Genomic DNA, 57,671 nt, shown 5'->3' with positions numbered 1-57,671 from the left:
CGGGCTCACCCATGAGCCGGCGGCGCAGCTCGTCGAGCGGCTGGTGGCGATCACCCCGGAGCCGCTGCAGCACGTCTTCCTCTGCGATTCGGGCTCGGTCTCGGTGGAGGTAGCGATCAAGATGGCGCTGCAGTTCTGGCAGGCCGCCGGTCGCCCCGAGCGCCATCGTCTGATGACCATCCGTCGCGGTTATCACGGCGATACCTTCAACGCCATGTCGGTGTGCGATCCGGTCACCGGGATGCACCACCTGTTTAGCGCCACCCTGCCGCAGCAGGTCTTCGCCCCGGCCCCCGAGTGCCGTTATGGCGAGCCCTGCGCGCCGGCGGCGATCGCCGAGTTCGCCGCGTTGCTCGAGCGCCACCAGCACGAACTGGCGGCGGTGATCCTTGAGCCCATCGTCCAGGGCGCCGGTGGCATGCGTTTTTACAGCGCCGACTACCTGGCCCAGGTGCGGGCACTGTGTGATCGCTTCGACGTGCTGCTGATCGCCGACGAGATCGCCACCGGCTTCGGTCGCACCGGGCGGTTGTTTGCCTGCGAGCACGCCGGCATCGCCCCCGACATCATGACCGTCGGCAAGGCGCTGACCGGGGGCTACATGACGCTCGCCGCCACCCTCGCCAGCACGCGCGTGGCCGATACCATCTCGGGGGCCGCGCCCGGCGCCTTCATGCACGGACCGACCTTCATGGGCAATCCGCTCGCCTGTGCGGTGGCCAATGCCAGCCTGGATGTGCTGTTCGCTAGCGACTGGCAGGGGCGGGTGAATGCCATCGCCGCTGGGCTCGAACGTGGCCTGGCCCCGGCGCGTGACCTGCCCGGAGTCGCCGAGGTACGGGTGCTCGGCGCGATCGGCGTAGTCGAGATGGTCGAGCCGGTGGCGATGCGCGAGATCCAGCGGCGCTTCGTCGAGCGTGGTGTCTGGGTGCGTCCGTTCGGTCGGTTGATCTATCTGATGCCGCCCTTCGTGATCACGCCCGAGGAACTCGAGACGCTCTGTGCCGCAGTGCTCGCCGTGGTCGCCGACTCGGTCGCGGACTGACACGTCCCGTCCCGCCGTTGTTTCCGCCCACCGCTGCCCTGATGTGGTGGCGGTGGCGCCAATCGTGGAAACAAATGACATCTACCACATTTGCCGTAGCAGGGCGGCCTGCGCCTCGGCACAATGCCCCTCCCGGGGGATACCGTCCGCCGGCCTGGTCATCGCCGCCCCGGGCGGCGATGACGGCGCCTCCAACCCCAGCTCAATCGACCAAGGGACACTGTGAATCGTCTGTTCAAGCTGTTGCTGCCCGTTCTGATCCTCGCCGTCGGTTTCGGTGTCTTTCAATACCTCAAGCAAACCCGCCCCGATCGCCCTGTCTCCGAGGCGCGTGAGCGGGTGTGGCGGGTGGCGATCGAGCCGGTCGAGCCGCGCGCGCTGGCACCGATGCTCGAACTCTACGGCCAGGTCGAGAATCCGGACCTGCTGCGCGCGGCGGCCTCGACCTCGGCACGGGTGGCGCGGGTGTTGGTGCGTGAGGGCGCGCGGGTCGAGGCCGGGCAGTTGCTGCTCGAACTCGATCCCCGCGACCTGGTGCCGGCGCTCGCGCGTACCGGTGCCCAGGTCGCCGAACTCGAGGCCCAGCTCGAGAGCGAGCGCAACGGTCAGGAGAGCGATCAGGCCGCCCTGGCACAGGAGCAGCGACTGCTCGATCTCTCCGCCGATGCGGTGGCGCGCGCCAAGAGCCTGACCCGGCGTCAGGTCGGCTCGCAGAACGACCTCGACCTCGCCGAGCAGGACCTCGCCCGTCAGCGTCTGGCGGTGAGCACGCGTAGCATGCGCATCGCCGACTACCCGGCGCGTCGGCGCGCCCTCGAGGCGCGGTTACAACAGGCCCGTGCCGAGTACGAGGAGGCGCGGTTGGCCTTCGAGCGCTCGCGGGTGATCGCCCCCTACGCAGGGGTGGTCAGCGCCGTGGAGGTGGCCGCCGGTGACCAGGTCAAGGACGACGAGGTCTTGCTCTCGCTCTATCCGCTCGCCGGGCTCGAGGTGCGCTCGCGCATCCCCGCGCCCTATCAGGCGGAGCTGGCCGCGGCGCTGCGCGCCTCGGGCTCGCTGCCGGCGACCGCGCAGGTCGACGGTGGGCGGGTCGGGTTGGTGCTCGAACGTCTTGCCGGCGAGGCCGATCCGAGCGGTATCGACGGGCTGTTCGTGCTCACCGAAGGGGCCGAGTGGCTGCGCATCGGCCAGATGCTGACGCTGCGACTGCAGCGCCCGGTGCGTGAGTCGGTGGTGGCCGTCCCCTTCGCCGCCGTCTATGGCGGCAACCGCGTTTATGAATTCATCGACGGTCGGATGCGCGCGGTGATGGTGCGCACCCTGGGGAGCTGGTTCGCGCCCGACGGCGAGGAGCGGTTGCTGGTCGCCGCACCCGAACTCGCCGCCGGCGACCAGTTGGTGGTCACCCATATGCCCAACGCCGTCGACGGGCTGCGGGTGGAGGCGGGGCAGTGAGTCTGGCGCAGCGCGGGGGCGGTCACCGCAGCGACCTGATCGGGCTGTTCGCTCATCACAAGGTTGCGGCCAATCTGCTGATGGTGATGATGATCCTCAGCGGCATCTTCGCCCTCGACCGGCTCAACATCCAGTTCTTCCCCAACTTCGATCTCGACATCGTCAGCGTCCGGGTGGTGTGGACCGGGGCCAGCGCCGAGGACGTCGAGGACGGTATCACCAACCCGCTCGAACAACGCCTGCGCAGCGTCGACGGGCTCAGCGACCTGACCTCGACCTCCTCGCAAGGGATCTCGGCGATTACCCTGGAGTTCGATGAGGGGACCGATCCACTGCTGGCGCTCGATCAGGTCAGGCGACTGGTCGACAACTTCCGCAATCTGCCGCAGGACGCCGAGAAGCCGGAGGTGGCGCTCGCCACCCGTTACGAGACCGTCGCCCGGTTGCTGGTCAGCGGTCCCGAGCGGCCCGAGGAGCTACGCCACCTGGTGCGGGCCTTCGAGTCGGAGTTGCTCGATCGGGGCATCGACAAGATCGACATCCGCGGCCTGCCCGAGGAAGAGATCAGTATCGCCATCGATCACCAGCGTCTCGAACAGCTCGGGCTGAGCCTAGGGCAGGTCGGCGATCGGGTGGCCGCCTTCAGCCGCGACTTGCCGGCCGGGCAGGTCGGTCGCGACGAGGCCGCGCGCGAGCTGCGCAGCCTCGACAAGCGGCGCGACCCCTTGGAGTTCGCCAGCCTGCCGGTGGTCACCGAGGAGGTGGTGCAGATCGATCTCGGCGATGTCTCCGAGATCGAGCGGGTGCCGCGTGACGGTCAGCTGCTGCTCACCGTCGCTGATCGTCCGGCAGTGGAGATGGTGTTGCAGCGTGCCGAACTCGGTAACTCGCTGGCAGCGGCGCGGGTGCTCGACCAGTGGCTCGCCGAGACCCGACCGCTGCTCCCGCCCGGGGTCGAGGTGGTGGTCTATGATGCCGCCTGGCAGCTGATTCGCGACCGGATCATGCTGTTGGTGAGCAATGGTGCCGGGGGCTTGATCCTGGTGGTGGCCATCCTCTTCCTGTTCCTCAGCGGGCGGGTGGCCTTCTGGGTCGCCTGGGGCATCCCGGTCTCCTTCATGGCGACCCTGTTCATCCTCTACCTCGCCGGCGGCAGCATCAACATGATGAGCCTGTTCGCGCTGATCATGGCCCTCGGCATCATCGTCGATGATGCCATCGTCGTCGGCGAGGATGCCCAGGCCCATCACCAGATGGGTGAGGACCCCTTGCTCGCGGCCGAGGGCGGGGTGCGGCGGATGCTTGCCCCGGTGCTCGCCTCGTCGCTGACCACCATCGCTGCCTTCCTGCCGCTGATCCTCGTCGGTGGGATCGTCGGCAACATCCTCGGTGCCATCCCGCTGGTGGTGGTGGCGGTGATCCTCTCCTCGCTGCTCGAGAGTATGTTGGTACTGCCCGGACACCTGCGTGGGGCCTTCGTCCATGCCCACCGCGCCGGCCCGGACTCGCTGCGCGCGCGGCTCGACCGCGGTTTCGAGCGGCTGCGCGACGAGTTCTTCCGACCACTGGTGACTCGTGCCGTAGCGCATCGTTTTGTCACCATCAGCACAGCGGTGGCCTTGCTGTTGGTCGCCGTCGGCCTGCTCGCCGGTGGCCGTTTGACCTTCGTCTTCTTTCCCACCCCCGAGAGTCAGGTCATCAATGCCAACGTGACCTTCGTCGCCGGGACCCCCCGGGCGCGGGTCGACGCCTTCCTCGAGCAGCTCGAGACCACCCTGTACGAGACCGAGGCGCAGTTCGACCAGGGGCGCTTGATCAACCTGGCCGTGGCGCTGCACGGCAGCAAGCCCGAGAGCGCTGGCTCGACCGCCGATCAGCTCGGCGGGCTGCGCGTCGAACTCACGCCGACCGATGCACGCACGGTGCGCAATACCACATTCATCCGCGCCTGGCGCCAGCGTATCGAGTTGCCGCCGGGGCTGGAGTCCTTCACCATCACCTCGCGTCGGGCCGGGCCGCCGGGGCGTGATCTCACGGTGCGACTCAATGGCGCCGAGGCCGAGACCCTCAAGGAGGCCGCGCTCGCCCTGGCCGAGGCACTCAAGGGCCTGCCGGGGGTGCTCGAGGTCGAGGACGACATGGCCTACGGGCGCGAGCAGATCATCTACCGGCTCTCGCCGGCGGGCGAGGCGCTGGGGCTGACCGTCGCCGAGCTGGGGCGTCAGCTGCGCAATGCCTTCGACGGCCAGTTGGTGCAGATTTTCCAGGACGGTGCCGATGAGGTCGAGGTGCGGGTGCGGCTGCCGCGCGCCGAACGCGACCAGCTCGGGACGCTCTATCGTTTCAACGTCCGTCTGGCCGATGGCTCGACGGTACCGCTGAGTGCGGTGGCCGAGTGGGATTCGCGCCGTGGTTTCGAGATCCTGCGCCATGCCGAGGGGCGGCTCGCCGTCGAGGTCTCGGCCGACGTCGATCCCGAGGTCAGCGATGTCGCTACCGTGCTCGAGGCCTTGGCCGCCGGCCCCTTGCCCGAGTTGCAGCGCGATCATGGCATCAGTTATTCCTTCGAGGGGCGCTCGGCCGATCAGCGCGAGACCCTGGGCGATATGCGCAAGGGATTGGTGCTCGGGCTGATCCTGATCTACATCATCCTCGCTTGGGTGTTCGCCTCCTATGGTTGGCCGCTGGTAGTCATGGCCACCATCCCCTTCGGCTTGACCGGGGCCCTGTTCGGGCACTGGCTGATCGATATCAATGTCACCATCCTGTCGCTGTTCGGCATGTTCGGTCTCTCGGGGATCGTGATCAACGACTCGATCATCCTGGTCAAGTTCTATCAGGAGCTGACCGAGCGTGGCCTGGCGCGCCAGCAAGCGCTGGTCGAGGCCGCCTGTCAACGGTTGCGCGCGGTGTTGTTGACCACCCTGACCACGGTCGCCGGGTTGATACCGCTGTTGTTCGAGACCTCGGTGCAGGCCCAGTTCCTGATCCCGATGGCGACCTCGATCGCCTTTGGGCTGGCCTTCGCCACGCTGCTGATCCTGCTGGTGATCCCGGCGCTGCTGTCGGTGCACGAGAGTATCGATAGTCGTCTGTCGATGGTGCGGGCACGACTCTTCTGAGCACGTTTCGTTTGCAAATGATCCCTGCTGGGCAGTAGGCTTCGCCCATCGTCCCCATTGTCCTGCCCGCGTCGATGACCCGACGGGGCGGACTCGGGGAGTCTCGGTCAGGTGACGTGAAGGGATCGGGTCATGCAGCAGTGTTGCGGTTGGATGCCGGCCGATCGGCGGCCATTTGGTGAGATTCGGCAAGGGGTCGAGCGACTGATCGATGCCGCGGGGCCGGGTCTGCGGCTCGTCGGCGGTGACGATGGCGGGCTTGCGGCGGCCGTTGGGGTGGATCTTGCCGAGTCGGCGGAGCTGATGCTCGTGGTGGCGGGGCGTCCACGTTTTGCACGTGACGGGCCGCCGGCCAGTCCGCGTTCTGCCGCCACCCTGCTGACCCGCTGGCAGGCCCAGGGCAGGGCCTTGCTAGAGCAGCTCTATGGGCCCTTCGCGCTCGCCGTGATCGATCGTCGCACCGGCACCCTGACCCTGGCGATCGATCGGCTCGGTATCCATTCACTGGCCTTTGCTGCCACGACGCGTGGTGCGGTCTTCGCTACCCGTGCCGATCGGGTTGCCGCCCACCCCGAGGTGGCCGCCGCGCTCTCCCCACAGGGGCTGTTCCACTATCTCTACTTCTATCAGGTGCCGGCGCCGGGGACGGTGTTCGAGGGCGTCGAGAAGCTGCTGCCGGCCGAGTGGGTCGAGATCGACGCCGGTGGCGGGGTGAGACGCGGTTTCTACTGGAGGCTCGATTACCGTGATGCGCCACGCCACGACTTCGAGGTCCAGCGCGAACACTTTCATGCGTTGCTGCGGGCGTCGCTGGGGCGGGCTCGTGGTGACGATCGGGTCGCCGCCTTCCTCTCCGGCGGCACCGACAGCTCCACCGTCGCCGGGGTGCTCACCGAGCTGCAGGGCGCGCCGGCGCGGACCTACTCCATCGGCTTCGCCGCCGAGGGCTTTGACGAGATGGAGTACGCGCGGCTTGCCGCCGGCCACTTCGGGCTCGACGCGCGCGAGTACTACCTGACCCCCGACGACGTCCTCGCCACCATCCCGCTGATCGCCACCACCTACGACGAACCCTTCGCCAACGAATCGGCGGTCTCGGCCTATCACTGCGCGCGCCTGGCCGCGGCGGACGGCTACCGGGTGATGCTCGGCGGCGATGGCGGCGACGAGATCTTTGGCGGCAACGAGCGCTACGCCAAGCAGGGCGTCTTCGAGCTCTACGGCGCGCTGCCGGCGCCGCTGCGCCGCGGGCTGGTCGATCCGCTCGCAGCGCTGCCGGGGATGGGGGCCTGGTGGGGCGGGCGCAAGCTGCAGAGCTATGTGCGCCAGGCGCGTATCCCGTTGCCCGAGCGCATGGAGTCCTACAACTTCGTCCACCGCCAGCCGCTCGCCGAGATGTTCACCGCCGACTTCCTCGCCGCCATCGACCCCGCAGCGCCGGCGGCGCTGCTACGCGATCCCTACAATCGCGCGGCCAGTGACAGCTATATCAATCGCATGCTCCATCTCGACCTCAAGTTCACCCTCGCCGACAACGACCTGCGCAAGGTCTCGGCGATGGCCGCCGCGGCCGGGGTCGAGGTGCGCTATCCGCTGATCGACGACGCCATGGTCGAGTTCTCCGGCGAGGTGCCGCCGGACTGGAAGGTGCGCCGGGGCTATCTGCGCTGGTTCTTCAAGCACGCGCTCAAGGGCTATCTGCCCGATGCCATCATCGACAAGCGCAAACACGGCTTCGGCCTGCCCTTCGGGGTCTGGGTGCGCGAGCACGGACCGCTGCGCGAGCGTGTCTCCGATCGTCTCGCCGACAGCCAGCGTCGCGGGTGGCTGCAACCGGGCTATGTCGAGCGGTTGCGCCACGCCCACGAGGCCGAGCACGCGACCTACTTCGGCAAGATGCTGTGGGTGCTGGTGACCCTCGAGGAGTGGCTCGATGCCCAGCCCGACCGGGTCGCACGCGGCCATGGTTGAAGCGTCCGGGACACGCTCGCCCGGGCGTATCGTCCTGGTCGGGCCGCTGCCGCCGCCAGCCGGCGGCATGGCCAACCAGACCCGCCAGCTCGCCGAGCTGCTGCGCGCCGAGGGGCTGGCGGTCGAGCTGGTCCAGGTCAACGCCCCCTACCGCCCGGCCTGGGCAGGACGCCTGCCGGTGGTGCGCGCGCTGTTTCGTCTGGTGCCCTATCTGTGGCAGCTGTGGCGCGCCATGGGGCGGGGCGGGGTGGTCCACCTGATGGCCAACTCCGGCTGGTCCTGGCACCTCTTCGCCGCCCCGGCGCTGCTGATCGCCCATGCCCGCGGGCTGGCGGCGGTGATCAACTATCGCGGCGGTGAGGCGCAGTCCTTTCTGCGCGCCCAGGGGCGCTGGGTGGTGCCGCTGATGCGTCGCGCTGCGGCCATCGCCGTGCCCTCGGGGTATCTGCGCGCGGTGTTCGCGCCCTACGGCCTGGAGGCCGAGGTGGTGCCCAACATCGTCGATCTCGAACGCTTCGCCGTGCGCGCCGACGCCGCGCGTCGCGCCGCGACCCCGCACCTGGTGGTCACCCGCAACCTCGAGGCGATCTACGACAACACCACCGCGCTGCGCGCCTTCGCGCGCCTCCGCGCGCGCTGGCCGGCGGCGCGTCTGACCATCGCCGGCACCGGCCCCGAGGCCGCGGCGTTGGCCGCCGAGGCGCGCGCGCTGGGGGTCGCCGAGTCGGTGACCTTCAGCGGCCGGCTCGAGCGCGAGGCGATGGCCGCGCTCTATGCCGAGGCCGATCTGATGCTCAACCCCAGCCGGGTCGACAACACCCCCAACTCGGTGCTCGAGGCCTGGGCGAGTGGGGTGGCGGTGGTCAGCACCCGGGTCGGCGGGCTGTCCTATCTGGTCGAGGACGGGGTCGATGCCGTGCTGGTCGCCCCGGGGGATCCCGAGGCGATGGCCGAGGCGGCCTGCGCCCTGCTCGGCGACCCTGCGCGCCGCGCCGCGCTGGTCGCCGCCGGGCGCCGCGCGGCCGCGCGCTTCGCCTGGCCGGCGGTGCGACCGCTGTGGCTCGCGCTCTATCGCCGGGTCGCCGGCGGGGAGGGGTGCGGCGCGTGAGAGACGTCGCCATCACCCTGATCATCTTCGGCCTGCTGCCGGTGATCCTCTCGCGCCCCTATGTCGGCATCCTGGTGTGGTCCTGGCTCGGCTACATGAACCCGCACCGGCTGGCCTGGGGCTTCTCGACCACCATGCCCTTCGCGATGATGGTGGCGTTGGCGACCTTCGCCGCGATGATCGCCTCCAAGGAACGCCATCCGCTGCCCTGGTCGCGCGAAACCGTGGTGTTGCTGGTGCTGGTGCTGTGGATGTTCATGACCACGGTGTTCTCGCTCTACCCCTGGCTGGCCTGGCCACAGTGGGACAAGGTCTGGCGGATCATGCTGATGACCTATGTCACGCTGATGTTGATCAACGATCCGCAGCGGCTGCGGCTACTGGTCTATGTGATCGCGCTCTCGCTCGGTTTCTATGGTTTCAAGGGTGGGGCCTTCGTGCTCACCGGCGGCAGCGCCAACTCGGTGCTGGGGCCGACGGGCAGCTTCATCGAGGATCGCAACTCGCTCGGGTTGGCGATGATCATGACGGTGCCGCTGCTCTACTTCATGCGCTCACAGATGGTGCATGCCTGGGTGCGTGCGGCGCTGTTGCTCGGGATCGTGCTCACCCTGATCGCTATCGTCGGCACCCATTCGCGCGGCGCGCTGCTCGGGCTGGCGGCGATGATGCTGTTCTTCCTGCTCAAGTCGCGCCAGAAGTTCGCCGCGATCCTGGCGATGATCCCGCTGGCGCTGGTGCTGCTCTACGTGATGCCCGAGGAGTGGTTCCAGCGCATGGAGACCATCGAGCACTGGGAGGAGGACGAGTCGGCCTCGGAGCGGGTGCGCGCCTGGCACAACGCCATCGACCTGGCCCAGCAGCGCTTCATCGGTGGCGGCATGCGCGCGCTGGTGCTCTGGGGGGGGCGTGATTCGCACAGCATCTATTTCGGCATGCTCGGCGAGCATGGCTGGGTCGGGCTGGGCCTATTCCTGCTGTTGTTGGGACTCACCTGGCGCTCGGCGAGCTGGATCATCCGCCACGCCAAGCGCGAGCCGGAACTCCGGTGGGCGCGTGATCTCGCGGCGATGATCCAGGTCAGCCTGATCGGCTACATGGTCGCCGGGGCCTTCCTCGGGTTGCAGTACTTCGACATGTATTACCACCTGGTGGTGATCGTGGTGATGACCAAGATCCTGGTGCGTCGCGCGCTCGAACCCGAGCCCGAGGCTCCGGCGCGACCACCGGCGTTGGGTCGGCGTACGTCGGTGGCGGCGCGAGGAGGCGACGGATGAGCCTGGTGTCGACGCTGGTCGTGCTGCTGTTTTGCGGTTGGGGCGCCATTCTCCTCGTCTATCGTCGGCGTCTGCTACGGCTGTGGCGCGAGCCGGTGCTCGCCGCCCCGGTGCTGATCATCGAGAGTGACGACTGGGGGCCGGGGCCGGCGTCCCACGTCGCCGCGCTCGATCGCCTCATCGAGTTGCTCGCGCGTCATCGCGACGCCAGCGGGCAGGCGGCGGTGATGACCATCGGTGCGGTGCTCGCGATCGCCGACACCGCCGCGATCCGCGCCGGCGAGATCAGCTGCTACCGCCGTCAGCGGCTGTGCGACAGCGACGGCGCGGCGATGCGCGAGGCGCTGCTCGCCGGGCACGCGCGCGGGGTGCTCGCGCTCCAGCTCCACGGTATGGAGCACTACTGGCCGCAGAGCCTGCTGACGGTCGCGCGCCGCGACGTCGAGGTCCGCGACTGGCTGGAGACGGCCGCCGGCAGCGATACCGAGCGCCTGCCCTCGGCGCTGCAGAGCCGCTGGACGGATGTCACCACGCTGCCCTCGCGGCCGTTGCCCGAGGCCGAGATCCGCGCGGCAGTGGCCGAGGAGGTCGCCTGTTTCGAGGCCAGCTTCGGCGCGCGTCCGCTGGTCGCGGTGCCGCCGACCTTCGTCTGGACCGAGCAGGTCGAGCGCGCCTGGGCCGAGGCCGGGGTGCGGGTGATCATCACCCCGGGGCGGCGTCTCACCGGGCGCGACCACGCCGGGCAGCCGGGCGGCTGCGATCGCGACATCCTCAATGGCGAGTGCGGTGCCAGCGGGGTGCGCTATCTGGTGCGTGATCTCTATTTCGAGCCCGCCTTGGGGCACCGCCCCGAGCGACTGTGCGACGAACTCGCACGCCACTTCGCGCTGGGGCGCCCGGCGCTGATCGAGACCCACAGGTTCAACTTCACCGGCGAACAGGCCGAGACCGCCTATGCCGCGCTCGAGACGCTGCTCGAACAGGCGCGTGCGCGCTGGCCCGGGCTGCGCTTCATGTCCGCCGAGGCGCTCGCCGCGGGCCAGGCAACGGGTGCGGAGTGGCTGGTGCGCGATCGCGCGCGCCGGCTCGAGGTCTGGCTGCGTCGCGCCGCGCGCATCGACCGGCTGCGCAAGCTCGCCTGGTCGAGCGGGCTGGCGCTGCTGGCCTGGGCGCTGCTGGCGGTCTTGGGCGCGTGGCGCCGAGGAGGGGAGCAGGGATGACGGATGCACGCTATCTGGTACTGAGCGAGCTGTTCATGCCCACCAAGGGGGGGACGGCGGTGTGGTTCGCCGAGGTCTATCGCCGCCTCGGCGGTGCCGGGACCCATATCGTCACCGCGCGGGTGCCGGGGGACGCGGACTACGACCGCACCCAGCCCAACAGCGTCCATCGGGTGACGATGCGCGAGTCGCGCTGGCTGCGCCCGGCCTCGCTGCCGCGCTATCTGGGGCTGTTGCGTGGCGCTCTGGCGGCGATCGCACAGGCGCGCTTCAGCGCCGTGCACGCCGGTCGGGTGTTGCCCGAGGGGCTGGTCGCCTGGCTGCTGGCGCGGCTGATCCGCCGCCCGCTGGTGGTCTACGCCCACGGTGAGGAGATCACCACCTGGTCGCGCCATCCACGACGGCTGTGGGCGATGCGCTGGGTCTATCGCCGCGCCGAGCGGGTGGTGGCCAACAGTGACTTCACCCGTGAGCGCCTGCTCGAGCTGGGGGTGCGCCCGGCGCGCATCCGGCTGATCCACCCCGGGGTCGACCTGGCGCGCTTCCACACCGCGATCGACGCCAGCCCGGAACGCGCCGAGCTGGGGCTCGGCGAGGGCGCACGGCTGGTGCTCTCGGTCGGGCGGCTGAGCCGGCGCAAGGGCTTCGATCGGGTGATCGAGGCGCTGCCCGGGCTGTGCGCGCAGGGGCTCGACGTCCATTACGCGGTGATCGGTATCGGCGAGGACCAGCACTATCTGGAGACGCTCGCCGCGCGTCACGGCTGTGCCGAGCGCGTCCATCTGCTCGGTCACGTCGCCCCCGAGGCGCTGCCGTGCTGGTACGCCGCGGCTGACCTGTTCGCCATGCCCAACCGCGAGATCGACGGCGACACCGAGGGCTTCGGCATGGTCTTTCTCGAGGCTGCCGCCTGCGGCACGCCTGCGCTCGCCGGGCGTGCCGGTGGCACCGGTGCGGCGGTGCTTGACGGCGAGACCGGCCTCCGGGTCGAGGGCGCCGATGCCGAGGCGGTGTACGTCGCGCTGGCGCGGTTGCTCGGCGACCCGCTGCTGCTCGCGCGCATGGGTGCGGCAGCGGCCGCCCGCGCCCATGCCGAATTCTCCTGGGAGCGGGTCGCCGAGCTGACCCGGGCACTGTGATGATCAAGACCCCCGCCACCCTCTCGCGCCGACTGGTCTATCCGCTCCAGGAGCGGCTGCTGGGACGCCAGACCTTCGCCATGCTCGATGAGCTGGAGCAGAGCCAGTGGTTGTCGCGCGAGGCCATCGAGGGCTTGCAGCGGCGCCGGCTCGCGCGCCTGCTCGGGATCGCCAACGCCCACTGTCCCTGGCACGCCGAGCGGTTGGCGGCTGTCGGCCTCGGTGCGGTCGATGCCACCACCGAGCTCGCCCCCGATGACCTCGCGCGCATCCCGACAATGGACAAGCGCGACGCCCAGCTCGCCGGCGAGCGGATGCGCTGGGTCGGGGTGCCGGGCGGGGCTCAGCCCTACAACACCGGTGGGTCGAGTGGCGCGCCACTGCGTTTCGTGTTCGGTCGCGCGCGTCAGGCCGCCGACGCTGCGGGGCGGATGCGGGCGCGACGCTGGTGGGGGGTGGAGGTCGGCGACCCCGAGGTCTATCTCTGGGGGGCGCCGGTCGAGCTCTCGCGCACCGATCACATCAAGCGGCTGCGCGATCGTCTGCTCAATCAGCTGGTGCTCGACGCCTTTGCCATGTCGGCCGCCAACATGGACCACTATCTGCGTGTCCTCGAGCGCTTCGATCCGGTGTGTCTCTACGGCTATGCCAGCAGCCTGGCGTTGCTCGCCGAGCACGCCCGGGTGCGGCGTCGCATCCCCCGGTTGCGCGCCCTGCGGGTGGTCTGTACCACTGGTGAACCACTCTATCCTTACCAGCGTGATATTATACGCGACGTGTTCGGCGTGGCGGTGGCCAACGAGTTCGGTAGTCGCGACATCGGCTTCACCGCGCACCAGACCCCTGCCGGTCAGCTGTTGCTGTTGAGCGAGGGGCTGATCCTCGAGGTGCTCGACGCCGCCGGGCGCGCGGTGGCCCCGGGCGAGGCGGGCGAGGCGGTGATCACCGGGCTCTGCTCCGAGGCCCAGCCCTTCATCCGCTATCGCACCGGCGATCGGGTGCGGCTGAGCGCCGAGCCCTGTCGCGCCGGGCGCGGGCTGCACGTGATCGACGCGGTGCTGGGGCGCTCGACCGACTTCGTGGTCAAGCCCGACGGCACGGTGATGCACGCCCTGGCGGTGATCTACATCCTGCGCGCGATCGAGGGGGTGGCCGAGTTCAAGGTCATTCAGCACGCGCTCGATGTCATCGAGGTCCAGCTGGTGACCAACGCGCGCTGGCGCGAGACCTCGCGCCAGGCCATCTTCGCCGCCTTCGCCGAGCGGCTTGGCGCGGCGGTGCGGGTCGATATCGAGCAGGTCGCGGCGATCGCCCCCGAGGCCTCGGGCAAGCATCGCTATGTCGTCAGTCGGGTCTCGCCGCCGCTCGGTGGGGCCGTGGAGAAGGAGGAGTCCAGTCGATGACGTCCCGTCCGCAGGGTCCGTCCCTGCTCACCCTGCTGGGGCTGCCCAGGCGTTATCGGCTGTGGCGCCCGACCCATCTGCGCCTGATCGCCGCCGATCTGTTGCGCCCGGCCGCCCAGTCCCCGCGTGAGCGGCGCGCGCACCTGGGCGCGGCGATCGACTGGCTGTGCCGTGCCCAGGACCGTCGCGACGGGTGCGCCGACGCCGGCGGGGTCTCGGCCGGGTGGAGCTTCGAGGACGGCTGGCTGCCGAGCTATCCCGAGACCAGCGGCTATATCGTCGAGACCCTGCTCGCCGCCGCGCGGGTGCTCGATCGCCCCGAGCTGACCGCGCGCGCCGGGCGCATCCTCGACTGGGAGCTGGGGCTGCAGCTGCCCGACGGCGCCTTCCCCGGACACTTCGGCGAGCCCGGCAGCACCCCGGTGATCTTCAACACCGGACAGATCATGCACGGCCTGCTCGCCGGTCATCAGCAGCTCGGTCGCGACGACTGTCTCGCCGCGGCGGTGCGCGCGGCGCACTGGATGGTCGCGCGTCAGGACCCCGATGGCTGCTGGCGGCGCAGCGTGCACAACGCCATCCCCCATGTCTACAACACCCGCGCCGCCTGGGCGCTGCTGCGCACCGGGCTGGCCAGCGGTGAGCCAGGGCTGGTCGATGCGGCGCTGGCCAACCTGCGCTGGGCGCGCTCGCAGGCGACCCCCAGCGGCTGGTGGCGCGAGAACGCCTTCCGTCGCGGTGAGGCGCCCTTCACCCACAACATCGCCTATGCCATGCGCGGCCTGCTCGAGGGCGGGGTGCTCGCCGACGACCCCGAGCTGGTCGAGTCGGCGGCCTGTGCGGCGCGGGCGCTGGTGCGGGCGCAGCGCGCCGATGGTTGGATCGCCGGGGCCTTCGCCGAGGACTGGCGCCCGGCGGCGCGCTACAGCTGTCTGACCGGAGTCGCGCAGATCGTGCTCAACTGGCAGCGGCTCGAGCAGCTCGGGGTCGTCGGCGCGTGGCGCGAACCGATCGAGCGCTCGCTGGGGTTTCTTGTACGCAACCAACGCCTGCGCGGTGACGGCGCCCCGGACGACGGCGCGCTGGCCGGCTCGCTGCCGATCTGGGGGCGCTATTCGCGCTTCGAGTACCCCAACTGGGCGACCAAGTTCCTCGCCGATGCGCTGATCATGGCCTGCTCCGACGAGGTCGTGCCGCCGCTGCCCGAGCGCGCACCCGTGGAGGCCGGGGCATGAGTGGGCCGCGCGTCATGGTGCTCTGCGGGCGCTCGCCGCGCCACCTCCACCTGGCCAACCGGCTGTGCGCCTGCGCCGAGGTCTGCGCCGTGGTCCACGAGGCGCCGACCCAGTGGACGCGCGAGAAGCTGCTGCGCAACCTGCGCCCGGCGGTGGCCGGACGCAAGGTGTGGCGCTGGCTGCGCGATCGCCGTCGTTACAGCGGTAATCCCGAGGCACGCTTCTTCTTCGGCGAGGCCACCCCGGCGCTCGTGCGGCCCGAGCTGGCGCACGAGGTGCCGAGCGTCAGCGACCCGGCGCTGCTCGCGCTCGCCGAGCGGCTGGCGCCCGAGCTGATCTGTGTCTTCGGCACCAGCCTGATCCGTGGTCCGCTGCTCGAGCGCTACCCGCTGATCAATCTGCACGGCGGCCTCTCGCCCGAGTATCGCGGCGCCGACTGTACCTTCTGGGCGCTGCACAACGGCGAGCCCGAGCAGGTCGGCTGCACCCTGCACTTCATCGACCAGGGGATCGACACCGGGCGGCTGATCGCCCATGTCAGCCCCGAGGTCCGTCCCGACGACGACGAGTTGACGCTGTTCTGGCGTGGGGTACGCGACAGCGCCGAGGTCTATTGCGAGGCGCTCTCGCGCTGGCGCGCCGGTACCCTGTCGGGGGCGGTGCAGCCGGGGCGGGGGCGGCTCTATCAGGTGCGCGATCGCAGCTGGAGGGCCGAGCGCGCGCTGGCGCGACGCCTGGCGCGCGCGTCGCTGCCGGCGTTGCCGGCGCGGCTGGTGTGGTTCCCCGGGGACGAGTCGAAGGGAGGTGAGGATGCTTGAGACGATGAGGTCGGGCCGGGGACGACTGGCCTGCATGCTGGTGTCGCTGGCGGGGCTGCTGGGTGGGCCACTGACGTCGGCCTCGGCCCAGGGGGTCAATGCCAAGCCCACGGCCCTGGAGATCGCGGCCCTGCCGCCTTACTGTCAGGCGCGCCTCAATCGCGACCGGGCACAGATGGACCAGTGGATCGGGGCCATGGGCAAGGACCTCTTCACTCATATCCATCACTACTGCAATGGCATGGTCTACTTCAATCGCGCCAACGCGGCCCTGCAGAGCGATACGCGCAATGCCTTGTTGAGCCGTGCGATCAGTGAGTTCAACTATGTGATCAAGCGCTGGCCGACATCCTTCGTGCTCTATCAGCAGGCGGGTGTCTACAAGTCGATGGCAGAGATGATGAAGACGAATTGAGGAGGGGCCCGAGTGATGGCGGTCGCACGGCGCAAGGAACCGAATCGATGGCGGTGATGAGAGAGCTGCTGGCCTATCGCGAGCTGATGGTGACGCTGGCGTGGAAGAATATCCTGGTCCGCTACAAGCAAGCCTATCTAGGGTTGTCTTGGGCGGTGCTGAAGCCCTTGTTGATGATGTTGATCTTCAGTGTGGTGAAGGCCTTCGTGGGTATCGAGACCGGGGGCATGCCTTATCCGATCCTCGCCTTTGCCGCACTGATGCCGTGGATCTTCTTCCAGGAGTCCGCCTCCGAGGGGGTCAACAGCGTCGTCGGTAATGCCTCGCTGATCCGCAAGATCTACTTCCCGCGCGAGATCTTTCCGATCACCGCGACCTTGACCAAGCTTGCCGAATTGTTCATTAGTTTCTTCATCCTCGCCGGGCTGATGATCTTCTATCAGGTCGCGCCGACATGGCAGGTGGTGTGGGTGCCGTTGATCATCTTCTATACCTTGATCGTGTCGCTGGTGTTCAGCCTGGTCGGTTCGGCGATCAATGTCTATTACCGCGATGTTGGTGTCGCCATTCCGGTGTTGTTGCAGATCGCCATGTATATCTCGCCGGTGATCTATCCGCTGGCGCTGGTGCAGTCGCGGTTGCTCGAGGACCAGGCCGCAGGCTCGCTCTCCGAGATGCTGTATTTCATCTATACCCTCAATCCCCTGGCCGGCATCATCGACGCGTTTCAGCGGACCATGCTCTACGGTCAGTCACCGGACCTGTCGAGTCTGTGGCCGGGTATGCTGGTGACGGTCGTCCTCTTGCCGATCTCCTATCGCTTCTTCAAGGCTGCGGAGACGCGTTTCGCGGATGTGATCTGAGTCATGAGCATCATCACGATCGAACACCTCACCAAGGAATTTAGGCTCGGTCAGCTCCAGGGGCTGGGTGGCTCGATCCGCCATCAGCTCGGTCGTCTGGCCGGGCGCAGAGCGCCGCCACCGCCGATGTTTCGCGCCCTCGACGATGTCTCCTTCACCATCGAGGCCGGTGAGGTGGTGGGGATCATCGGTCACAATGGTGCCGGCAAGAGCACCCTGCTGAAGCTCATCTCCAACATCACCGCGCCCTCGGCGGGGCGGATCCGCATCGCCGGTCGGGTGGCGCCGCTGATCGAGGTCGGGGCCGGGTTCGTCCCCGAGCTGACCGGGCGCGAGAACGTCTATCTCAACGGTGCGATCCTCGGGCTCTCCCGCCGCGAGGTCGATCGTCAATTCGACGACATCGTCGAATTCGCCGAGATGGCCCCCTTCATCGATACCCCGGTCAAGCGCTACAGCTCGGGGATGAAGGTCAAGCTGGCGTTCGCGGTCGCCACCTCGGTCGAGGCCGAGATCCTCATCGTCGACGAGGTCCTCGCCGTCGGCGATCTCGCCTTCCAGCGCAAGTGTTTCGACCGCATGGAGTCGTTCATCAAGCATCGCGGGCACACCGTCTTGCTGGTGAGTCACAACATCCGCCAGGTGGTGCGGATGTGCGACCGGGTGATGATGCTCGATCAGGGCCGCGTGGTCGCCGACGGTGAACCGCTGCAGGTCGCCGAGCGCTTCTACGCCCAGAGCAACAAGAAGATCCAGGACCATCAGCTCGATGCCGCGCGCCTCAACGGTAAGGTCCGCTCCTCCGGCGAGATCGATCTGCTGGAGGTCGGTCTGGTCGACGCCGCTGGCGTCGCGATCGATCAGGTCCGCAGTGGCGACCCACTGCGTGTCAGGGTGCGCTTAGAGCTCAATCAGGCGCTACCCGACCCGGAGATCGTGGTCGGGACCCATACCACCGATTTCTTCTACCTGACCGCTGGTTCGACCGCGACCCTGGAGCACCCGCCGCAGCTGCGCCTCGGGGTCAACGAGATCGACTGTCTGATCCCGTCTTTCCCCATGGTCGCTGGTACGTACTGCGTTCGCCTCGCCGTCTTCGACGGTAGCGGGCGCATGGTGCTGGCCGGTGAGACGCTGGCCGTCTTCCAGGTCACGCCACCGGCCGATGAGGCGCATCGTCCACCGTTGCGCAACCTCCACCTCCCGACCGCCTGGGTGGTCAACGAGCAGTCGTTCGAGGAGCGGGGGTGATGTCTTGCCAGCGCCTCGGCCGCCTCGGCGTTCTCGACCCCAGCACCTGCGCAATAGGCCCTCGTCCATGAATGCGTCGCCCCCGACCCCCGTCACCCATCCGCTGGACTTCCTGATCATCGGTGCCCAGAAGTCGGCCACTACCTCGCTGGCGCGGTATCTCGACGAGCACCCCGAGATCTTCGTCCCCGGTGGTAAGGAACTCGAGTTCTTCAGCGATCCACAACGCTATCGACGCGGTTATGGTTGGATGTATCAGACCTTCTTCGCTGCGGCCGCCGCGCCCTGTATCAAGGGCGAGGCCTCGACGCACTACATGATGTATCCGCAGACCTCGCGGCGGATCCGCGACACCCTGCCGCAGGTGAGGCTGATCGCGATCCTCCGTAACCCCATCGATCGGGCCTATTCCCATTACCGCATGAGCTGCATGCGCGGTCGTGAGTCGCGTGACTTCGCCTCGGCGGTGGCGGCGGATATCGCCGATCGTTCGGACACCGTGGACGAGAACCACAACTATGTGCGCTTCGGCGAGTACGCGCGGATCCTGGGCGGCTATCTCGAGGACTTCCCCAGCGAGCAGATTCGCGTGGTCTTCACCGAGGAGCTGGAGCGCGATCCGGCGGCGGTACTCCAGGGGCTCTATGCCTTCGTCGGCGCCGACACTGGGTTCGTGCCGCCGAACCTGGAGCAGCGCTACAACGTCACCGGCGACAAGATCCTGCCCGGGTTGGATCGCTGGGCACGCTCGCTGTTGCGGCGCTTGCGCCGCCTGCGGGTGATCAGTCAGGCGCGCTTCAGCCAGCTGATCTTCTGGACGCATACCGAACTCAACATCCGCCCGGTGGCCGCCGACGCGCTCTCGCCCGAGGTGCGGGCGGTCTTGGCCGAGCACTTTGCCGCGGATGTCGCGTGGTTGCGCCGCCGGTTTGGGGTCAATCCGCCCTGGCCGGACTTCGCCCCGGACGAGGTCGCTGGCACCGATGAACGAGGCGCGTGAGCATGACACAACCGACGTCGGACATGGCTGAAGCGGCACTCGTGATCGATGTGGCTGCACTGTTGGTGGGGGCGAGCGCGGCCGAGCCGGGGCGGGTGCGTTCCTGTCCGCAGGCAGGCCAAGCGCTGCTGCTCGATACCTTTGAGGACGATCTCGCACGTTGTGCAAGCCTGCGCCTCGAACCGGCGGCGGGGGCGCGTCGATTGGAGCTGCACCTTGCCGGGGTGGAGGCGATCGAGCGCTGTGAGGCCGGGGGCTGGGTGCTGCGCGGCGCGACCCCGGCGGCGGCCGATTACTGGGTGCCGCTGTGGCCGATGGCGCGGCGGCTCGATGCCCAGGGACGCATCCTCGAGGAGGCGACACTGGCGTTGCAGGGGTTCGCACTCGATGGCGAGGGCCTGCGGCTGTCGTTGGGAGTGCCGGCCGGCTACTGTGCCGATCTGCTGCTCTGGCGTCTCGATGGTGCGCGGGCGCGGTTGCGCGCAGCACTGACCCGGCCGCTCCCGATCGAGCGGCAACCGCGCTTCCTCTATGGCTCGCACACCAGCTATCGCGCCCCCGCCGATCTCTATCGCAACCTGATCCATGGCTGGTGCTATTGCAATCTGTTCTCTTGGCCTCGTGGCTGGAAGATCCCCGACGAACTCGAGGCCTATGCCCTCTATCTGATCCTCGCCGGTCTCGAGCTGGCCACCGACAATCCCTTCTATCCCTGGTTCCGGCAACAGCTGGTCCGCGCACTGCTCGAGCGCCAGGGCGCCGATGGGGGCTGGTATCACGGTGAGTGGAGTGCCGAGATGGAGGCGCACATGCGGTTGCACTGCGGTGGGATGCAGCTGTTGGCGACCGAACTCGAACGTCGCGATGATCCGCAGTTGGTCGCGGCGCTGTGTCGGGCGGCCCAATTCGCCGTCGGCCTGAGCGATCGCACCGCGCTGGGGACCTGGCTGCTGCACGATTCGCTGGAGCTGTCAGCCGCAGGGATGGATGCCGCCCCCTTCGCCTGGGTGCCGGGGCGGGCCTTCGGCAAGTCGCCGACCAACATGCTGGTGCTCAACACCCATGTCGATGCCCTGATCACGCTGACCCGCTGCCAGCGCTGGTGCGGCCGAGCCCACGAGACCACCCTCGAGGGGGCGCGCCAGGCGCTGCGCGCGCTGTTGGCCCGCCGGCCGCTCACCGCGCTCTATGGGCTCATCTATCGCCTGGTCGATCTGACCCTGTTGCCCGAGCACCAGGCCCGGGCGCTGCCGCTGCCGCTGCGCGCGCTCAAGCGACTGACCTGGAAGTGGTTGATCCCACGGCTGCACCGGTTGCGGAATCGTTATCCGCGGCTGCTCATGCCCAATGGCTATATCGAGCGTCACATCGGGCGTGCAGGGGTCAGCCACGTCTATCAGGCGGTCAATCTCTGGGATCTGGTCCGCTATCGTCGCCATGACCCGGCGGCGGTCGTGGACGCGGCCATCGAGGCCGGTTGCGATTATCTGCGCACCGGCGCGCTCTGCGCCTTCTGGGAGCACAGCACCCAGCGTCGCCATGCGCTCGGCTTCTGGGTCGAGGCGCTGTGGCACCGCTGTCTGCAGCAACCCGATGCACGACTGCGGCGCTGGCTGGCCGAGGCGATGCTCAGTTGTCAGCGCGCCGGTCTCGGGCTGCCGCCAGCCTTGCTCGGCGCCAATACCGAGGCCCTTGCCTGGGAGGCGCGTCGTCCGACCCCGGTGGCCGCTGACGAACGGTTGTGGATCGCCAACCTGTCATGCGGAGGGAGTGAGGAGCTGATCGTCGTCAACCCTACCGCAGCGCCCTGCCGCCTGCACTGGCTGCGCCCGCCGTCGGCGTTGCGTTGGGACGATGATCAGGGCGCGCGGGTCGAGGCGGAGGCGCTGGTGGTGCCTGCTGCCGGTTGGCTGTGGGGGCGGGCACTCGACGACGGTGAGGACGAGGGCTGATGCGAACCCGATTGATCGCCTTCCACCTGCCCCAATTCCACCCGACCCCGGAGAATGATGCCTGGTGGGGCAAGGGTTTTACCGAGTGGACCAATGTCGCCCGCGCCGAGCGGCTCTACCCCGGACACTACCAGCCGCACGTGCCCGCCGATCTCGGTTTCTACGACCTGCGCCTGCCCGAGGCGCGCCAGGCCCAGGCCGATCTGGCCCGCGCCTACGGCATCGAGGGCTTTTGCTACTACCACTACTGGTTCGGTGGGCGGCGTATCCTCGAGCGTCCGGTCGAGGCCATCCTCGCCTCTGGCGAGCCCGACTTCCCCTTCTGTCTGTGTTGGGCCAACCACAGTTGGAACACCGCCTGGCAGGGTACCGATGAGACCCTGATCGAGCAGGTCTATCCCGGCTGGGACGACCATGCCGCGCACTTCGACTGGCTGTTGCGCGCCTTCACCGATCCGCGCTATCTCAAGGTCGAGGGCAAGCCGATCTTCGTCATCTACAAGCCCGATCTGATCCCGGACGTCGCCGCAGTGATCGCCTTCTGGCGCCAGCGCGCCGAGCGCGCCGGGCTACCCGGGCTGCACCTGATCGGGGTGTCGCACCGCAGTGAGCGTTGGGACCCGCGCGAGCGCGGGCTCGACGCCTCGAGCATGCAGGTGCTGCCGCAGCGCGACGGGCGCATCCCGCGGCGCTATCTCGGGCTCAAGCTGCGTCTGGCGCTGCGCGGCAACCGCCACCAACTGACCATCTGGGACTACGAGGAGATGCGCCCGAGCCTGTTGCGCAGCCGTCCGGTGCCCTGGCGCGACTACCCGCTGGTGCTGCCCAACTGGGACAACACGCCGCGCTCGGGGATGCGCGGCCTGGTACTCCACGGGGCGACCCCGGAGCGCTTTCGCCCACACCTGCGCGAGGCCATCGCGCGGGTCGCCGAGCACCCGCCCGAGGCGCGCATCGTCTTCCTCAAGGCCTGGAACGAATGGGCCGAGGGCAACCATGTCGAGCCCGACCAGCGCTTCGGCACTGGTTGGCTGGAGGTGATCCGTGACGAACTCGCCGCCTCGGGCCGGCGTGGTGACGGACGGACATAGCGGTCGAGACCCGTGACGATCAATACGGAAGCATCCACCATGAGCGAGACTGTCGCCGCCGAGCCCGAGTTGATCTCGGTGATCATGCCTTGTTACAACGCCGAGCGTTTCGTCGCCGCGGCGGTCGATAGCGTGCTCGGGCAGGGCTATCGACAGGTCGAGCTGATCGTGGTCGACGACGGTTCGAGCGACGGCTCGATCGAGATCCTGCGCGGTTATGGCGAGCGGTTGCGGCTGCTCACCCAGCGCAACCAGGGACCCTATGTCGCCCGTAACCATGGTTTGCAGGCGGCGCGTGGCGCCTATGTCGCCTTCCTCGACGCTGATGATTGGTGGCGCGAGGACTGTCTGGAACGGTTGCAGACGGCGCTGGCAGCCTGTCCGAGCTGTGTGTTGGCCTATTGCGGCTGGCAAAGCGTGGGGTTGCCGGGGCGCCGGGGCGAGCCCTTCGTGCCCCCCGACTACGAGGCCGAGGACAAGGCCGCGCGTTTCCTACGCGGTGCCGCGCCCTGGCCGATCCATGCCGCGTTGGTGCGGCGTGCCCCCCTCGTCGCCGCCGGCGGATTCCGGCTCGACCTGCCGACCTGCATGGACTACGACCTCTGGCTGCGTCTCGGCGTGTCCCAGCGGATCGTTCGCGTGCCCGAGGTCATGGCCTTCTACCGCCATCATGACGGGGGGCAGATCACCGCCCAGCAGTGGCGCCAGGCGCGCAACAGCTGGCTGGTCAAGCGAGGCTTCGTGCGGCGCGCGCCTCAGGCGGTCGCGCACCTCTCACGTGCCGAGCGGCGCGCGCTGATCGATGGTGGGTTGCTGCGCCGCGGCTACGACAATTTCTGGCGTCGTGATCTGGTCTCGGCGCAGCGGATCTTCCGCCGGGCGCTGTTCACCCGGGCCTGGGGGGGCGGCGACCTGAAATATCTGTTGCCGGCCTGGCTGCCGGCCCCGGTGTTTCAGTGGTTGGTCGGGGCGAGGGATCGATGATGACACCCTATCGGCAGCTGCGTGATACCCGGTTGCTGCCCTGGCGGCTACGCAATCGTCTCGAGTGCTGGGTCGAGGAGGTCGCCCGCTGTCGCTATCCGGCGCTCTATCGCTGGCTCCATCTCGGGGATGCGCGCTCCCACCTGCGGGCGGTGACCGAGACGCCCGGCCACCACTTCTTCGGCTATTACGACAAATCACCCTGGAACTCCACCGGGGAGGTGTTGCTGGCGCACCGCGCGGCATTCAACGATCGTGCCCCGAGCGCCGAGGACGTGCTCGAGCTGGTGCAGATCGACGTCGAGCGCGGTGTGGCGCGGACCTTTGCGCAGACCCGCGCCTGGAACTGGCAGCAGGGGGCGATGTTGCAGTGGCATCCGCAGTGCCCGCGCTCCCAGGTGATCTACAACGACCGTCGCGACGGCAGGTTCGTTGCCGTCGTACACGATCTCGAGTGCGGCGAGCGGTGTTGTTATCGACACCCGCTCTATGCCGTGCTCGCCGATGGCCGCCAGGGGTTCAGCCTCAACTTCGCGCGGCTGGCGGTGCATCGTCCCGGCTACGGCTATGCCGGGCTCGAGGATCCCTATGCCCGCGAGCGGGCACCGGCCGACGACGGTCTCTGGCACCTCGATCTCGAGACTGGCGAGGCGCAGCTGGTGGTGTCGCTGGCGCAGCTCGCAGCACGCGACCCCAAGCCATCGATGCGCGATGCCTGGCACTATGTCAACCATATCCAGCCCTCGCGTGGTGGGGCACGCCTGGCCTTCTTCCACGTCTGGCACCGCGACGGTCAGGGCTGGGAGGTGCGTCTGTATAGCTGTCGTCCGGATGGCAGCGGGCTGCGTTGTCTGCTCGATACCGGCTTCATCTCCCACTACGATTGGCGCGACGACGAGGTGTTGTTGGTCTGGGCCAACCGCGGCCCGGGGCAGGCGCCTTGTTTCCAGCGCATCGATCATCGCGCCGCCGCGCCCGAGCCCTTTGCCGTGGACACGGTGCACGAGGACGGACACTGTTCGTTCTCTCCGGACCTGCGCTGGGTGATCAACGACACCTATCCGGATCGGCATCAGATGCGTACCTTGATGTTGCTGGACGCGACCACCGGAGCACGGCGCGACCTCGCCCGGCTGTATTCGCCGAAGGCGCAGTGGTGGGGGGAGTTGCGCTGCGACCTGCACCCGCGCTGGAGTCGTGATGGCCGCCAGGTGTGCATCGACTCGGTCCATCACGGTAGCCGCCAGCTCTATGTCATCGACCTGGCGCCCTGGATCGGCCGATGAAGCGAGTCGCGATCCTGATGTATCACCAAGTCGAGGTGGCGCGACCGGCCGGGCGCTTCGTCTGTCACGCCGCGACCTTCGCGCGTCAGATGGCGTGGTTGCGCGCCAGCGGTGTCGCGCTGGTGTCAGTGGCCGATGTCGCTCGGGCCGCGCGTGGTGAGGCCGACATCGCCGCGGGCGCGGTCGCGGTGAGCTTCGACGATGGGTATGCCGGTGTCATCGAGGCGGCGCTACCGGCGCTCGAGCGGCATGCCATCCCGGCAACCCTGTTCGCCGTCGCCGGCCGTCTCGGCGGGCGTGACGACTGGCAAGGCGGTGGTGCCGCGTTGCTCGATGCGTCCGGGTTGCGCGCGCTGCAGGCGCGCGGGGTCGAGATCGGGAGCCATGCGCTCAGCCATGTGCGGCTGAGCGGGCTGGGCGACGCCGCGCTGGAGGCGGAGCTGCAGCACAGTCGTGCCCGTCTGGCCGAGGTCCTGGGGCGTCCGGTCGAGCTGTTGGCCTACCCCTATGGCGACTGCGATGCGCGGGTCATCGCACAGGCCCGTGCGGTGGGCTATCTCGGTGCCTGCTCGACACGCTCGGGTTTCAATGTCGACGGTGTCGATCCCTTTGCGCTGCGTCGGATCGACATCGATGGTCGCGATGGTCTGCATACCTTTCGGAGAAAGGTGATGTTCGGGACCAATCGCTGGACGATGCGCGATGAGGCGCGTTATTTCGGTTCACGACTGTGGTTGCGCCTGTCCGGGCGGCGACAGGGAGGCAAGCGATGAGCGCTGAGGCATCATCGGCAGAACACCCCTTTGTTTCGGTCATCATCCCGGTGCTCGACGGTGTCGACGAGGTCGACGGTTGTATCGCCGCGCTCAGGGCGCAGCGTTATCCGTCGACGTGCTTCGAGATCTTGGTGGTCGATAACGGCTCGAGCGACGGTACCCCGGAGGCGCTCGCGGCGTTGGGGGTGCGTTGTCTGGTGCGGGCCGAGCGCGGGCGCTCACGGGCGTTGAACACGGGGCTTGCAGCGGCGCGTGGTGAGATCATCTGCACCACCGATATCTCCTGCCGCCCCGAGCCGCAGTGGATCGCGGAGGTAGTGGAGAGCTTTGCCGATCCCGCCGTCGGTTGCGTGGCCGGTGAGATCGTCCAACTCGGCGATGCCGACGGGGTGGCGCTGCGCTATCAGGCTCGCAACGGCTACATGTCGCCGCTCGCCGCCGCCGGACGGATCCGTGCCCCCTTCATGCCCTATGCCGATGGCGCCAATGCCTCCTTCCGGCGCGCGCTGTTCGAGCGCATCGGCCCCTTCGAGGAGTCGTTCATCAAGGCCGCCGATGTCGAGATCTGCTATCGGATGCTGTTGTTGACCGACTATCACATCGCCTTCAACCCGCGGGCGCGGGTCGGTGAGCCGGGCGAGCCGAGCCTGCGTGCACTGTTGCGCCAGCGCTATCGCATCGGGGTCGGTCAAGTGTTGTTGCAGATCCGCTTTCCGGGTCTGTTTGCTGCGCTCGATGGGACCTCGTGGCGTGCCCGTTATTGGGGGCTGCGCGAGGCGCTGTTGCGGTTGGCCGACGTGCCTGGGCTCGTGTTCAGGGCGCTCTATCGTGGCCAGGCGCGGGCGCGGTTGGCCGATCGGGTCATCGGACTGATGATGCGCATGGTCCAGCGCCTGGGCTTCAGGGTCGGGGTGCGGCGGCTGCGGCTGTGGTTGCAGCGGCCGCAGCCGCTGCACGTATCGCGCATGGAGGACTATGTCGCGGGACGTTGGTCGGTGGCCGCCCGGGTGGTCAGACACTGAGCCCGGGTTCGAGCTGCGAGACGAGTCGGGCGCGCAGCCGGGTGACGATCTCGGGGTGGATGGCGGCGAGGTCGTGACGACAGTCGGGATCGTGTCTGAGGTCGAACAGCTGCCAGATCGCACCCGTGGTCAGCGGTTGATAGGTCAGCTTCCAGCACCCCTCGCGCACCATCCGATCCTTGGCGCGGACCACCAGCTCGGCGTACTCGGGACGGATGGCGAGGGTGCCGCTGCGATGATCGGGTACGTCGAGCAGGCCCAGTAGATCGGGGTAGCGCAGATGGCCCTCGGGCATCCCCGGCAGGTCGGTCAGCCAGATCCCGCTCTCGGTGTAGGCGGTGAGCGCGGGTGCGGGCGCGCCGCCGAGACAGACGGCGAGTGAGACCCCGTCCATCGTCGGCGGCGGGCGCAGCCCGCAGCGCGCGAGCAGGGTGGGGGCGAGGTCGACGCTGCGCACGATCCCCTCGACGCGGTGTCCGCCGCGCTCGAGCGGGTCGCGCACGATCAGCGGGATGCGCGCGCTGTGGTCGCTCAGCACGCTGTTGCCCTGGCCCCAGGTGTCGTGCTCGAAGAACTCCATGCCGTGGTCGCTGTAGATCACCACCAGGGTGCGATCGGCGAGACCACAGTGCTCTAGGTGTTCGAGGATGGCGCCGACCTCGTCGTCGAAGCGCTTCACGCAGCCGTCGTAGAGCCTGAGGATCTGGTCGAGGTCGAACTCGCGTCTCGGCTCGCCCTGACGGCGGATGATCTCGAAGGGGTCGGTGAGGCGCGCCATCGCGAACTTCGACGGCCCACTGTAGTCGGGCTCGGCGTAGCGGGCGTAGTAGGGGTGTTCGCAGGCGAAGGGCGGGTGGGTGGTGGAGAAGAAGGCGTTGAGCAGGAAGGGGCGTTCGTCCTCGGCCAGCCGGCTGAGTCGGGTGCGCACCTCGGTGCCGAGCGCGTCGGTCGAGGGGATCCCGCCGAGATAGTAGACCTCGGGCAGCAGCCGCTTGCCGAGCCGGTTGTGGAGGAACAGCGAGAGGAAGAGTCGCAGGTCCTTGGGGCCCTGGCGCAGCAGATAGCGCAGGTTCCAGGAGTCCTCGGGCAGATCGAGCCGATCGAAACCGAAGTCGAACTTGCCGAGATCGGCGCCACACCAGTCGCTGATCGCCTCGCTGCGATAACCCGCCGCGCCGAGCAACCGCGGTAGGCTCGCCACCCGTAGCCGGGTGGCGGCGTCGGCGACGAAGTTGTCGCGGATCCCGTGAGTCTGTGGCCAGGTGCCGGTGAGCAGCGAGATCAGGCTCGGTGCGGTCCGCCCGCAGGGCACGTAGCAGTGCGCGAACTGGGTGCCGGCGGCGGCGAGCGCGTCGATGTTGGGGGTCAGACCCCGCGGGTGTCCGGCGCAGCCGAGCCAGTCGGCGCGCAGGGTGTCGCAGCCGATCAACAGCAGGTTGGGGCGCTCGCGGCTGCCGGCGCGCCCCGGGCGTGCCGGGGCGTGTGGCCGGTGAGCGGCGAGCGCGGCGATGATCAGCAACAGCGCCAGGGTGGCGAGCAGCAGCAGGCTCCCGGCCCGGTCGCCGGTGCGCGCCGGGGCCAGCGCCCCGAACAGCATCGGTACCAGCCCGGCGACGAGTAGTCCCCACTCGATGCGCTGCAACCGCGCCGGGCTGAGCCGCGCCCACAGTGGATAGAGGCGGCTGATGCGATAGTGCGAGGACGCGACGATCAGCCCAGGGTTGTACAGCAGGGCGTGGATGAAGCGCCACAGGGTGGCGCCGGTGATCGCCAGGGCGGCGGCGAGCGCCCCGCCGAGCCCCCCCGGTTGGTGACCGAGCAGGGGGGCGATCCCCTGCCACCACAGTGCCCCGGCCAACGCCCAGTAGCCAGCGACCACGAGCGCCCAGCCGGCCAGCCGGAGCAGCGCCCAGACAGCATAGCCTTGGAAGCGCTGTAACACCTCGGTCGGCAGCACCGGACCGGCGGTGGTGTAGTCGCGTATCGACTTGAGGGTGAGCGCCAGGGTGAAGGCCAGCGCCGTGAGTAGGGCTGCGCCGTGAACGGTGACGATGAGTTGCGCGAGCGTTGCGGTCAAAGCGCCCGTCCCGCACCCATCGCGGCGAGTAGCCCGAGCAGCATCCGGCCCCGGCTCAGCGGCGCCAGCGCCAGCCCCTGGGCGAGGTGCAGCATAGCCCGGCCGCGGCGCCCGGTGCGGTACTCCCACTTGGCGTAATCGGCGAGCACGCCGGCATAACCGGCACGCCACAGTCGATTACGGGCTGCGGCGGGGAGCAGATGACGGTTCTTGCGCATCACCCGCAGTGCAGCCGCGCGCATCACCTCGAGGTTGCGGCTCATGCTCCCGGGGTGCTTGACCACCAGGGTCAGGGGCTCGTCGATGCAGGCATAGCCGCTGACCGCGGCCAGGCGCATCCACATGTCGATGTCCTCGAGGCTGCGCAGGGTCTCGTCGAAGCCGCCGACCCGGGCGAACAGGTCGCGCCTGACCATCACCCCCGAGCCGCTGCCGGGGACGGCGCCGTTGCGCAGGAACAGGGTCTCGAGCAGGGCGTCCCCGTCACCGGGACAGTCCCAGTGGTTGAGCAGCCTGCCCGCCGGGTCCTCGACCCGGGTGCGGGTGGAGCAGAAGCCGAGCGTGGGGTCGGACTCGAGCCGCGCGAGCTGGCGGGCGAGCTTGTCGGGGTGCCAGCGGTCGTCGGCGTCGAGAAAGGCGACGAAGGTACCTCGGGCCTCGGCGATGCCGCGGTTGCGGGCGTTCGACAGGCCGCCGTTGGGCTGGCGGATCACCCGGATGCGCTCGCCGAACCCGACGAGCCGCTCGGCGGTGGCGTCGCGGCTGCCGTCGTCGATCACCACCACCTCGACCCCGGCGAGGGTCTGGGCGAGCACGCTCTCGACCGCGCCGACGATGTGCGCGGCGGCGTCGTAGGCCGGGATCACTGCGCTCACCCGCGGGGTCTCAGGCGTCGCAGTCATAGCCGAGTTCCTCCATCAGCGGGCCGATGCGCGGCAGGATGCGCGCGATCGCCTCGGGGTTGCGGGTGCGCCACTTGGCCCGCTGGGGCGGGCCGGAGACGATGCTGGTGGGGCGCTGGTCGAGGGCGCGGCAGTGCGCGCGCAGCGGTTCGTCGAAGGGGATGCCGAGTCGCGCGAAGACCTCGGCGAAGACCGCTTCCGGTCGTGCCACCAGGTCCTCATAACGGATCTGGATCCATTGCTCGGCAGGGATCTCGGCGGCGGCGTCGAGCGCCATGCGGTTGGCGGTGAGCCACTGGTAGGCGCAGACCTCCTCGAGGCTGGCGTGGTTGTAGTCGCGCCAGCCCGGGGGCAGGAAGAAGTGCCACTGGGTGAACTCGCCGTCGTTGATCGCCACCGGCTCGGGGGATGGGCCGAAGAACGGCTCGAGCCCGAAGCCCCCATCGGTGCGGCCCTGGCGCCAGCCGTCGATCATCGAGCTGATGTTGTCGCGCCCGTCGCGATGGATGAAGACGAAGCGCGCCTCGGGAAAGAGGGCGTGGAGATAGGGCAGGCGCAGGGTGTTGATGCAGGTCTTGTCGAGCACCCAGCCGCCTCCCAGGTGCTGGTAGAAGAAGCGCAGCGCGGCGGCACGGTGTTCGGGGCGGGCGTCGGCACGGCCGGCGGCCTCCGAGGTCCAGCCGTTGTTGAGCGGGCCGTAGCACCCGTTCCACAGTCGCGGCACCTCGTAGCCGAGGCTCAGCAGCTGCGGCGCGGCGGCCAGGGTCTCGTAGGTCACGGTGGTGCCGGAGCGCGAGCAACCGACCAGGAACACCGGGTCGGGCATCCGGGGGCGGGTCAGGTCCCACCAGCGGCCACGCGCCCCGAGCCACAGCGCGCGCCGGTTCTTGGCGCGGATCTCGGGATCGCGCAGCTTGGCGAGCTTAGCGAGCGGGTGCATCCGGGTCACTCCCTGACGGTGATGTCGATCCGGCTCCACGCCTGCGCTGGGTGAAGCCCTTGAGCTCGCCGAGCGCGGCGGCGAGTCGGGTGAGATAGAAGCGTCGTGCCGGCCAACCGAGCGCGAACAGCGCGCGCAGGCCGTAGCCGAGGACCTTGCGTAGCATGTAACGCGGCGGCCAGCGTCGTTGACCGGCGGCGGGGCTGATGCGCAGTGTCGAGGCCGAGCGCTCATAGGCCTTGCGCAACACATAGCCGAGGGTCAGCCGGTTGGCCTCGACATAGTGGTACTGACACATCCCGGGGACATAGTGCAGTGGCGCGCCATCGGTCACGGCACGCTTGACCCACTCGATGTCCTCGGCGCCGCCGAGGTCGTGGCCGTGGGGGCCGAGTTCGAGGCGGAAGGGTCCGATGCGCTCGAACAGGCCCTGGCGGATGGCGAGGTTGCCACCGCCCGGGGTGGCGCTGCCAGGGACCACCGGGTGGGGCGCGGCGCCGAGGTCGAAGCGTGGTACCGGCAGCGGATAGATGCGGTAGGGCCCCTGGTCGTGGACCCAAGCCGGTTCGCTGCCGTCCCAGTCGGGGAGGATGCGACCACAGAAGAGTTCGGCCTCGGGGTGGGCGCGGGCGGCCTCGACCAGGGCGAGCAGATAGCCTGGATCGAGCCGGTGATCGTCGTCGACGAAGGCGATCAGCGGGGCGCGCGCCTGCGGCAGGGCGAGATTGAGCGCGTGGCTCTTGCCCGGCACCGGGTCGACGATCCAGCGCAGCGGCAACCGCGCGGTGTCGGGAGTGGCGGCGCGCGCGGCGAGCACTTGGGGCGTCTCGTCGCTGCAGGCGTTGGCGACCACGAAGACGCCGAGTGGACAGTCCGCCGGGCGCGCCGCCGTCTCCAGCGAGTCGAGCGCGCGCGTCAATAGCCGAGCGCGCTGATGGGTGCAGATCAGTATCTCGAGCGCCGGGTGTGACGGATAGTGCCGGCTCTGTTGGGTGCTCACCGCGATTGCCGTGCCGGTGGTCTATGTCGACGCCAGTGTGCCCGTGGCCGGTGACGGGACGGTTGCCGTACCGGTGCGGTGTCAGGCATGGCCACCTCCCCACTGGTGTCGGAGCCGGGCGATCTCGGTCTCGCCGTAGAAGTGACGCGCGAAGCGGGTGTCGTAAAGACGATCGAGATAGTCCGTTGGGAGCTGGACGTTGGCGATGAAGTCCTTGTACATCGAGTAGGCCGGATCCTCCTCGGTGACATGGGTCTGTTCGAGCCGGGGCACGTCGACCCCGAGGAACTCGGCGAAGGCGGCGGCATAGCAATCGTTGAGGCGCTCGACCTTGATCAGCAGTACGGCGATATCGGATTGGCGGATGATCTGATAGCCGCGCGCGATCGGAAAGGGCTGGGCGTAGACGTCGATACCGAAGGTGTCGCGGATCTCCTCGTCGAACCAGCATACCGGCTGGTCGTGCGGGAAGCGCTCGAGGAAGGTCTCGAGGATCTCGGCGTCGCCGAGCGCGCCCCGGGCGTGGCGGTCGAAGAAATCGGGGATGAAGTCCTCGATACTGAGGAAATAGACCGAGAGGTTGCGTGCCACCGGCTCGCGGAAGACGCTCACCAGATGCCAGGGACGGTGGTGTGGGCCGTGCTGCTGCAACTCCTGGCCGATGCGTCGGGCCATGCGCACGTTCAGCGGCAGGCGCCGCTCGGGGGCGCCGGCGAAGCGGTCGAGACGCTTGCGGATGTTGACCGGATTGAGCCAGTGGGTGTGGAACACCGGCATGCCCAGTCCGGCAGCCCGTAGGGTGTTGACCGTGGTCATCGAGCCGGCACGTCCCATCTGGTGGACCAGTAGCGCCGGGTCGCGACCTGCGAGGTGGGCCTCGAGGGCGGCGAGGCTGCGCCGGTTGCGGTGGCGGGTCTGCCAGGCATAGAGGTGCTGGCGTGCGCGCTGCAGACTGCGTTTCATCGTTGCTCCTATCTGCGCTCGCCGCGGCGGCGCTCGAGTACCTGCGTATAAGCCGGGCCATAGTGGGCGACACTGACGCGCCAGTTGCGTGTCTGCTCGACGAAGCGTCGTCCCGCCGCGCGCATCGCCGGCCAGTGCTCGCGTGCCTTGAGCATCGCCTCCACGGTGGAGACGAGGGCCGTGACGTCGCCGGCGCGAAACAGCCGTCCGGTCTCGCCGTCGCGGATCAGCTCGCGGTGTCCGCCGACGTCGGAGGCGACGAACACCCGCCCCTGGGCCATGGCCTCGAGCGGTTTGAGCGGAGTGACCAGCTCGGTGAGACGGATCGCGTGGCGGGGGTAGACCAGCAGGTCGATCAGGTCGTAGTAGCGCTGCACCTCCTGGTGCGGCACCCGCCCGGTGAAGCGGACCGCTGCGGCGATGCCGAGCTGCTCGGCGCGTGCGCGCAACGCCGCCTCCTGGGGACCGCCGCCGACCAGCAGCAGATGCAGCCCGGGGCGCTGTTGCAGCAGTCGTGGCAGCGCCTCGAGCAGCAGGTCGAGCCCCTCGTAGGCATAGAAGGAGCCGACGAAACCGATTACCTCGCCGTTGTCCTCGAGCCCGAGGCGGCGCGCCAGTACAGGGTCCGGCGCGGCACTCGGGCGGAAGTGTTCGAGATCGACGGCATTGGGGATCACGGTGACCCGCTGCGCCGGGATACCGCGGGCGATGATGTCGCCGCGCAGTCCCTCGCAGATGGTGAAGACGTGTGCGGCGTGGCGTAGCGCGTGCGTCTCGAGTGCGCGGGTGGCCTGGTAGCGCAGGCTGCCGGCGACGGTGGTGCCGTGATCGACCGCGGCATCCTCCCAGAAGGCGCGGACCTCGTAGACCACCGGGATGCCGAGCCGGCGGCCGACGCGGAGTGCGGGGAAGGCGTCGAGGACGGGGGAATGGGCGTGCAGCAGGTCGGGGAGGAGGTGCCGGGCAAGCTCGAACAGCCGCTGCTCGGTGGCGCGCATCTCCAGCCAGGGGCCGAGGACGGGGTGCGTGGCGAGTGCGCCACGTGGCGGTGCGGTGCGATGGAACTCGAGGCCGTCGCAGTGTTCGCTGTCAGCGCGCCGGTTGCCGTGGCGTGGTCCGGTGAGATGGCAGGTCTCCCAACCGAGTCGACGTTGTTCGCGAAGCAGGTTGGCGGTCCTGAAGGTATAGCCGGAGTGGAGCGGTAACGAATGGTCGAGGATGTGGAGGATGCGCATCGGGGCGGTCCTTGGGGCTCAGTCCGCACGGGGCCGGGGCGCATGTCTGCATGGCATTCGACAGCCTGGACGGTGCACGGCGTGGTCCTGTGTCTGGATGGGTGCGGAAAAGCTACGAAATGTGTAGGCTGTGCGTCAAGGTTGGCCTGGCGGGATCCTGTTTAAAGATGTTTTTTATCTTTGTATATAAAAAGATTATAGCCTTTCGTCGGGTTTGTGTGGTGACCTGGTGTTTTTGCGCTACGTGTGCGCACCGCGTCGCGGTACGGTATGCTCTCGATACTGGTCGGTGTGAGGTGTCTTGCATCGGTCAGGGGCCTGGACGTATGGCCGGTGTTGGGCGCCGGTCTCGTCTTGCGCCCGAGACGGGGCGTCGCCAAGAAGGGAAGGAGGGGCTCCCGCGCGGCGATCGCCTGTGGCGGGCCCCGGCGCAGATCGTCTGCGCGCGGGCGGCGCCCGTCCCGGGCGCCTGCTCCCATGGAGGTGCTGCGGGCCCGCAGAATCCGCTCAACATGCTGAAGAGATCCCTCAATGACTACTCCGAATCCCCCCGACACGGATCACGACGAGAACACCCACAGCCGTGCTCGCCGGCGTTTGCTCAAACAGGCGGCGGTGGCCGCGCCGATGGTGATGACCCTGCGCAGTGGTGCGGCCTTGGCGCAGAGCAGCGGTTGCGTCGATGTCGTCGAGTTCAACGCCCAGCGTGAGCTGGCACCCGGCGAGGCCTGCGACGGCATCCTCGAGGATGATCCCAATACCGGTGTCAGCCGCTGCAACGGCAACATCGTCACGGCCTCGTCGGCCACTTCGCTGGGGCCGGACGCGCCGCTGTGCCAGTGATGGGGCCGTGTGACGGGTGCGCGCTGGGTGCGCCGCTCTGGAGGTGAGCCGTGTCGGTGAGTTCGGCGATGGTGAGGCCCGTGCGCTGGCGACTCAGCTCCGCCCCGTTGCTCGAGGTCGTCTGGGATGGTGAGCGGCTGCTCTATCAGGGGGCCTCGGGCGAGACCCACTACCTCAATGCCGCCGGGTCGCAGGTGGTGGCGCGCCTGCATGAGGGCGAGGCGACTGTCGATGACCTACTCGCGGTGCTTGACCCCGCGCCCTCGGCGGGCGCTGCCGAGGTATTGCGTCGCAGCCAGCTCGAGGCCCTGCTGGCGCGTCTCGATGAGCTGGGGATCGTGATCGGGACCACGACGGCGTGAGGGTTGGCGATCTCGATATCGATGAGCTTGCCCGCCAGGTGCAGAGGCCCTGCGGGATCGATGTCTGTATCGGCCCCTTCCTGGTTAACCTGCAGCTCGGGCTGACCGCCTTGCTGCCGGTGCTGTGGCGGATGTGGGGCGACTACCCGCTGGCAGTGCCCGGTCAAGTCCGTGATTTCCATGTCCGTCTCGATCACCACGGGTGGCTGCGGCGGTGGTGGCGACCCCAGGCGCGCTTCACCGTCGATGGTCGCTCCCCCTTTCAGCCGCTGGCGGCGGCACACCATTTCCCGATGCTCGAGTGGGGGTTGAATTGGTGCGTGGCGCGGCGCGCTCACCATCTGTTGATGCTCCATGCCGCCGTGCTCGAACGTGGTGGACGCGCCCTGGTGTTGCCCGGGGCCCCTGGGGCCGGTAAATCGACCCTCTGCACCGCCTTGGCCCATCGCGGCTGGCGCCTGCTCTCCGACGAGTTCGGCTTGGTGGCCCCGCAACACGGGCGGTTGTTGCCGCTGCCGCGGCCGATCCCGCTGAAGAACGACTCGATCGAGGTGATCCGTGCCTTTGCGCCCGAGGCCGAGATCGGTCCCGCCTTCACCGGGACTCGCAAGGGCACGGTGGCACATGTGCGCCCACCGCGCGCGGCGGTGATGCGCATGGACGAGCCGGCAACCCCGGCTTGGGTGGTGTTCCCGCGATGGCAGGCCGAGGCCCCGACCCGGCTCGAGCCGTTGAACCGGAGCGATGCCTTTTTGATGGTGGCGGGCAACGCTTTCAACTATGAGCTGTGCGGTGAGGGTGGCTTCATCACCGTTGCTCGGTTGGTCGAGCGTTGTCGCTGCTATCGACTGGGCTATTCCGATCTCGACGCGGCCTTGGGCGTGCTCGGTGCGCTCGCGGAGACCGAACCATGAGCCAGCGTATGAACCGGTCACGTCACGCCGGCGCACTGCTGCTGCGTGCGCTGCGCGCCCCGGAGACGCTGCCGACACTGTCGTCTGCGGATTGGGACCTGTTGTTGCGGGCAGCGCGTCATACTCGCCTGCTCGGGCGCCTGGATGCCGATCTCGCCGCCCGGGGGCTGATTGAGCAATTGCCCGAGCGGGTTGCCCACCATCTGCATGCGGCACGCTGTCAGGTGCAATACCAGCAGCGGCGGCTGACCTGGGAGGTCGATCGCATCTTGCGTGCGCTCGATGGCGTCCCGGTCGAGGTGGTCGCGCTCAAAGGGGTCGCCTACGTTCTGGCCGAGACGGCGGCGGCGCGAGGCCGCCTGTTCTCGGATGTCGATCTGTTGATTGCCGAGGATGGGCTTGCCGAGGTCGAGCAACGTTTGCGGGCTCGGGGCTGGCAGGGCGCTGGTCTGTCGAGGTATGACGAGCGTTACTACCGTGAGTGGATGCACGAGCTGCCGCCGTTGCGACACCTCGAGCGCGACACCGAGATCGATTTGCACCATCGGCTACTGCCGCGCACCAATCGATTGCACTTCGATCCAGCGCCGTTGTTCGCGGCGAGCTGCAAGGTGGCCGGGCACGAGTCGCTACGGGTGCTCGGCGCGCCCGATATGGTGCTGCATGCGGTGCTCCACCTGTTTATGGAGGGGGATCGACACGAGGGCCTGCGGTTGCGTGACCTGGTCGATGTCTGGGACCTGCTCGGTCAATTCAGGGGGCGCGTGGGTTTTTGGCCGGCGCTACTCGACCGTGCCGAGCAGTTCGGGCTACAACGCCCGCTGTTTCATGCGTTGCATCATGTACACCAGCTCTTTGTCCTGGAGCTGCCGGTGGTGGTCGAGGCGCGATTGCGGCAGTGGCGGCCAGCGCCCCCGCTGGCGTGGCTGATGACGCGGCTGGTGCGCTTGTCTCTACTCCCCGATGCCGATGGCCGGGCCCCCCTGCGGGTGAGGGGCGCGCGGACCCTGATCTTTGCGCGCGCTCACTGGTTGCGGATGCCGTCATGGCTGTTGTTGCGTCATCTCGGATACAAGGGCAGCCTGCAACTGCGTACACTTTTTGGTGGTTGATGTTTGTGTCAGCCCCCTTTGTTTTTTCTGCTGGGGTATCTGAATCGATCCTTGTTTCGAATCGTTTTCGAGGTGCGTTCAGGGGGGCGGACAAGGAGCGGCCATTTGATTTTTTTGTACACGTAAGGTTAACCTCGACCGCAGGCCGATCAATCCCCGAGGTGATGTCATGGGCGCGAGAACCGTTCCTGTTGCAAGAAGGGGCGTGAAGGATGACAGGTGCGAAGCGGGACTGGACGCCGTGTGGATGCCGCGGGATCTCAAGGCTGGACTAAGGGCTCGAACAGGGTGGCGGATGACCCGGGTTCTCGTCAGGGCCCAGGGTCTAGTCGCGCGACTTCCATGAGATAGGCGCCGCCCCGACCTGGGCGATCGAAGAGGATCGCTCTGTCGCCATCGGTCGGCGTCGCGCTCTGTTCGTCATCGCCAGGTGTTCCCCGCCCATGCGTTCCATCCGAATCTTCCGTCACTATATGCGTCTACCCCTGCTGATCCTGGCCGGGATCGAGGGGTTGGTCTTCGCCACCTGTTTCCATGCCAGCCTCCATCTGCGGTGGTGGTCGATCGGGGCCGAGGTGCCGGCCGATATCGCCGGGGTCTCGCTCTATTCCGTGGTGCTGGCGGTCGTCTTCGTGCTCTCGATGGGGGCGATGGGGCTCTACGAGGCGAGCTTCAGGGAGGGGTGGTGGGGATCGCTGCTACGGATCGTGCTGGCGGTGTTGCTCGGTGCCGTGGCGCTGGCGGTGCTCTCCTTCAGCTTCCCACACATCGAGCTGTGGCGCAGTATCCTGGCCTTGACCGTGGTGCTATCGATCACCGCCGTCATCGCATTGCGGCTGCTCTCCTATGTCATCAAGCCGGGCATCTTCAAACGGCGGGTCTTGGTGCTCGGTGCCGGGCCACTCGCCGAGGCGGTGATGGCCGCCAATCCACGTGGCCTCGACATCGTCGGGCTGGTGCCGTTGCAGGCCGAGGCCGCCGAACAGGACGTGCCGGGCTGCATCCCCTATGACCGGCCGTTGCTGCGCATCATTACCGAGACCCAGGCCGATGAGCTGGTGGTGGCGGTCAAGGATCGGCGCGGCAAGCTGCCGATCGAGGAGCTACTCGACTGTCGCATGGCTGGCATCGAGGTGCTCGAGCCGCAGGGGTTCTTCGAGCGCGAGATGGGCGTGGTCAAGCTCGATTTGTTGAATCCGAGCTGGCTGATGCTCTCCGATGGCTTTCGGCATGGCGCGATGACGATGCTGCTCAAGCGGTTGTTCGACGTGCTGGTGTCGGTGGTCTTTCTGGTGTTGCTGTGGCCGGTGATGCTGATCACCGCGCTGGCGATCGCCGTCGAGAGCCGTTTTCGCCACCCGGTGTTCTATCGTCAGACCCGCATCGGTGAGAACGGGCTACCGTTCGATGTGGTCAAGTTCCGCAGTATGCGGGTCGACGCCGAGGCCGATGGCCGACCGCGCTGGGCGACCAAGAACGACTCGCGCATCACCCGCGTCGGGCGCTTCATCCGCAAGACCCGGATCGACGAGCTGCCGCAGATCTTCAATGTCCTCAAGGGCGAGATGAGCTTTGTCGGGCCGCGGCCGGAGCGGCCCGAGTTCGTCGCCACCCTGGCGCGCAAGTACGACTACTACGCCGCGCGTCATCGCGTCAAACCCGGGCTGACCGGCTGGGCGCAGCTCTGCTATCCCTATGGCAGCTCCGAGGAGGATGCGCTGCGTAAGCTCGAGTACGACCTCTACTACGTCAAGAACTACAGCATCTTCCTCGATCTGCTGATCCTGATCGAGACGGTCGAGGTGGTGGTCTTCGGCAAGGGGGCGGTCTAGGGGCGGCTCGGACGCGTGACCGTCCGAGCGCAGCGATCAGTCGGTCTTGGTTGCTTCTTCCTCGCAGTTGGCCAGTGCGCTCAGGGCGTGCTCGCAGGCGTGCGCACCGAGCCCGAGTCGGGCGAGCAGTTCGGGCTGGGTCTCGGGCTCGCTGGGGCGGGCGCCGAGCCCGTCGCCTCGGGTCTCGAGCAGCTGGTCGGCCAGGCAGGCCAGCAGCACCAATGATTCGTGCTCGCCGCGATAGGCCGGGTTGTGGTGATGACGCTGTACGGTCTGCAGGGCCTCGGGCATCTCCCAGGCCTCGAACAGCCAACCGCCGAGTTGGGTGTGCTCGACACCGATGGCAAAGCGCTCGATGGTCGGGAGCGCCAGCCCCGGATTGGATTGGATGAAGCGTGCGAGCAGCTGGAAGTGTTCGGGTAGCAGGTGGCCGAGCAGTAGATAACCAATGTTCTGGGTGACCCCGGCGAGTTCGATCTGGCCGCTGGCCGGACGCAGCTCGGCGGGTTGCTCGCGGGCGAGTGCCTGCATCAGTGTGGTGCACTGCATGCCGTGGCGCCAGATGCGGTCGCGTCCGAGCGCGCCGGTGTTGGGGGTCTTGAGTGGACTGAGTGCGGCCAGCCCGAGGGCGAGACTGAACGAGAGGTTGAAGCCGAGTGCGCGCACGATGGCATCACGCACCGTGTTGACGGGGCTGCGCGGGGCATAGTAGGGGGAGTTGGCCCAGCGCAGCAGCTGTGCCGAGAGCATGGGGTCGAGCGCGACCGCCTCGGCCAGCATCAGGGCGTTGGCATCGGGGTCGGCGCGCAGCTCGAGCAGGCGTCGGGTGATCTCCGGCAGTGGCGGGAGTGCCTCGCTCGAGCGGATCTGATCGCGGATATCGCCTGGTGCGCCCAGGCCTGGTCCTGCTCCCGTTGCCGATTCCAGATTCCAACGTAGGGTCTGGACCTCGTCATTGGGGCCGGAGCGCTCAACTGCCACTGTGTGTTCGTTCATCGGATGTATTGAGCTGGTAGCGCTTGAGTTTGCGGTAGAGCGTGCGCTCGCTGATCGACATGCTGGCCGCGACCTCCTTGCGACTGCCGCGATGGCGCTGTAGCAGTTGCAGGATGTATCTGGCCTCGGCGGCCTCGACCGGCGAGAGCATGCTGATGCTGGGGTGCTCATGCAAGAGTTCTGCCGCTGTGTCGGTGGCCGGGGGCGTCGGGGGCGCGCTGGTGCTGGCCGGTAGGCGGATGGCCGCATCGCCGATCGTCCCGTCGGGGCTGAGGACCGTGGCGAGGTGTAGCAGGTTACGCAGCTCGCGGATATTGCCGGGGAAGGAGTAGAGCAGCAGCTTACGCAGCGCGTCCTTGGTCATCCGATAAGGCCGCCCTGATTGCGCCGAGATCTCCCGCAGCAGGTGCTCGGCGAGTTCGGGGATGTCGGCCCGACGCTCGCGTAGTGGCGGGATGGGGAGCGGCAGCACCGCGAGCCGATAGTAGAGGTCCTGGCGGAACTGGCCTTGCTCGACCATGACGCGTAGGTCGCGATGGGTGGCGCTGACCACGCGTACATTGGCCTGGCGGATCTTGGTCGAGCCGACCTGGCGGAACATCCCGCTCTCGAGGGCGCGTAACAGCTTGGGCTGCTGGGAGAGCGGGAGTTCGCCGATCTCGTCGAGGAACAGGGTCCCGGTGTCGGCTAGCTCGAGCAGTCCGGTCTTGCTGCCGACGGCCCCGGTAAAGGCCCCCTTGACGTGGCCGAACAGCTCGCTCTCGAACAGCTCCTCGCTGAGGACGGTGCAGTCGACCACCACGAAGGGGCTCTTGGCTCGGGTCGAGTGCTGGTGGATGAACTCGGCGGCGAGTTCCTTACCCGAACCGGTCTCTCCCTGGAGCAGTACCGCCGCATCGGTGGCGGCCGCGCGTCTGAGTTCTTGAGCGAGGGTGTGCATCTGCTGCGATCGCCCGACCATCTGTCCGGGCTGGCGCTGCCCCTGGAGCAGGTGCAGTGATTCGCCGAGCAGTACCTGGCCCTGGGGGTCGACGATGGGAAAACCCTGGATCTGGGCGAAGCGGATCTCGCCCCGAGCGTCGACCAGCGCGTGGGTCTCGATATAGGGCTCGAGGTCTCGGAAAAAACGCCGATGGCGGCAGCCATCCTCGGCGCCGGTCGCATCGAGCCGGCAGCAGGGCGTGCCGATCAGGTTGTTGGGGTCATACCCCAGGGCGGTCTCGAGGGCCGTGTTGACGCTACGGATGCGCATCTCGGCATCGATGACCAGGAAGGGATTTCGCTGGGCGAGCAACAGGGTCGAGAGATAGGGTGTCCGCGACATGAGAGGCTAGGCTGTATCCTGACGTCCTCCACTCCCGGCGCCGTCGTGACGTCGTCGTACGTCTGAGAGGGAGTGGCCGGTTTGAGTTGGATCGCCCCGGGACGCGGGCGCGTCCGGGCCGACCGGTGTCCGTCGAGCATGGGGTGGGCGCGCCCCGTCGGCGTCGTCATGGCCCGGTCCCGGCTGCTCGGGTGTCGCGGTCCGCCGGCTTGGGGCGAATAAGCCGGTCCAGTTTAGCAGCGCTTGCTTCGATCCCTCAAAGGCCGTGACAGGGTTCACGTCGACCCGGGTGGAGACAAGCCTGTGGTCTCCCGATGCCAAGATCAAGCACACCACGATGGCGGGAATGGGCCGACAGCGTTGGCGATGGCTGCCAGATCTGGCAGTCGTTCGGTTAGCGCCAGCATTCGACCCGTGCGATGAAGGCGCTGGTGTATTCGAGCATGTCGTCGGGGGGAGTGGCCGGCTGGTCGGTCTGGGCGTCGATGCCGTGGCGTGCCAGGAAGGGCAGGGTCACGGTGTTGGGGATGGAGACCCCGATGTCGCGGACCACGCGCCCGGTACGTTCGTAGACACTGGGCGTGTCGACCGCGGCGAAGACCACCCCGACCACCCGGCCGGTGACATCGAGTACCGGTCCGCCGCTGTTGCCGGGGCGGATGTCGGCATTGAGGGTGATGGTCCGCGCGGGGGTGGTGATCAGTCGGGTCGGTGCGATGCTGCCGGTGGTCAGCAGCGGGCGTAACGGCGGCAGCCCCTGGTTGGGATAGCCGATGATCGCCACCGTTTCGGGGAGGGGGTCGTCGATCGGCATGAAGGGTGCGCTGCGCTCGGGGCGGTAATCGGTGGCCAGCAGTGCCAGGTCGGCGCCGGTGTCGACCGCGATGGCACGCGCCGGGGCCATCTCGCCATGATCGCGTGAGACGGTGACGGTGGTGCAGTCGTGGACGACATGGGCGTTGGTAAGCAGGTGTCCGGCCGGGTCGACGAAGAAGCCCGCGCCGATGCGTTCGAGCCGTCTGCCGAGTACCCGTGGGGTGCTGTTGACCTCGAGTGAGTCACGCACATAGGCGCGACGTCGGGCGCGGATTTGGGCGGCCTCGGCGTCGCTGACGGCGCGCCCCTGGCAGTCCTGCTGACGGGTCCGGACGACCATCTCGCGCTCGGCGTCGTAACAATTGACCAAGGTGCTGGCCGAGGTCGGTGAGACCGGCAAGAGGGGATGCAGCACCAGCAGTGTGACTGCCAGGATGAGTGGGGCCGGGCGGACGCGAAGGGGGGCATGCATGCTTGCAGTTCCTGTTCGTGCGGGCCATATGGGCAGGGGAGACATGCCGTGTCCGCCCGCCCGGTTTACTGGTATCGTCGATACGTGTTCGCTGATGCGGCCTGGATCCTACAATTGATGGCGCTGTCGGTGCAGCCGGCAGGGCCTGCGCCATCTCCATCGTTGTGGGTCCAGAAGGACATAAACCTGAGTCTGCCAGGGAGACCCTTCCATGCCGAAGATCGATCTCGTGACCCCCTACAAGGAATACTTCAGGATCATCGCGGCGACAACGGACGAATTGCGCGATCGGGTGTTCTCCCTGCGCTACGAGGTCTATTGCCAAGAGCTCGGGTGGGAGGACGCCTCGGCCTTCCCGGATCGGCGCGAGATCGATCACTTCGACGCCGAGTCGATACACTGTCTGCTGCACCATCGTCGCTCCGGGCGCGATGCCGGAACCGTGCGTCTGGTCCGTGCCAGGGCCGATTGCGCCGAGCCCTGTATGCCGTTGGTCGAGCACTATGAGCCGAATCTGTTCTTCTCCGCGCACAACCCCCTGGCGATGCCCAGGGGGGGCTTCGGCGAGATCTCCAGGCTGGCGCTGCACGAGCAGTTCCGGCGCCGGCCCGGGGAGCAGTCAACGCCCGACGGGCATGGCACCGACCTGTTTCAGTGGACCCAGGATGACCGCCGTCGTTTCCCCCACATGGCCCTGGGCTTGTACCTGGCGGCGGCGACCATCGGCCTGTCCGAGGGCATGGACGGGGTCTACGCGATGATGGAGCCGCGCCTCGCCCGGCATCTGCACTTCGGCGGCATCTTCTTCGAGCAGGTCGGCGAGCCGATCGAGTTCCGGGGCGCGCGCGCGCCTTTCTATATCTCGCGCGAGATGCTGTTCGAACACCTCACCCCACCCCTGCGGGCCCTGCTCGAGGCCATCGCCGAGGACCTCGAGGTTGCGCTGTAGCCTCAAAATCCCTTGCTGTTCCAGGTGCTCGGCGAGCACTGGCCGAGGTGTGGGACGAAGTGCGCTAGCCCGAAGGCATGGCGGCGGCAGTCCTCGACCCGTCCGACCATTGGCACCACATGATCGCCGATCTCCGAGATCCACACCGGGTCGTGGATCTGGATAAAGCCGATGCGTCGATACAGGGGGGCGAGCTTGGGCGTGGAGTTGAGCAGGACATGTGTTGCTCCCCAATGTTGGAAGCAGTGGGTCGCGGCGCGGTAGAGCGCGCGCAGGATGTTGTAGCGCCGCCGCCATTGTCCACGAATCACCAGCATGCTGCCGGATGCGGCGCGGTAGCGGTTGGCCGGGCCGGGGCGATGCAGCTCGGCGAGTGTGGAGCGAAAGTCGAAGTGGGTCTCGGGCGGTAGGCCGTGTCCGGTCTCGAGGTTGACGCGGATGGCCGCGACCGGCTGTTCGCCGTCATAGGCGAGGATGTGCCTCACCCCCAAGCCATGGTCGAAGCGGTCGGTCAGCCTCGCCTCCGGTCGGGGGACGCCGCCATACCGTCCTTCCTCGATGATGTACACCTGATGTCTTAGCCAGAGCGCGTGCTCGATTTGATCCGGCGTCCTGGCGGTCAGTATCTTAATCGGCATCTTGCGAGGGAAAGGGCTTGGTTTTTGGCGGTTCGCGTCCACTGCGTCCGTAATGAGATCATGCTAACGGATTCGTCGACCGGGTCACATTCTTTTTACACGAACGGTTGCGTTTCCGGGCAATTCGCGCGCAATGGAGGCATGGACGATGGGCATGAGCGAGACTGCCGGGCTGGCTGCGGCACTAGGTGACTGGCGAGCGCTGTTGGGCGAGCAGCGGGTCCTGGTCGGGGAGGCCGTGCACTCCAGGTACGGTCTCGACACCACCGGCACCCAGCGGCAGATCGTCGCGGCCCTGCTGGTCGAGCAAGCCGATCAGGTGGCGCCACTGGTGGCGGTGGCCAAGCGCTACCGTCTCTCGCTGTATCCGATCAGTACCGGTCGCAACTGGGGGTATGGCAGCGCGCTGCCGGTGCGCGATGGCTGCGTGATCGTCGATCTCGGCCGGCTGCAGCGCATCCTCGACTTCGACCCCGAACTCGGCGTGGTCACCCTCGAGCCCGGGGTGACCCAGGCGATGCTCGCCGATTTCCTCGATCGACACGCCTACCCCTTCCTGGTGCCGGTCACCGGCGCCGGCCCGCACTGTAGCCTGATCGGCAATGCCCTGGAGCGAGGCTACGGCATCACCCCCCATGTCGATCACTTCGCAGCGCTCACCGACCTCGAGGCGGTGCTCGCCGATGGCTCGATCTATCGCTCAATGCTCTGCGAGGCCGGTGGTGAGGCCCTCGCTCGGGTGTTTCGCTGGGGTATCGGGCCCTATACCAACGGACTCTTCACTCAGAGCGGGTTTGGCATCGTCACGCGGGCGAGCATCGCCTTGGCGCGCCGTCCCGAGCGAGTTGCGGTCTTTCTCTTCAGCCTCCGCGACGAGGCCGCGCTGGCGCCAGCGGTGGCACGGGTGCGCGATATCCTACAGCGGTTGCCCGGGGTGGTCGGTGGCGTCAATCTGATGAACCGGCGGCGTGTCCTGGCCATGGCCGCCCCGTATCCACAGGATCGGCTCGATCGGCATGGCTTGATCCCCCAGGCCGTGGTTGACGAACTCGGCGCCCAGTACCAGATCCTCCCCTGGACCGGATTCGGCACCCTCTATGGGTCGGCCGCGGTCATGACCGCGGCACGACGCGAGGTGCGTCGCGCCCTTGCTGGTGTCGGGGTGCGGTTGATCTTCCTCAGCCCGACACGTGCCGCGCAGCTCGCTGCGCTGGCGCGCTGGCTGCCGGGTCGTGTCGGGCGTGGGTTGGCCAGCACTGCGGCGACCCTGGCCAGCTCGCTGGAGCTGGTGGCCGGACGCCCCAACCAGACGGCATTGCCGCTGTGCTACTGGCGCAACCCTCGGGAGATGGGCGCGGGCATGCTCGACCCGGCGCGCGACGGTTGTGGGCTGCGTTGGTATTCACCGCTGGTGCCGATGCGCCCGCAACAGGTCTGCGACTATGTCGAGATGGTCGAGCGCGTCGGGCTCGAGCATGGCATTGAGCCGCTGATCACCCTCACCAGTCTCAATGACCGGGTGTTCGATAGTACGGTGCCGTTGATCTTTGCGCGCGATGGGGTCGGAGCCGGGGAGCGGGCCGCTTGTGAGTGCTATCGCGCAATGCTCGAGGCCGGGCGTGAACTCGGCTGTTTCCCTTATCGGATGGGGGTCGACGGCATGGCCGAACTCGATGCCCTGCTCGAGCGTTCCAGGGTCTTCGGGCAACGCCTGCGCGCGGCCCTCGACCCCGAGGGGGTGATCGCCCCGGGGCGGTATGAGGGGGGGTGAGCCTGGCTCGGGATGGTTTCTTCTAACATGCTCGGAGCAGGTCGCACATGATACCGCGTATCCATTTCTTCGAGTTTGGCGACTGGCGGCGATTGCCCGCTGCGATCCGCCATGGGATTACCGATTTCCTCGAGTTCGCGGTTCGGGTCTCCGACCTCTACGCTGCGGTGACGCCGCGTCTCGAGCGTGCCCTGGAGGAGAGTGGGGCGCCCGTCATCCTCGATCTCTGCAGTGGTGGTGGTGGCCCCTGGGAACGGATGCTCGATCGGCTCGGCCCGGTGCGCGCGGGCAGGATCCGGGTGCGGGTCAGTGACGTCTATCCCAACCGTGCCGCGTTGCGGCGGCTGCGCGAGCGTACCGGCACGGCGCTCGAGGTGATCGAATACCCGGTCAGCGCGATGGCGGTGCCGGCTGCGATCGATGGCTTTCGTACCCTGTTCTCGGCCTTCCATCACTTCCGCCCCGACCAGGCGCGCGCGATCCTTGCCGATGCCGTCGCACAGCGCCAGGGGATCGCGGTGTTCGAGTCGACTCAACGCCATCCGCTGTTGTTGCTCTACATGCTCTTCACTCCGCTGTTGGTGTTGCTTGCCACCCCCTTCATCCGGCCCTTCCGCTGGAGTCGGTTGCTATGGACCTATCTGATCCCGGTGATCCCGCTGGCGGTGATGTTCGACGGGATCGTCTCCTGTCTGCGGACCTATAGCGTCGCCGAACTCGATCGGCTCACCCGTGGGCTCGATGACCAGGGCTATCACTGGGAGTGTGGGGTGGCGCGGTTGGGGCCGTTGCCGGTGGGGGTGACCTATCTCATCGGTCTGCCGCGTCCCCCGGGCTGATACCCGTCACGGCGCCCCGAGACCGCCCCGCCGTGGGATCGTTATTGCAAGAGGATGAACGATGTTGTGTACAAGGAACGCGATCGACCGGTTGGTCCTCGCCGCCGCCCTGCTGGCTGGTAGTGCTGCCACGGTGGTGGCCGCCGAGGCGCCGCTTGGGGCGGCGGCGCTGTCTGCAGGCGATGCGTCGGTGGCCGTGATCGAGCTGAAGAATGCCCTTCAGGACGATCCGCGTGATGCCCGCGCCCGGGCCTTGCTCGGTCGTGCCCTGCTGCTGCAGGGCGATGTCCACGCCGCCCGTCAAGAGCTGGAGCGGGCCCAGCGCCTCGGGGCCGAGCCGGCGTTGCTGCACCCTTGGTTGGCACGTGTCTGGCTCCGTCTGAGGGCCATTGCGCCGTTGCGCGCGCTGGAGGTGTCGGAGGCGCTGCCGGTGGCCGTACGCGCCGAGCTCTTCGCCCTGCAGGCCGAGGCCGAACTGGTGGCCGGGGAGAGAGATGCAGCGCGGCGTGTGTTGGGGGTGGCGCAGGCGTTGCAGCCCGACGCCGCCGCGGTGGTCTTCGCGTTGGCACGGTTGGAGGCCGCCGATGGTCAGCTGGTCGCGGCGCGGGCACGCCTTGCGGACTTACTCGAGCGGCGGCCGGGGGTGGCGCGTGCCTGGTCGTTGAGTGGTGATCTGGCTCGTCGGGCCGGGGATCTGGCCGCCGCCGAGGCCGCCTTCGGTCATGCCCTCGAGGATCCGCTCGAGCGCTTCCAGGCGCAGCTCAACCGTGCCTACACCCGTATCCAGCGCGGGGCGCTGGATGCCGCCCAGTCCGATCTCGATCAGCTGCGTCGGCTCGCCCCCGACAATGCGCTGCTCGACTATGCCCAGGGGATGTTGCTCTACGAACGTGGCGACCACGCCGCTGCGATCGCCCATCTGGACACCGCCCTCGCGGCCCTGCCCGAGTTCGCCCCGGCGCTGTCGCTGGCCGGGGCGGCCCGACTGGCGCTCGGCCAGCCCGAGCAGGCGCGGGTCCATCTCGAGCGTGCCCGCTCACTGCAGCCGCAGGACCTGGCGACCCAGCGTCTGTTGGCGATGGCCTTGTTGCGACAGGGCGAGGCCGTGGCCGCCGAGCAGCTGGCGCGCGGCGTGCTCGAGCACCAGCCCGAGGACCTCGCCACCACCGACCTGCTGGCCAGCGCCCTGCTGTTGCAGGGCAAGCGCGAGCAGAGCCTGCCCTATCTGCGTCGGGTCAAGGCCGGATTGCCGGACTCGGCGCTCGCTGGTGCCCGGCTCGGTACGGCGTTGCTGGCCGAGCCCGGTTCGGCGGAGGGGATCGCCGAGCTGCAGGCGGCGCTGGCCCAGGATCCCGACTTCCAGGGCGCGGCCGAGCGCCTGGTGATCGCTCAGCTGGCGCGCGGTGATCTCGATCAGGCCCGGGCCGCGGCCCGCGACTATCGTGATCGGCACCCTGAGTCGGCGCGGGCCCAGACCCTGCTGGGGGTCGTGGAGCTGCGCGGGGATGCGCCGGCGGCCGCGCGGGCGGCATTTATCCAGGCGCTGGCGCTGGATCCCGCCGAGCCTACTGCGACCATCGGACTGGCGAACCTGGCGCTGGCCGGTCAGGACCTCGAGGAGGCCCGTCGGCGACTCGAAAGCGGTCTGGCGCAGCGCCCCGACGATCCGCGCCTGCTCATCGCCCAGGCCCGTTTGGCGCTCGTCGAGGACGACCGGGGCCGCGCCCGCGCGCTGCTTGAGCGCGCGGTGGCGCATAACCCCGCAACACTCGCGCCACGACTCTATCTCGGCGCCTATCTACTGCGTCGCGACGAGACGGTGGCGGCACTCGAGGTGCTCGAGGCGGCACATGTGCGTTTTGCGAAGAACCCAGCGCTGCTCGGGTTGATCGCCGATGCCCAACTCGTGCTCGGACGCTATGGCAGTGCCCGCGCGACCCTATCGCGGTTGGTCGAGCTGACCCCGGAGGATCCCCGTGTCCGGGTCGCGTTGGCCGCTAGCCTGGCGGCCCTGGATCAATCCGTCGCGGCCCGCCAGCAGCTCGATCACGCCCTTGCACTCGACCCCGAATTCGCCCCGGCGCTGCTCGGACGGGCGCGCCTGGCGTTGGCCGCGGGGGCGCTCGATGAGGCCGATGCCATGTTGACGCGATGGCGTCGCGTGGGCGGCGAGCCGGGTGCCGAGGTGTTGCTGCTCGAGGGGCGCCTGGCGCAGCAGCGCGGCGATCTGGATGCTGCCGCTGCAACCTTGACCGAGTTGCTCGATGGGGACGGCGCTGCGCTCGGGGACGATACGCAGCGGCTCGGTGCCGCCGAGCAGCTGGTGCTCGGTCACGCCCAGCGCGGTGATCTGGCTGTCGCGATCGAGGCGGCGCGCACGCTTGGTGTGCGCTACCCCGACCGTGCCCGACCCCGGGTACTGCTCGGGCTGATGTCCCTACGTGATGGCCAGCTGCAGGCGGCTGCTCGTAGCTTCGATGCGGCGCTGGCGCTTGAGCCGGGGCTGGCGGCGGCCGTCGATGGGCGGGTTGCGGTCGATCTGGCCAATGAGGACCTGGAGAGCGCGGCGAGTCGTTACCGCCACGCCCTCGAGGTGGCGCCCGGGGACGTCGACCTGTTGGTCGGGCAGGCGCGTCTGGCGCTGCTGGCCGAGGACTCGGAGGCTGCGCAGCAGGCGCTCGAGCGGGCGCTCGCGGCCAATCCACGGCAGCTGCGCCCGCGGCTCTATCTCGCCGCCTATCAGTTGCAGCGTGATCACCCGGATGCGGCCTTGGAGGTGCTTGGCGCGGCGGCCCCCGTCCATGCTGATGATCCCGAGCTGCTCGGTCTTACCGCCGAGGCCCAGCTTCGGCTCGGCGACGATGAGGCGGCTCGGCAGACCCTGGTGACATTGGCGCGGCTGCAGCCCGGGCGGCCAGGGGTGTTGACCGCTTTGGCCACGGCCGAGGCGCGACTCGGCCGCCTGGCGCTGGCCGAGGAGGCGTTGCACCAGGCCCTGGAGGTGGCGCCGGACTCGATCGTCGCTCATGCCGGGTTGGTCCGTCTGGCAGTGGCCGAAGGTGACATGACGTTGGCGCACGCGCGCGCCGAGGCGCTGCACGCGGTGGCCGGCACGGATCATCCCGAGCTGCTGTCGGTCACGGGGTTGATCGCCGAGCGGGAGGCCGATCATGTCGCCGCGCTCGCCAGCTATCGGCGTCTGTTCGAGGTGGCGGCGAGCGCCGACAACCTGTTGCGGCTGGCGCAGGCACAGGTGCGCGCCGGCGAGGCGGACGCGGCCACCGCGCTACTCGAGGACTGGTTGGAACGATATCCCGAGGACGTGTGGGTCCAGTTCAACCTCGCCCAGCTGTATATGAGACAGGGACGGCGGGCGGCGGCGATCGCCGCCTTCGAGCGCACCATCGAGGTCGCGCCCGGGCATGCCATCGCGCTCAACAACCTGGCCTGGTTGATCCGCGACCAGGATCGCGCGCGCGCGCTCGACTATGCCCGACGGGCCTATGCCGCCGCCCCTGAGTCGGTCGACGTAGCCGATACCCTGGCGGTGGTGCTGTTCGAGGATGGCGCCCTGGCCGAGGCGCGGCGGGTCATCGACGAGGCCCAGGCGTTGGCCCCAGGGGATCCGACGGTGCGTTTCCACAAGGCACAGATCCTGGCGGCATTGGGACTCGAGGACGAGGCGCGTCGACTGCTCGAGGCGACCCTGGCTGACGATCAGGCGTTTGCCGAGCGCGCAGCGGCGGAGTCGTTGCGCGCCGATCTGGGCGACTGAATCGCGCCGGCGACCGTCAGTGGTGGGCGCGCCGGCGAACGTGTCAGGGCCCGCCCCGATCCCGGGGCGGGCCCTGTGCGCTCCATCTGCGATTCTCGATCTGCCATGCAATCCGCGTGTCGTGGGTTGCCTCTCGCGTTTTGCAGCTCCCGCTCACCCCGACGCCTGGCGTCGGGGGCGGGTGCGCCTGCTCAGCTCACGGCCTGGCGGTTGGCATGTTGCTGCTCGTCATAACGTTGCAACAGACAGCGGTAGACATTGACCAGGACCTCTTCCCTGAAGGTGGCTGGCGGGGTCAGTTCTGCGATCTCGCGCCGGTAGCGGTCGATACGTGCGTCGAGCTGCATCTCATCGAGTGCGAGGTCGTTATCGTGCGGGTGTGTGTGCATGGTTTCGGCCTGCATTGTCATGCGTGAAGTGGATTCCAGCACGGGATGGGCGTTGCCATAGCTGGGGATGGTCCGCCGTCTGGGCAGCAAGTCGCATGCCTTTTTGGTGATGGACGACATCCCTGTCTGCGGGTGACGGCTGCGCCGGTGGGTGTTGACGCGCCAAATAGGTCTGCCCGTCAGTTGAGCATGAGTGCGTCATGGTCAAGAGCGTGTGATTGCGTTGCGACTGCTAGGTCTATGATGTCAGAATCTGACGCCGCCGTCGCGGCTGATTTCCGTGTCATTGATGTGAGTTTGGATTAGGTAGTATTAGTGTCTGGATCTTTTCTCTAGGGGTATATTTTTTATTTATAAGTATTTTGGGTCGTAATTTTATTTATAAAATTTTGTTTTTCATATATTTTTACCTTTCGTCTTAAAGGCTTTTTTCTGATATTCGGAATGGGGCGTCCTGGTACCCTGATTGCAGCATTCTATGGACGGGAGGGCGCGATGCTGCAACTTGGGTGAGCTGTTGCGTCCGGCACATCAAATAGCTGTCGATCGCGACTTCATGTCACGCGAAGGCCGCGCGCCGCCAGGTCGAGCATGGTGTTGAACCATTATGTATGAGCACTTCTACGCCCTCGAGGCGGACCCGTTTCGCTTGAGTCCGGACCATCGCTTCTGTTTTACCCACAGAAACTATGCGCGTGCGCGTTCCTATATCGATTATGCGCTGCATCGTGGCGAGGGTTTCGTGATGATCACCGGTCATCCAGGGACGGGCAAGACCACCCTGATCAATGACCTGCTCGAACGCCTGCCGGCCCAGGAGGTGGCCGTCTCCATGCTGGTCAGTACCCAGCTGGCCGCCGAGGACCTGCTGCGGATGACCGCTTACGGCTTCGGGCTGCGGGCTGCGGCATCACACAAGGCCGAGGTGCTGCAGGGGTTGATGGCCTTTCTGGAGCGCCAGCACCAGGCCGGTCGCCGCGCCTTGCTGATCATCGACGAGGCCCAGGACCTGGCCGCCACGGCGCTCGAAGAGCTGCGCTTGTTGACCAATCTGCAGCGTCAGGGCCGTCCCTTGCTGCAGATCGTGCTGGTCGGCCAGGAGCATCTGCGGGAGCTGGTCCAGGGGCCGGACATGGCGCAGGTCCATCAGCGTCTGGTCGCCGCCTGGCATCTCGAACCCCTGGGTCCGGTCGAGACCCTGGCCTATGTGCGTCACCGGTTGGAGATGGGCGGCTGGCGCGGGGACCCGGCGTTCGCCCCCGGGGTGCTGCGCACCGTCTTCGAGTTCAGCGCAGGGGTGCCGCGCCGGATCAACCTGATCTGCAGTCGGTTGTTGTTGCGCGGCTTCATCGAGGAGCGTCACCGTATCGCGCTCGAGGATGCCGAACAGGTGCTCGACGAGCTGCACCAGGAGGCCTTGACGGCCGCGACCCAGGCGGGGGGTGATGTCGACTGGGACGAGCTTGATCAGGGGCTGTGCGCCGCGCCGGAGACGCCGCCAGCGGCGGTTGCGGTGGTCCCGGCTGAGACGGTGGTGGCCCCGGAGCTTGAGGTGGCGCTGAGCGAAGAACTCCTGGCGCTCGAGGCGGCCGCCGGCGACGCGCCCACGCCTGCCTGCGAACCACTGTTGCCCGATGAGTTCGATGAGGCCTTCGACGAACCCGCGCCTGCGCCCCTGCCGCGTCGTGCCCGTGGGCGTTGGCTGCTCGGCGGGGCGACCCTGGCCGCGAGCGCTCTGCTCGGAGCCTCCTATCTGCTCCAGCCACAGTGGGCTGCGGCCCTGCAGCAGCAGGCGCGCGATTGGCTGGAGCGCTCACTGCCCGGCGCGGTTGCCGAGTTCGCGGGTGTGGACCCCGAGTCGCTGGCGACGCCGGAGCGTTCCAGGGTGCTCGGGTCGTCCTCGGTCCTCGCTGGCGACGGGGCGGGTGAGGGCGCCGCCGTCGTCACTGTGCAGCCCCCGCTCCAGCCGTCTGCTGTCACGCCTGTCACGCCGGTGGTCGAGTCGCTGTCCCCCGTCCTGGCCTCGTCGCCCGCCGTGTCCGGCGCTCGGGTGGCGCCGGCGCCCGAGCCAGCGGCCGTCGCACGTGTCACTGCGGCAGGCGAGGATCAAGAGACGCCGGTCCTCCAGGTCGCCGATACGCGCTCGCTTACCCCGTCTGCGCTGCGTGCCGAGACCCTGGCCGGGCCGGGGGGGGCGTTGCCCGACCCCGTCCAGGTGGTGTTCGCTTGGAACAGCACCGAACTCGAGCCACGCTTCGCCGCGCGGCTCGATATCCTGATCGAACAACTGCAGCGGCGTACCGACCTCGACGCCGAGGTCGTCGGCTATTCCGACCCTTATGGAGACCCAGACTATAACCTCGCGCTGTCGCGGCGTCGGGCCCAGGCGGTTGCCGTCTATCTGGTCGCCGGTGGGGTCGAACGCGCGCGCCTACTGGTCGAGGGACGTGGGCCGCTCGAACCCGGCGCGCTGACACGTCAATCGGCCGAGGCGCGTGCGGCACGCGGGCGCGTGGTCGAGGTCCTGGTCCAGCCGCGCGCGGATGAGGCGCGCGGATGAACGTGGCCAGCTTCAGTTATGCGACGGCCTTGATCGCCTATTTGGTGCTGACCCTGTTGCTGATCACCGCCTGGCGTGGTCGCTTGCTGGGGTTGTTCGCGTTACTGGCAAGCCTGGCAAGCGCTTGTTGGGCCGGCATCGTCCTGGCCATGCAGCATCAGCTGCTACCCCCGGGGCAGTGGGCGGCAGTGGCCGAGCTGGTCCGCAATGCTGCCTGGTTCGTGTTCCTGTCGCGGGTGCTGCTCGCCGAGCGCGAGAGGCGCTCGGGGGGGCGCTGGGCCCAGGCTTCATGGTGGATCGTCGGGGGCGGTGCGCTGCTCACCCTGGCGCTCCCACTGCTGTCGCGGCCGCTGGGGCTCGGCCCGGTCGAGGTGACCAACGCGGTCCTGCTCGGTTGGGTGCTCTGGGCCATCTTCGGGTTGGTGCTGCTCGAGCAGATCATCCGTAATCGCCGCCCCGAGCAACGTTGGGGAATCAAACACCTCTGTCTCGGTCTGGGGGCGGTGTTCGCCTTCGACCTATTCTTCTTCTCCGATGCCTTGCTGTTGCATCGCATCGACCCGGCGCTCTGGCAGGCGCGAGGGCTGGTGCACGCCCTGGTGGTACCGCTGATCGCGGTCTCGGCGGCGCGTAATCCGAGCTGGTCGCTGGAGGTCCATGTCTCGCGTCATGCCGTCTTCCATTCGGCGACCTTGACCGGTGCCGGGCTCTATCTGCTGGCGATGGCCGCCGCGGGCTATTACATCCGCTATTTCGGTGGTGCCTGGGGGGCGGTGCTGCAGATCACCTTCCTGTTTGCGGCCTTGCTGTTCCTGCTGGCGGTGGTCTTCTCCGGACAGTTGCGGGCGCGGCTACGGGTACTGCTCAGTAGACACTTCTTCAATTTCAAGTACGACTATCGTGAGCAGTGGCTGAGTTTCACGACCGCGCTGTCGCGTCCAGGTGTGGCGCTACCCGAGGCGGTGGTCTCGGCCCTCGGTGGGCTCGTCGATAGTCCCGGAGGGATGCTCTGGGTCGAGGGCGAGCACGGCGGCCTCGAGTTCTGTGTCCAGTACAACTGGATTACCCCCCAACCCCAGATCCTGGCGGCGGAGGCGCCCATGGTCGAGTTCCTGAGACGTCGCGCCTGGGTGATCGACCTCGACGAGTATCATGCCGATCCGGAGCGCTATCAGGGGGTCGAGTTGCCGGACTGGCTGTGTGCCCCGAGCACGGCCTGGCTGGTCATTCCGCTCCTGCATCGCGAGATGTTGTGTGGTTTCGTGGTGTTGGCGCGGGGGGCGACCAGCACCAGGCTCAACTGGGAGGATCGCTCGCTGTTGCGCACTGCTGGTCGTCAGGCCGCGGCCCATGTCGCCCAGCACCTGGCCGACCAGGCGTTGATGCGGGCGCGTCAGTTCGAGGCCTTCAATCAGCTCTCGGCCTATGTTGCTCATGACCTCAAGAATCTGCTCGCGCAGCAATCGCTGATCGTCTCCAACGCTGAGCGTCATCGCGACAACCCAGCCTTTCTCGACGATGTCATCCACACCGTACGCAGCTCGGTCGAGCGGATGACGCGGTTGATGGAGCAACTGCGTGAGGGCGTGCGCGGCGAGGCCCCGCAACGCCTGGATCTGGTCCTGCTACTGAGCGAGGTGGTCCATGCGCGCAGTTCCCGGGCCCCGGTCCCGGTGCTGGAAACGCCGGCGAGCCCTTTGTGTGTGCGTGCTGATCGCGAGCGTCTGCTTAACGTGTTCTCTCATCTGGTGCAGAATGCGCAGGAGGCAACTCCGCCGGAGGGGCGGGTGAGGCTCGGATTGGATGTCGAAGAGGGGTTCGCCATTGTCGAGATCGAGGATGATGGCGTTGGTATGAGCGCAGAATTCATCAGAGATCGGTTGTTTAAGCCCTTTGATTCGACCAAGGGTCTGACTGGCATGGGGATCGGTGCCTTCGAGAGCCGGGAGTTCGTGCGGCTTCTCGGTGGCGACCTGTTAGTGCACAGTCGGCCCGGGAAGGGGTCGATGTTTCGTGTATGCTTGCCACTGGATGACGATGTGCAACAGGAGACTGCGGTGGCGGGGGTGGGGCACCACGAGGTGACATCATGAAGGGGGCGAAGAAATGTCTGCTGGTGGTCGAGGACGACCCCGGGCTGCAGAGCCAGCTGCGCTGGTGCTTCGACGACTTCGAGGTGGTGTTGGCCGCCGACCGTCAAGAGGCACTGGCGCAGGTGCGACGTCATCGTCCCGGCGTGGTCACCCTGGATCTTGGGTTGCCGCCGGATCCTGGGGGGGTGAGTGAGGGGCTGGCGTTGCTCGAGGAGATCGTCTCTCTGGCCCCACAGACCAAGGTCGTGGTGGTCACCGGCAACGATGATCGACGTCATGCGTTGCAGGCGATCGGGCTCGGCGCCTATGACTTCTATCTCAAGCCGATCGATGCCGAGACCCTCAACCTGGTGGTCGAACGCGGTCACCGGCTGCATGCCCTCGAGACCGAAAACCTGCGCCTGCAGCACAGTCAGATGGGCACGCCGCTGCGCGGCATCATCGCCAGCAGCAGGCCCATGCTCGAGGTCTGTCGCATGGTCGAGAAGGTCGCCCCGACCGACGTCACCACCCTGATCCTCGGCGAGAGTGGTACCGGCAAGGAGTTGTTCGCGCGCGCCCTGCACGAACTAGGGCCCCGCAGTTCGGGGCGGCTGGTGGCGATCAACTGTGCCGCGATCCCAGAAAACCTGCTCGAGAGCGAGCTGTTCGGGTACGAGAAGGGGGCCTTCACCGGCGCGGTCAAGCAGACCCGCGGCAAGATTGAGTACGCCGATGGCGGCACCCTGTTTCTCGACGAGATCGGCGACTTGTCGCAGCCGCTGCAGGCGAAGCTGTTGCGCTTCCTGCAGGAGCGGGTGATCGAGCGGGTCGGTGGTCGCCAGGAGATCCCGGTCGACCTGCGCGTGATCTGCGCCACCCATCGTGATCTACGGGCGCAGATCGTCGAGGGTCGCTTTCGCGAGGACCTCTTCTATCGGGTCAGCGAGATCACCATGACCCTGCCGCCGTTGCGCGAGCGCGAGGGGGATCTGCTGGTGCTGGCCCGTGCCTTCCTTGAGCGCTATGGCCGTGAATACACCAAGACGGTGCGCGGCTTCACCAAGGACGCGGTGGCGGCGCTGGAGGCCCATGACTGGCCCGGCAACGTGCGCGAACTCGAGAGCCGGATCCGGCGCGCGGTGATCATGGCCGATGGTCAGCAGTTGACGCCCGCCGATCTCGAGTTGGCCACCGGTGCTGGCGAACCAGCATTGCCGCTGAACCTGCAGGTGGTTCGCGAGCAGGCCGAGACCGGGGCGATTCGCCAGGCGCTTGCCCGCGTCGACGGCAACATCACGCAGGCGGCACGGCTGCTCGGGGTGACCCGCCCGACCCTCTACAGCCTGCTCGATAAATACGGACTCAAGGGCTGAATCATGCCATGTCTGCGCGCCACGGACCGTTTTACACAATTCGTGTTAAGTGCTTTGCCCGCGGCGGATGTGCCGCATCTATACACGATCTGGTGGGGCGGGCAGGGCCTGCCGGCTCGCATGCCCGCCCGCGACTCGACGCCGGCGCCACGCGCGCGATCGGGCCAGGGTGGGTGCGGAGTTTGCTTCTGGAAGGGGGAACCGTGTTGAGCACGTATCTTGGATCGATCGACAGTGCCTGGTCGCGGCTGTGTCTTGGCGTGGTGCTGGTGCTGCTGGCTGGCTGCTCGGGATCTGGCCAGGACCTGCCGCCGGTGCCACCGGAGCAGCGCGAGCTGGCGGTGCAGGAGGGGTATTTCTACGAGATCGCCCCGGGCGATTCGGTCAGCATCTTCGTCTGGGGGCTCAACGACCTCTCGGGGACGGTCCCGGTGCGCCCCGACGGCATGCTCACCACGCCGCTGATCGAGGACATGCCGGCCAGCGGCAAGACCCCGTCGCAGCTCGCCCGCGACCTCGAGAAGGAATATGCGGTCTATGTCCGCTCACCGATCGTCACCGTCATCGTCAAGGGCTTCGTCGGATTGCCCTCACAACAGGTCCGGGTCGTCGGTGAGGCGATGGTGCCGGCGGCGGTGCCCTTCCACAAGCACATGACCCTGCTCGACCTGATGATCGCCGTTGGCGGGCTGACCGACTTCGCCGCCGGCAACAAATCGGTGCTGGTGCGCTACTACGGTGGCGAGCGGCGGCAATACTCGGTGCGTTTGGACGACCTGATTCGCGATGGCGAGATCGCCGAGAACGTGAGCCTGCTACCGGGGGACATCCTGATCATCCCCGAGGCCTGGTTCTAATGCCGCGCTGAGGCGGCGGCGTGGTACGACTCGAGATTTTCTTGTTTCAAAGAGGGCAGCGATGCACGAACTCCTGGCGCAACTGTTCGGCTATGCGCGCGGCATGTGGCGTTACCGCTGGCTGGCGCTCATCGTCGCCTGGGCGATCGCCATCGCGGGCTGGACCGTCGTCTCGCGCATCCCCGATGAGTATCGCTCCTCGGCACGGGTGTTCGTCGATACTA

Annotated in this window: 45 protein-coding genes (1 of these 45 running past the window's edge); 34 read left to right on the top strand and 11 right to left on the bottom strand. The window is 67.9% G+C overall.

All coding sequences use genetic code 11. The features are described from left to right. The 21 genes from bioA to HF203_RS09100 all read left to right on the top strand — a co-directional run. A protein-coding gene (gene bioA / locus HF203_RS09200; protein ID WP_168668911.1) for an adenosylmethionine--8-amino-7-oxononanoate transaminase crosses the window boundary here: on the top strand, window positions 1–1,045 show its 3' portion. 245 nt of this gene lie to the left of the window's left edge; 1,045 of the gene's 1,290 nt are visible here — the last part of the coding sequence; its start codon lies off the left edge, out of view; it ends in the stop codon at window positions 1,043–1,045. 222 nt (window positions 1,046–1,267) lie between these two features. Beyond that, window positions 1,268–2,500 carry an efflux RND transporter periplasmic adaptor subunit gene (locus tag HF203_RS09195; protein WP_168668909.1) on the top strand — a complete coding sequence of 411 codons (1,233 nt, stop codon included), beginning with the start codon at window positions 1,268–1,270 and terminating at the stop codon, window positions 2,498–2,500. After that, window positions 2,497–5,622 carry an efflux RND transporter permease subunit gene (locus HF203_RS09190; protein ID WP_168668907.1) on the top strand — a complete coding sequence of 1,042 codons (3,126 nt, stop codon included), beginning with the start codon at window positions 2,497–2,499 and terminating at the stop codon, window positions 5,620–5,622. The genes HF203_RS09195 and HF203_RS09190 overlap by 4 nt, the downstream gene beginning before the upstream one ends. A 132-nt stretch (window positions 5,623–5,754) precedes the next feature. Continuing rightward, window positions 5,755–7,593 (top strand): asparagine synthetase B family protein, encoded by a 1,839-nt coding sequence (locus HF203_RS09185; RefSeq protein WP_168668905.1) that lies wholly within the window; start codon window positions 5,755–5,757, stop codon window positions 7,591–7,593. Next, window positions 7,556–8,701, top strand: a complete 1,146-nt coding sequence (locus HF203_RS09180; protein ID WP_210424716.1) for a glycosyltransferase family 4 protein — start codon at window positions 7,556–7,558, stop codon at window positions 8,699–8,701. Before HF203_RS09185 ends, HF203_RS09180 begins: the two co-directional genes overlap by 38 nt. Next, window positions 8,698–9,978, top strand: coding sequence for a putative O-glycosylation ligase, exosortase A system-associated (locus HF203_RS09175; protein WP_168668903.1), 1,281 nt, complete (start codon window positions 8,698–8,700; stop codon window positions 9,976–9,978). Before HF203_RS09180 ends, HF203_RS09175 begins: the two co-directional genes overlap by 4 nt. Beyond that, window positions 9,975–11,198, top strand: coding sequence for a glycosyl hydrolase (locus tag HF203_RS09170; RefSeq protein WP_168668901.1), 1,224 nt, complete (start codon window positions 9,975–9,977; stop codon window positions 11,196–11,198). Before HF203_RS09175 ends, HF203_RS09170 begins: the two co-directional genes overlap by 4 nt. Next, the gene (locus HF203_RS09165) at window positions 11,195–12,337 is read left to right on the top strand and encodes a glycosyltransferase family 4 protein (RefSeq protein ID WP_168668899.1); all 1,143 of its coding nucleotides are present in this window, start codon (window positions 11,195–11,197) and stop codon (window positions 12,335–12,337) included. The genes HF203_RS09170 and HF203_RS09165 overlap by 4 nt, the downstream gene beginning before the upstream one ends. Next, the gene (locus HF203_RS09160; protein WP_168668897.1) at window positions 12,337–13,740 is read left to right on the top strand and encodes a phenylacetate--CoA ligase family protein; all 1,404 of its coding nucleotides are present in this window, start codon (window positions 12,337–12,339) and stop codon (window positions 13,738–13,740) included. The genes HF203_RS09165 and HF203_RS09160 overlap by 1 nt, the downstream gene beginning before the upstream one ends. Continuing rightward, window positions 13,737–14,975 (top strand): prenyltransferase/squalene oxidase repeat-containing protein, encoded by a 1,239-nt coding sequence (locus HF203_RS09155; protein WP_168668895.1) that lies wholly within the window; start codon window positions 13,737–13,739, stop codon window positions 14,973–14,975. Before HF203_RS09160 ends, HF203_RS09155 begins: the two co-directional genes overlap by 4 nt. Further along, window positions 14,972–15,793: a formyl transferase gene (locus HF203_RS09150; protein WP_168668893.1), complete on the top strand. Its 822-nt coding sequence runs from the start codon at window positions 14,972–14,974 to the stop codon at window positions 15,791–15,793. The genes HF203_RS09155 and HF203_RS09150 overlap by 4 nt, the downstream gene beginning before the upstream one ends. Further along, the gene (locus HF203_RS09145) at window positions 15,786–16,208 is read left to right on the top strand and encodes a hypothetical protein (protein WP_168668891.1); all 423 of its coding nucleotides are present in this window, start codon (window positions 15,786–15,788) and stop codon (window positions 16,206–16,208) included. Before HF203_RS09150 ends, HF203_RS09145 begins: the two co-directional genes overlap by 8 nt. A gap of 47 nt (window positions 16,209–16,255) precedes the next feature. Then, a complete protein-coding gene (locus HF203_RS09140; protein ID WP_168668889.1) occupies window positions 16,256–17,071 on the top strand; it encodes an ABC transporter permease in 816 nt (271 codons plus the stop codon). A gap of 3 nt (window positions 17,072–17,074) precedes the next feature. Further along, window positions 17,075–18,322 carry an ABC transporter ATP-binding protein gene (locus tag HF203_RS09135; protein WP_168668887.1) on the top strand — a complete coding sequence of 416 codons (1,248 nt, stop codon included), beginning with the start codon at window positions 17,075–17,077 and terminating at the stop codon, window positions 18,320–18,322. Between the two features lie 67 nt (window positions 18,323–18,389). Further along, window positions 18,390–19,322 (top strand): sulfotransferase family protein, encoded by a 933-nt coding sequence (locus HF203_RS09130; protein ID WP_168668885.1) that lies wholly within the window; start codon window positions 18,390–18,392, stop codon window positions 19,320–19,322. 2 nt (window positions 19,323–19,324) lie between these two features. Continuing rightward, complete coding sequence (locus HF203_RS09125; RefSeq protein WP_168668883.1) at window positions 19,325–21,274, top strand: hypothetical protein; 1,950 nt, start codon at window positions 19,325–19,327, stop codon at window positions 21,272–21,274. Next, a complete protein-coding gene (locus HF203_RS09120; protein ID WP_168668881.1) occupies window positions 21,274–22,365 on the top strand; it encodes a glycosyltransferase WbsX family protein in 1,092 nt (363 codons plus the stop codon). Before HF203_RS09125 ends, HF203_RS09120 begins: the two co-directional genes overlap by 1 nt. A gap of 39 nt (window positions 22,366–22,404) precedes the next feature. Continuing rightward, on the top strand, window positions 22,405–23,349 hold the full coding sequence (locus tag HF203_RS09115) for a glycosyltransferase (protein ID WP_210424715.1): 945 nt from the start codon (window positions 22,405–22,407) through the stop codon (window positions 23,347–23,349). Continuing rightward, window positions 23,346–24,635 carry a TolB-like translocation protein gene (locus HF203_RS09110; protein WP_168668879.1) on the top strand — a complete coding sequence of 430 codons (1,290 nt, stop codon included), beginning with the start codon at window positions 23,346–23,348 and terminating at the stop codon, window positions 24,633–24,635. The genes HF203_RS09115 and HF203_RS09110 overlap by 4 nt, the downstream gene beginning before the upstream one ends. Further along, window positions 24,632–25,408: a polysaccharide deacetylase family protein gene (locus HF203_RS09105; protein ID WP_168668877.1), complete on the top strand. Its 777-nt coding sequence runs from the start codon at window positions 24,632–24,634 to the stop codon at window positions 25,406–25,408. The genes HF203_RS09110 and HF203_RS09105 overlap by 4 nt, the downstream gene beginning before the upstream one ends. After that, on the top strand, window positions 25,405–26,433 hold the full coding sequence (locus HF203_RS09100) for a glycosyltransferase family 2 protein (protein WP_168668875.1): 1,029 nt from the start codon (window positions 25,405–25,407) through the stop codon (window positions 26,431–26,433). The genes HF203_RS09105 and HF203_RS09100 overlap by 4 nt, the downstream gene beginning before the upstream one ends. On the opposite strand, the gene HF203_RS09095 is transcribed toward HF203_RS09100, so the two are convergent. The 6 genes from HF203_RS09095 to HF203_RS09070 all read right to left on the bottom strand — a co-directional run bounded on the left by HF203_RS09095 (window position 26,423) and on the right by HF203_RS09070 (window position 33,550). Next, on the bottom strand, window positions 26,423–28,510 hold the full coding sequence (locus HF203_RS09095; RefSeq protein WP_168668873.1) for a sulfatase family protein: 2,088 nt from the start codon (window positions 28,508–28,510) through the stop codon (window positions 26,423–26,425). The genes HF203_RS09100 and HF203_RS09095 overlap by 11 nt on opposite strands. Further along, window positions 28,507–29,412 carry a glycosyltransferase family 2 protein gene (locus tag HF203_RS09090; protein ID WP_168668871.1) on the bottom strand — a complete coding sequence of 302 codons (906 nt, stop codon included), beginning with the start codon at window positions 29,410–29,412 and terminating at the stop codon, window positions 28,507–28,509. Before HF203_RS09090 ends, HF203_RS09095 begins: the two co-directional genes overlap by 4 nt. Beyond that, window positions 29,396–30,352: a sulfotransferase family protein gene (locus tag HF203_RS09085; RefSeq protein WP_168668869.1), complete on the bottom strand. Its 957-nt coding sequence runs from the start codon at window positions 30,350–30,352 to the stop codon at window positions 29,396–29,398. Before HF203_RS09085 ends, HF203_RS09090 begins: the two co-directional genes overlap by 17 nt. Next, entirely contained in the window at window positions 30,336–31,352 is a 1,017-nt protein-coding gene (locus HF203_RS09080; RefSeq protein ID WP_168668867.1) for a glycosyltransferase, read from the bottom strand. The genes HF203_RS09085 and HF203_RS09080 overlap by 17 nt, the downstream gene beginning before the upstream one ends. Before the next feature lie 81 nt (window positions 31,353–31,433). Further along, entirely contained in the window at window positions 31,434–32,315 is an 882-nt protein-coding gene (locus HF203_RS09075; RefSeq protein WP_168668865.1) for a putative capsular polysaccharide synthesis family protein, read from the bottom strand. An 8-nt stretch (window positions 32,316–32,323) separates the two neighbouring features. Next, the gene (locus tag HF203_RS09070) at window positions 32,324–33,550 is read right to left on the bottom strand and encodes a TIGR04063 family PEP-CTERM/XrtA system glycosyltransferase (protein WP_168668863.1); all 1,227 of its coding nucleotides are present in this window, start codon (window positions 33,548–33,550) and stop codon (window positions 32,324–32,326) included. Between the two features lie 531 nt (window positions 33,551–34,081). On the opposite strand from HF203_RS09070, the gene HF203_RS09065 reads away from it, so the two are divergent. The 5 genes from HF203_RS09065 to HF203_RS09045 all read left to right on the top strand — a co-directional run bounded on the left by HF203_RS09065 (window position 34,082) and on the right by HF203_RS09045 (window position 38,613). Then, complete coding sequence (locus HF203_RS09065; RefSeq protein WP_168668862.1) at window positions 34,082–34,393, top strand: hypothetical protein; 312 nt, start codon at window positions 34,082–34,084, stop codon at window positions 34,391–34,393. A 68-nt stretch (window positions 34,394–34,461) separates the two neighbouring features. Further along, complete coding sequence (locus HF203_RS09060) at window positions 34,462–34,755, top strand: HPr-rel-A system PqqD family peptide chaperone (RefSeq protein ID WP_168668859.1); 294 nt, start codon at window positions 34,462–34,464, stop codon at window positions 34,753–34,755. After that, window positions 34,752–35,669 carry an HprK-related kinase A gene (locus HF203_RS09055; protein ID WP_343043902.1) on the top strand — a complete coding sequence of 306 codons (918 nt, stop codon included), beginning with the start codon at window positions 34,752–34,754 and terminating at the stop codon, window positions 35,667–35,669. Before HF203_RS09060 ends, HF203_RS09055 begins: the two co-directional genes overlap by 4 nt. Continuing rightward, on the top strand, window positions 35,666–36,781 hold the full coding sequence (locus HF203_RS09050) for a nucleotidyltransferase domain-containing protein (RefSeq protein WP_168668857.1): 1,116 nt from the start codon (window positions 35,666–35,668) through the stop codon (window positions 36,779–36,781). The genes HF203_RS09055 and HF203_RS09050 overlap by 4 nt, the downstream gene beginning before the upstream one ends. 443 nt (window positions 36,782–37,224) lie before the next feature. Further along, window positions 37,225–38,613: a TIGR03013 family XrtA/PEP-CTERM system glycosyltransferase gene (locus HF203_RS09045; RefSeq protein WP_168668855.1), complete on the top strand. Its 1,389-nt coding sequence runs from the start codon at window positions 37,225–37,227 to the stop codon at window positions 38,611–38,613. Between the two features lie 36 nt (window positions 38,614–38,649). On the opposite strand, the gene HF203_RS09040 is transcribed toward HF203_RS09045, so the two are convergent. From HF203_RS09040 to HF203_RS09030, 3 genes are all read right to left on the bottom strand, one after another. Next, window positions 38,650–39,609 carry an HDOD domain-containing protein gene (locus HF203_RS09040; RefSeq protein ID WP_168668853.1) on the bottom strand — a complete coding sequence of 320 codons (960 nt, stop codon included), beginning with the start codon at window positions 39,607–39,609 and terminating at the stop codon, window positions 38,650–38,652. Further along, window positions 39,584–40,933, bottom strand: a complete 1,350-nt coding sequence (locus tag HF203_RS09035; protein WP_168668851.1) for a sigma-54 interaction domain-containing protein — start codon at window positions 40,931–40,933, stop codon at window positions 39,584–39,586. Before HF203_RS09035 ends, HF203_RS09040 begins: the two co-directional genes overlap by 26 nt. Before the next feature lie 394 nt (window positions 40,934–41,327). Then, window positions 41,328–42,221, bottom strand: coding sequence for a S1 family peptidase (locus tag HF203_RS09030; RefSeq protein ID WP_168668849.1), 894 nt, complete (start codon window positions 42,219–42,221; stop codon window positions 41,328–41,330). Between the two features lie 211 nt (window positions 42,222–42,432). Here HF203_RS09030 and HF203_RS09025 point away from each other — a divergent pair, with 211 nt between their 5' ends. Beyond that, window positions 42,433–43,170 carry a PEP-CTERM/exosortase system-associated acyltransferase gene (locus tag HF203_RS09025; RefSeq protein ID WP_168668847.1) on the top strand — a complete coding sequence of 246 codons (738 nt, stop codon included), beginning with the start codon at window positions 42,433–42,435 and terminating at the stop codon, window positions 43,168–43,170. 2 nt (window positions 43,171–43,172) lie between these two features. Here the strand turns inward: HF203_RS09025 and HF203_RS09020 are convergent, their stop codons facing one another. Then, window positions 43,173–43,808 (bottom strand): N-acyl amino acid synthase FeeM domain-containing protein, encoded by a 636-nt coding sequence (locus tag HF203_RS09020; protein ID WP_425483208.1) that lies wholly within the window; start codon window positions 43,806–43,808, stop codon window positions 43,173–43,175. Between the two features lie 154 nt (window positions 43,809–43,962). Here HF203_RS09020 and HF203_RS09015 point away from each other — a divergent pair, with 154 nt between their 5' ends. The 3 genes from HF203_RS09015 (at window position 43,963) to prsT (ending at window position 50,193) form a co-directional block, all read left to right on the top strand. Further along, on the top strand, window positions 43,963–45,579 hold the full coding sequence (locus tag HF203_RS09015; RefSeq protein WP_168668843.1) for an FAD-binding oxidoreductase: 1,617 nt from the start codon (window positions 43,963–43,965) through the stop codon (window positions 45,577–45,579). A 47-nt stretch (window positions 45,580–45,626) separates the two neighbouring features. Further along, on the top strand, window positions 45,627–46,418 hold the full coding sequence (locus HF203_RS09010) for a class I SAM-dependent methyltransferase (RefSeq protein ID WP_168668841.1): 792 nt from the start codon (window positions 45,627–45,629) through the stop codon (window positions 46,416–46,418). Between the two features lie 61 nt (window positions 46,419–46,479). Then, complete coding sequence (prsT, locus tag HF203_RS09005) at window positions 46,480–50,193, top strand: XrtA/PEP-CTERM system TPR-repeat protein PrsT (protein WP_168668839.1); 3,714 nt, start codon at window positions 46,480–46,482, stop codon at window positions 50,191–50,193. A 191-nt stretch (window positions 50,194–50,384) separates the two neighbouring features. Here prsT and HF203_RS09000 read toward each other — a convergent pair whose 3' ends face one another. Next, window positions 50,385–50,702, bottom strand: coding sequence for a hypothetical protein (locus HF203_RS09000; RefSeq protein ID WP_168668837.1), 318 nt, complete (start codon window positions 50,700–50,702; stop codon window positions 50,385–50,387). Between the two features lie 487 nt (window positions 50,703–51,189). Here HF203_RS09000 and HF203_RS08995 point away from each other — a divergent pair, with 487 nt between their 5' ends. The 4 genes from HF203_RS08995 (at window position 51,190) to HF203_RS08980 (ending at window position 57,447) form a co-directional block, all read left to right on the top strand. After that, window positions 51,190–53,142 carry an AAA family ATPase gene (locus HF203_RS08995; RefSeq protein ID WP_168668835.1) on the top strand — a complete coding sequence of 651 codons (1,953 nt, stop codon included), beginning with the start codon at window positions 51,190–51,192 and terminating at the stop codon, window positions 53,140–53,142. Then, window positions 53,139–55,235, top strand: coding sequence for an XrtA/PEP-CTERM system histidine kinase PrsK (gene prsK, locus HF203_RS08990; protein WP_168668833.1), 2,097 nt, complete (start codon window positions 53,139–53,141; stop codon window positions 55,233–55,235). Before HF203_RS08995 ends, prsK begins: the two co-directional genes overlap by 4 nt. After that, window positions 55,232–56,590, top strand: coding sequence for a PEP-CTERM-box response regulator transcription factor (prsR, locus tag HF203_RS08985; RefSeq protein WP_168668831.1), 1,359 nt, complete (start codon window positions 55,232–55,234; stop codon window positions 56,588–56,590). Before prsK ends, prsR begins: the two co-directional genes overlap by 4 nt. Before the next feature lie 206 nt (window positions 56,591–56,796). Beyond that, the gene (locus HF203_RS08980) at window positions 56,797–57,447 is read left to right on the top strand and encodes an XrtA/PEP-CTERM system exopolysaccharide export protein (protein ID WP_168668829.1); all 651 of its coding nucleotides are present in this window, start codon (window positions 56,797–56,799) and stop codon (window positions 57,445–57,447) included. Window positions 57,448–57,671: the final 224 nt, after the last annotated feature.

Source organism: Marichromatium bheemlicum, from assembly GCF_012276755.1.
Taxonomy (GTDB): Bacteria; Pseudomonadota; Gammaproteobacteria; order Chromatiales; family Chromatiaceae; genus Marichromatium; species Marichromatium bheemlicum.
The sequence above is the reverse complement of the archived record's forward strand: the minus strand, read 5'-3'. Positions and strand labels throughout refer to the sequence as shown.

Excerpts from the sequence above, each read along its gene's own strand:
- HF203_RS09060 (WP_168668859.1), top strand. The coding sequence starts at position 34,462 with ATGGTGAGGCCCGTGCGCTGGCGACTCAGCTCCGCCCCGTTGCTCGAG.
- HF203_RS09070 (WP_168668863.1), bottom strand. The coding sequence starts at position 33,550 with ATGCGCATCCTCCACATCCTCGACCATTCGTTACCGCTCCACTCCGGC.
- HF203_RS09165 (WP_168668899.1), top strand. The coding sequence starts at position 11,195 with ATGACGGATGCACGCTATCTGGTACTGAGCGAGCTGTTCATGCCCACC.
- HF203_RS09075 (WP_168668865.1), bottom strand. The coding sequence starts at position 32,315 with ATGAAACGCAGTCTGCAGCGCGCACGCCAGCACCTCTATGCCTGGCAG.
- HF203_RS09050 (WP_168668857.1), top strand. The coding sequence starts at position 35,666 with ATGAGCCAGCGTATGAACCGGTCACGTCACGCCGGCGCACTGCTGCTG.
- HF203_RS09040 (WP_168668853.1), bottom strand. The coding sequence starts at position 39,609 with ATGAACGAACACACAGTGGCAGTTGAGCGCTCCGGCCCCAATGACGAG.
- HF203_RS09145 (WP_168668891.1), top strand. The coding sequence starts at position 15,786 with ATGCTTGAGACGATGAGGTCGGGCCGGGGACGACTGGCCTGCATGCTG.
- HF203_RS09160 (WP_168668897.1), top strand. The coding sequence starts at position 12,337 with ATGATCAAGACCCCCGCCACCCTCTCGCGCCGACTGGTCTATCCGCTC.
- prsT (WP_168668839.1), top strand. The coding sequence starts at position 46,480 with ATGTTGTGTACAAGGAACGCGATCGACCGGTTGGTCCTCGCCGCCGCC.
- HF203_RS09170 (WP_168668901.1), top strand. The coding sequence starts at position 9,975 with ATGAGCCTGGTGTCGACGCTGGTCGTGCTGCTGTTTTGCGGTTGGGGC.
- HF203_RS09065 (WP_168668862.1), top strand. The coding sequence starts at position 34,082 with ATGACTACTCCGAATCCCCCCGACACGGATCACGACGAGAACACCCAC.
- prsR (WP_168668831.1), top strand. The coding sequence starts at position 55,232 with ATGAAGGGGGCGAAGAAATGTCTGCTGGTGGTCGAGGACGACCCCGGG.
- HF203_RS09020 (WP_425483208.1), bottom strand. The coding sequence starts at position 43,808 with ATGCCGATTAAGATACTGACCGCCAGGACGCCGGATCAAATCGAGCAC.
- HF203_RS08995 (WP_168668835.1), top strand. The coding sequence starts at position 51,190 with ATGTATGAGCACTTCTACGCCCTCGAGGCGGACCCGTTTCGCTTGAGT.
- HF203_RS09000 (WP_168668837.1), bottom strand. The coding sequence starts at position 50,702 with ATGTCGTCCATCACCAAAAAGGCATGCGACTTGCTGCCCAGACGGCGG.
- HF203_RS09180 (WP_210424716.1), top strand. The coding sequence starts at position 7,556 with ATGCCCAGCCCGACCGGGTCGCACGCGGCCATGGTTGAAGCGTCCGGG.
- HF203_RS09125 (WP_168668883.1), top strand. The coding sequence starts at position 19,325 with ATGACACAACCGACGTCGGACATGGCTGAAGCGGCACTCGTGATCGAT.
- HF203_RS09140 (WP_168668889.1), top strand. The coding sequence starts at position 16,256 with ATGGCGGTGATGAGAGAGCTGCTGGCCTATCGCGAGCTGATGGTGACG.
- HF203_RS09150 (WP_168668893.1), top strand. The coding sequence starts at position 14,972 with ATGAGTGGGCCGCGCGTCATGGTGCTCTGCGGGCGCTCGCCGCGCCAC.
- HF203_RS09045 (WP_168668855.1), top strand. The coding sequence starts at position 37,225 with ATGCGTTCCATCCGAATCTTCCGTCACTATATGCGTCTACCCCTGCTG.
- HF203_RS09110 (WP_168668879.1), top strand. The coding sequence starts at position 23,346 with ATGATGACACCCTATCGGCAGCTGCGTGATACCCGGTTGCTGCCCTGG.
- HF203_RS09135 (WP_168668887.1), top strand. The coding sequence starts at position 17,075 with ATGAGCATCATCACGATCGAACACCTCACCAAGGAATTTAGGCTCGGT.
- HF203_RS09085 (WP_168668869.1), bottom strand. The coding sequence starts at position 30,352 with ATGCACCCGCTCGCTAAGCTCGCCAAGCTGCGCGATCCCGAGATCCGC.
- HF203_RS09010 (WP_168668841.1), top strand. The coding sequence starts at position 45,627 with ATGATACCGCGTATCCATTTCTTCGAGTTTGGCGACTGGCGGCGATTG.
- HF203_RS09015 (WP_168668843.1), top strand. The coding sequence starts at position 43,963 with ATGAGCGAGACTGCCGGGCTGGCTGCGGCACTAGGTGACTGGCGAGCG.
- HF203_RS09100 (WP_168668875.1), top strand. The coding sequence starts at position 25,405 with ATGAGCGCTGAGGCATCATCGGCAGAACACCCCTTTGTTTCGGTCATC.
- HF203_RS09120 (WP_168668881.1), top strand. The coding sequence starts at position 21,274 with ATGCGAACCCGATTGATCGCCTTCCACCTGCCCCAATTCCACCCGACC.
- HF203_RS09025 (WP_168668847.1), top strand. The coding sequence starts at position 42,433 with ATGCCGAAGATCGATCTCGTGACCCCCTACAAGGAATACTTCAGGATC.
- prsK (WP_168668833.1), top strand. The coding sequence starts at position 53,139 with ATGAACGTGGCCAGCTTCAGTTATGCGACGGCCTTGATCGCCTATTTG.
- HF203_RS09035 (WP_168668851.1), bottom strand. The coding sequence starts at position 40,933 with ATGTCGCGGACACCCTATCTCTCGACCCTGTTGCTCGCCCAGCGAAAT.
- HF203_RS09105 (WP_168668877.1), top strand. The coding sequence starts at position 24,632 with ATGAAGCGAGTCGCGATCCTGATGTATCACCAAGTCGAGGTGGCGCGA.
- HF203_RS09130 (WP_168668885.1), top strand. The coding sequence starts at position 18,390 with ATGAATGCGTCGCCCCCGACCCCCGTCACCCATCCGCTGGACTTCCTG.
- HF203_RS09185 (WP_168668905.1), top strand. The coding sequence starts at position 5,755 with ATGCAGCAGTGTTGCGGTTGGATGCCGGCCGATCGGCGGCCATTTGGT.
- HF203_RS09090 (WP_168668871.1), bottom strand. The coding sequence starts at position 29,412 with ATGACTGCGACGCCTGAGACCCCGCGGGTGAGCGCAGTGATCCCGGCC.
- HF203_RS09155 (WP_168668895.1), top strand. The coding sequence starts at position 13,737 with ATGACGTCCCGTCCGCAGGGTCCGTCCCTGCTCACCCTGCTGGGGCTG.
- HF203_RS09115 (WP_210424715.1), top strand. The coding sequence starts at position 22,405 with ATGAGCGAGACTGTCGCCGCCGAGCCCGAGTTGATCTCGGTGATCATG.
- HF203_RS09030 (WP_168668849.1), bottom strand. The coding sequence starts at position 42,221 with ATGCATGCCCCCCTTCGCGTCCGCCCGGCCCCACTCATCCTGGCAGTC.